50 protein-coding genes (1 of these 50 only partly in view) are annotated in these 45,097 nt (G+C 56.3%); 26 read left to right on the top strand and 24 right to left on the bottom strand.

Annotation, left to right across the window (positions count from 1 at the left end; all coding sequences use genetic code 11):
* From AC222A_RS03405 to rhlB, 3 genes are all read left to right on the top strand, one after another.
* On the top strand, nucleotides 1-549 hold a 549-nt coding region (locus AC222A_RS03405; protein ID WP_486774633.1), incomplete at its 5' end, for a ThiF family adenylyltransferase.
* A gap of 56 nt (nucleotides 550-605) precedes the next feature.
* Nucleotides 606-1,316 carry an HvfX family Cu-binding RiPP maturation protein gene (locus tag AC222A_RS03400; protein WP_372749076.1) on the top strand — a complete coding sequence of 237 codons (711 nt, stop codon included), beginning with the start codon at nucleotides 606-608 and terminating at the stop codon, nucleotides 1,314-1,316.
* A 62-nt stretch (nucleotides 1,317-1,378) separates the two neighbouring features.
* Nucleotides 1,379-2,728, top strand: a complete 1,350-nt coding sequence (gene rhlB / locus AC222A_RS03395) for an ATP-dependent RNA helicase RhlB (RefSeq protein ID WP_372758522.1) — start codon at nucleotides 1,379-1,381, stop codon at nucleotides 2,726-2,728.
* A 22-nt stretch (nucleotides 2,729-2,750) separates the two neighbouring features.
* Here the strand turns inward: rhlB and cysZ are convergent, their stop codons facing one another.
* Entirely contained in the window at nucleotides 2,751-3,488 is a 738-nt protein-coding gene (gene cysZ, locus AC222A_RS03390; RefSeq protein WP_372758523.1) for a sulfate transporter CysZ, read from the bottom strand.
* Between the two features lie 132 nt (nucleotides 3,489-3,620).
* A complete protein-coding gene (locus AC222A_RS03385) occupies nucleotides 3,621-3,830 on the bottom strand; it encodes a cysteine-rich CWC family protein (RefSeq protein ID WP_486774632.1) in 210 nt (69 codons plus the stop codon).
* Between the two features lie 104 nt (nucleotides 3,831-3,934).
* Between AC222A_RS03385 and smrA the strand changes: the two genes are divergently transcribed.
* On the top strand, nucleotides 3,935-4,516 hold the full coding sequence (gene smrA / locus AC222A_RS03380) for a DNA endonuclease SmrA (RefSeq protein WP_372758525.1): 582 nt from the start codon (nucleotides 3,935-3,937) through the stop codon (nucleotides 4,514-4,516).
* Nucleotides 4,517-4,539: 23 nt separating this feature from the next.
* Here smrA and AC222A_RS03375 read toward each other — a convergent pair whose 3' ends face one another.
* From AC222A_RS03375 to gatC, 4 genes are read right to left on the bottom strand one after another with little or no spacing between them, the layout of a single operon-like run.
* A complete protein-coding gene (locus AC222A_RS03375; RefSeq protein WP_372750496.1) occupies nucleotides 4,540-4,830 on the bottom strand; it encodes a PA4642 family protein in 291 nt (96 codons plus the stop codon).
* Nucleotides 4,831-4,852: 22 nt separating this feature from the next.
* Nucleotides 4,853-6,298: an Asp-tRNA(Asn)/Glu-tRNA(Gln) amidotransferase subunit GatB gene (gatB, locus tag AC222A_RS03370; RefSeq protein WP_372810662.1), complete on the bottom strand. Its 1,446-nt coding sequence runs from the start codon at nucleotides 6,296-6,298 to the stop codon at nucleotides 4,853-4,855.
* Nucleotides 6,299-6,322: 24 nt separating this feature from the next.
* Nucleotides 6,323-7,777, bottom strand: a complete 1,455-nt coding sequence (gene gatA, locus AC222A_RS03365; RefSeq protein WP_486774631.1) for an Asp-tRNA(Asn)/Glu-tRNA(Gln) amidotransferase subunit GatA — start codon at nucleotides 7,775-7,777, stop codon at nucleotides 6,323-6,325.
* A 57-nt stretch (nucleotides 7,778-7,834) separates the two neighbouring features.
* The gene (gene gatC, locus AC222A_RS03360; RefSeq protein ID WP_372750239.1) at nucleotides 7,835-8,122 is read right to left on the bottom strand and encodes an Asp-tRNA(Asn)/Glu-tRNA(Gln) amidotransferase subunit GatC; all 288 of its coding nucleotides are present in this window, start codon (nucleotides 8,120-8,122) and stop codon (nucleotides 7,835-7,837) included.
* Between the two features lie 295 nt (nucleotides 8,123-8,417).
* Between gatC and AC222A_RS03355 the strand changes: the two genes are divergently transcribed.
* From AC222A_RS03355 to AC222A_RS03325, 7 genes are read left to right on the top strand one after another with little or no spacing between them, the layout of a single operon-like run.
* Nucleotides 8,418-9,455 carry a rod shape-determining protein gene (locus tag AC222A_RS03355; protein ID WP_372750238.1) on the top strand — a complete coding sequence of 346 codons (1,038 nt, stop codon included), beginning with the start codon at nucleotides 8,418-8,420 and terminating at the stop codon, nucleotides 9,453-9,455.
* Nucleotides 9,456-9,494: 39 nt separating this feature from the next.
* Nucleotides 9,495-10,334 carry a rod shape-determining protein MreC gene (mreC, locus tag AC222A_RS03350; RefSeq protein ID WP_372765087.1) on the top strand — a complete coding sequence of 280 codons (840 nt, stop codon included), beginning with the start codon at nucleotides 9,495-9,497 and terminating at the stop codon, nucleotides 10,332-10,334.
* Nucleotides 10,327-10,812: a rod shape-determining protein MreD gene (gene mreD / locus AC222A_RS03345; protein ID WP_372750127.1), complete on the top strand. Its 486-nt coding sequence runs from the start codon at nucleotides 10,327-10,329 to the stop codon at nucleotides 10,810-10,812. The genes mreC and mreD overlap by 8 nt, the downstream gene beginning before the upstream one ends.
* The gene (locus tag AC222A_RS03340; protein WP_372750126.1) at nucleotides 10,809-11,390 is read left to right on the top strand and encodes a Maf family protein; all 582 of its coding nucleotides are present in this window, start codon (nucleotides 10,809-10,811) and stop codon (nucleotides 11,388-11,390) included. Before mreD ends, AC222A_RS03340 begins: the two co-directional genes overlap by 4 nt.
* Complete coding sequence (rng, locus tag AC222A_RS03335) at nucleotides 11,387-12,853, top strand: ribonuclease G (RefSeq protein ID WP_372750124.1); 1,467 nt, start codon at nucleotides 11,387-11,389, stop codon at nucleotides 12,851-12,853. The genes AC222A_RS03340 and rng overlap by 4 nt, the downstream gene beginning before the upstream one ends.
* Nucleotides 12,854-12,871: 18 nt before the next feature.
* Nucleotides 12,872-16,822: a YhdP family protein gene (locus AC222A_RS03330; protein ID WP_486774630.1), complete on the top strand. Its 3,951-nt coding sequence runs from the start codon at nucleotides 12,872-12,874 to the stop codon at nucleotides 16,820-16,822.
* The gene (locus AC222A_RS03325) at nucleotides 16,819-17,646 is read left to right on the top strand and encodes a carbon-nitrogen hydrolase family protein (protein WP_372797363.1); all 828 of its coding nucleotides are present in this window, start codon (nucleotides 16,819-16,821) and stop codon (nucleotides 17,644-17,646) included. Before AC222A_RS03330 ends, AC222A_RS03325 begins: the two co-directional genes overlap by 4 nt.
* A gap of 11 nt (nucleotides 17,647-17,657) precedes the next feature.
* Here AC222A_RS03325 and yjgA read toward each other — a convergent pair whose 3' ends face one another.
* The 12 genes from yjgA to AC222A_RS03265 all read right to left on the bottom strand — a co-directional run bounded on the left by yjgA (nucleotide 17,658) and on the right by AC222A_RS03265 (nucleotide 26,696).
* Entirely contained in the window at nucleotides 17,658-18,173 is a 516-nt protein-coding gene (yjgA, locus tag AC222A_RS03320; RefSeq protein WP_372748010.1) for a ribosome biogenesis factor YjgA, read from the bottom strand.
* Between the two features lie 9 nt (nucleotides 18,174-18,182).
* Complete coding sequence (mgtE, locus tag AC222A_RS03315; RefSeq protein WP_372748009.1) at nucleotides 18,183-19,541, bottom strand: magnesium transporter; 1,359 nt, start codon at nucleotides 19,539-19,541, stop codon at nucleotides 18,183-18,185.
* 110 nt (nucleotides 19,542-19,651) lie between these two features.
* A complete protein-coding gene (locus AC222A_RS03310; protein ID WP_372748008.1) occupies nucleotides 19,652-19,921 on the bottom strand; it encodes an HPr family phosphocarrier protein in 270 nt (89 codons plus the stop codon).
* A 29-nt stretch (nucleotides 19,922-19,950) separates the two neighbouring features.
* Nucleotides 19,951-20,820, bottom strand: a complete 870-nt coding sequence (gene rapZ / locus AC222A_RS03305; RefSeq protein ID WP_372748007.1) for an RNase adapter RapZ — start codon at nucleotides 20,818-20,820, stop codon at nucleotides 19,951-19,953.
* Entirely contained in the window at nucleotides 20,817-21,278 is a 462-nt protein-coding gene (gene ptsN / locus AC222A_RS03300) for a PTS IIA-like nitrogen regulatory protein PtsN (RefSeq protein WP_372748006.1), read from the bottom strand. Before ptsN ends, rapZ begins: the two co-directional genes overlap by 4 nt.
* 67 nt (nucleotides 21,279-21,345) lie before the next feature.
* Nucleotides 21,346-21,633, bottom strand: a complete 288-nt coding sequence (hpf, locus tag AC222A_RS03295) for a ribosome hibernation-promoting factor, HPF/YfiA family (protein ID WP_372748005.1) — start codon at nucleotides 21,631-21,633, stop codon at nucleotides 21,346-21,348.
* A gap of 81 nt (nucleotides 21,634-21,714) precedes the next feature.
* On the bottom strand, nucleotides 21,715-23,193 hold the full coding sequence (locus tag AC222A_RS03290; protein ID WP_372748004.1) for an RNA polymerase factor sigma-54: 1,479 nt from the start codon (nucleotides 23,191-23,193) through the stop codon (nucleotides 21,715-21,717).
* Between the two features lie 137 nt (nucleotides 23,194-23,330).
* Entirely contained in the window at nucleotides 23,331-24,056 is a 726-nt protein-coding gene (gene lptB, locus AC222A_RS03285) for an LPS export ABC transporter ATP-binding protein (RefSeq protein ID WP_372748003.1), read from the bottom strand.
* Between the two features lies 1 nt (nucleotide 24,057).
* Nucleotides 24,058-24,639: a lipopolysaccharide transport periplasmic protein LptA gene (gene lptA, locus AC222A_RS03280; RefSeq protein ID WP_372797385.1), complete on the bottom strand. Its 582-nt coding sequence runs from the start codon at nucleotides 24,637-24,639 to the stop codon at nucleotides 24,058-24,060.
* The gene (gene lptC / locus AC222A_RS03275; protein ID WP_372748001.1) at nucleotides 24,626-25,204 is read right to left on the bottom strand and encodes an LPS export ABC transporter periplasmic protein LptC; all 579 of its coding nucleotides are present in this window, start codon (nucleotides 25,202-25,204) and stop codon (nucleotides 24,626-24,628) included. The genes lptA and lptC overlap by 14 nt, the downstream gene beginning before the upstream one ends.
* Nucleotides 25,205-25,206: 2 nt before the next feature.
* Entirely contained in the window at nucleotides 25,207-25,716 is a 510-nt protein-coding gene (locus AC222A_RS03270) for a KdsC family phosphatase (protein WP_372809615.1), read from the bottom strand.
* Nucleotides 25,717-25,727: 11 nt separating this feature from the next.
* Nucleotides 25,728-26,696, bottom strand: a complete 969-nt coding sequence (locus AC222A_RS03265; protein ID WP_372747999.1) for a KpsF/GutQ family sugar-phosphate isomerase — start codon at nucleotides 26,694-26,696, stop codon at nucleotides 25,728-25,730.
* A 218-nt stretch (nucleotides 26,697-26,914) separates the two neighbouring features.
* Here AC222A_RS03265 and AC222A_RS03260 point away from each other — a divergent pair, with 218 nt between their 5' ends.
* The 6 genes from AC222A_RS03260 (at nucleotide 26,915) to hisC (ending at nucleotide 32,280) form a co-directional block, all read left to right on the top strand.
* On the top strand, nucleotides 26,915-27,619 hold the full coding sequence (locus AC222A_RS03260) for an MlaC/ttg2D family ABC transporter substrate-binding protein (protein WP_372747998.1): 705 nt from the start codon (nucleotides 26,915-26,917) through the stop codon (nucleotides 27,617-27,619).
* Nucleotides 27,620-27,707: 88 nt separating this feature from the next.
* A complete protein-coding gene (locus AC222A_RS03255) occupies nucleotides 27,708-27,941 on the top strand; it encodes a BolA family protein (protein WP_372747996.1) in 234 nt (77 codons plus the stop codon).
* Between the two features lie 16 nt (nucleotides 27,942-27,957).
* Entirely contained in the window at nucleotides 27,958-29,220 is a 1,263-nt protein-coding gene (gene murA / locus AC222A_RS03250; RefSeq protein ID WP_372747995.1) for a UDP-N-acetylglucosamine 1-carboxyvinyltransferase, read from the top strand.
* A 24-nt stretch (nucleotides 29,221-29,244) separates the two neighbouring features.
* Nucleotides 29,245-29,883, top strand: a complete 639-nt coding sequence (hisG, locus tag AC222A_RS03245) for an ATP phosphoribosyltransferase (protein WP_372758907.1) — start codon at nucleotides 29,245-29,247, stop codon at nucleotides 29,881-29,883.
* Nucleotides 29,883-31,190 carry a histidinol dehydrogenase gene (hisD, locus tag AC222A_RS03240; protein ID WP_372750232.1) on the top strand — a complete coding sequence of 436 codons (1,308 nt, stop codon included), beginning with the start codon at nucleotides 29,883-29,885 and terminating at the stop codon, nucleotides 31,188-31,190. Before hisG ends, hisD begins: the two co-directional genes overlap by 1 nt.
* Before the next feature lie 10 nt (nucleotides 31,191-31,200).
* Nucleotides 31,201-32,280: a histidinol-phosphate transaminase gene (gene hisC, locus AC222A_RS03235; RefSeq protein ID WP_372809613.1), complete on the top strand. Its 1,080-nt coding sequence runs from the start codon at nucleotides 31,201-31,203 to the stop codon at nucleotides 32,278-32,280.
* Between the two features lie 15 nt (nucleotides 32,281-32,295).
* Here hisC and AC222A_RS03230 read toward each other — a convergent pair whose 3' ends face one another.
* A complete protein-coding gene (locus AC222A_RS03230) occupies nucleotides 32,296-33,381 on the bottom strand; it encodes a trypsin-like peptidase domain-containing protein (RefSeq protein WP_372797391.1) in 1,086 nt (361 codons plus the stop codon).
* Nucleotides 33,382-33,499: 118 nt separating this feature from the next.
* On the opposite strand from AC222A_RS03230, the gene AC222A_RS03225 reads away from it, so the two are divergent.
* Nucleotides 33,500-34,261 (top strand): Nif3-like dinuclear metal center hexameric protein, encoded by a 762-nt coding sequence (locus AC222A_RS03225; protein WP_486774629.1) that lies wholly within the window; start codon nucleotides 33,500-33,502, stop codon nucleotides 34,259-34,261.
* 7 nt (nucleotides 34,262-34,268) lie between these two features.
* Here AC222A_RS03225 and AC222A_RS03220 read toward each other — a convergent pair whose 3' ends face one another.
* Nucleotides 34,269-34,739, bottom strand: a complete 471-nt coding sequence (locus tag AC222A_RS03220) for a Z-ring associated ZapG family protein (RefSeq protein WP_372809610.1) — start codon at nucleotides 34,737-34,739, stop codon at nucleotides 34,269-34,271.
* A 145-nt stretch (nucleotides 34,740-34,884) separates the two neighbouring features.
* Between AC222A_RS03220 and zapE the strand changes: the two genes are divergently transcribed.
* From zapE to AC222A_RS03185, 7 genes are all read left to right on the top strand, one after another.
* Nucleotides 34,885-35,991 carry a cell division protein ZapE gene (gene zapE / locus AC222A_RS03215; protein WP_372750259.1) on the top strand — a complete coding sequence of 369 codons (1,107 nt, stop codon included), beginning with the start codon at nucleotides 34,885-34,887 and terminating at the stop codon, nucleotides 35,989-35,991.
* A gap of 97 nt (nucleotides 35,992-36,088) precedes the next feature.
* Entirely contained in the window at nucleotides 36,089-36,517 is a 429-nt protein-coding gene (gene rplM, locus AC222A_RS03210) for a 50S ribosomal protein L13 (RefSeq protein WP_486774628.1), read from the top strand.
* Nucleotides 36,518-36,532: 15 nt separating this feature from the next.
* A complete protein-coding gene (rpsI, locus tag AC222A_RS03205; RefSeq protein WP_372750257.1) occupies nucleotides 36,533-36,925 on the top strand; it encodes a 30S ribosomal protein S9 in 393 nt (130 codons plus the stop codon).
* Nucleotides 36,926-37,165: 240 nt separating this feature from the next.
* The gene (gene petA, locus AC222A_RS03200; RefSeq protein ID WP_372759144.1) at nucleotides 37,166-37,765 is read left to right on the top strand and encodes a ubiquinol-cytochrome c reductase iron-sulfur subunit; all 600 of its coding nucleotides are present in this window, start codon (nucleotides 37,166-37,168) and stop codon (nucleotides 37,763-37,765) included.
* Nucleotides 37,766-39,826, top strand: coding sequence for a ubiquinol-cytochrome c reductase (locus AC222A_RS03195; protein WP_372763927.1), 2,061 nt, complete (start codon nucleotides 37,766-37,768; stop codon nucleotides 39,824-39,826).
* A 74-nt stretch (nucleotides 39,827-39,900) separates the two neighbouring features.
* Nucleotides 39,901-40,548 carry a stringent starvation protein SspA gene (gene sspA / locus AC222A_RS03190; RefSeq protein ID WP_372749259.1) on the top strand — a complete coding sequence of 216 codons (648 nt, stop codon included), beginning with the start codon at nucleotides 39,901-39,903 and terminating at the stop codon, nucleotides 40,546-40,548.
* 17 nt (nucleotides 40,549-40,565) lie between these two features.
* Nucleotides 40,566-40,964 (top strand): ClpXP protease specificity-enhancing factor, encoded by a 399-nt coding sequence (locus tag AC222A_RS03185; protein WP_372749258.1) that lies wholly within the window; start codon nucleotides 40,566-40,568, stop codon nucleotides 40,962-40,964.
* A gap of 81 nt (nucleotides 40,965-41,045) precedes the next feature.
* On the opposite strand, the gene AC222A_RS03180 is transcribed toward AC222A_RS03185, so the two are convergent.
* From AC222A_RS03180 to AC222A_RS03165, 4 genes are read right to left on the bottom strand one after another with little or no spacing between them, the layout of a single operon-like run.
* Nucleotides 41,046-41,618 carry a BON domain-containing protein gene (locus AC222A_RS03180; RefSeq protein WP_372749257.1) on the bottom strand — a complete coding sequence of 191 codons (573 nt, stop codon included), beginning with the start codon at nucleotides 41,616-41,618 and terminating at the stop codon, nucleotides 41,046-41,048.
* A 1-nt stretch (nucleotide 41,619) separates the two neighbouring features.
* Entirely contained in the window at nucleotides 41,620-42,210 is a 591-nt protein-coding gene (locus AC222A_RS03175; RefSeq protein ID WP_372749256.1) for an SIS domain-containing protein, read from the bottom strand.
* Complete coding sequence (locus AC222A_RS03170) at nucleotides 42,200-42,529, bottom strand: YraN family protein (protein ID WP_372749255.1); 330 nt, start codon at nucleotides 42,527-42,529, stop codon at nucleotides 42,200-42,202. Before AC222A_RS03170 ends, AC222A_RS03175 begins: the two co-directional genes overlap by 11 nt.
* The gene (locus AC222A_RS03165; RefSeq protein ID WP_486774627.1) at nucleotides 42,471-44,489 is read right to left on the bottom strand and encodes a penicillin-binding protein activator; all 2,019 of its coding nucleotides are present in this window, start codon (nucleotides 44,487-44,489) and stop codon (nucleotides 42,471-42,473) included. Before AC222A_RS03165 ends, AC222A_RS03170 begins: the two co-directional genes overlap by 59 nt.
* Before the next feature lie 63 nt (nucleotides 44,490-44,552).
* On the opposite strand from AC222A_RS03165, the gene rsmI reads away from it, so the two are divergent.
* Nucleotides 44,553-45,097, top strand: partial view of a 16S rRNA (cytidine(1402)-2'-O)-methyltransferase gene (gene rsmI / locus AC222A_RS03160; protein WP_372758470.1) — the 5' portion only. The gene runs 295 nt beyond the window's last position; 545 of the gene's 840 nt are visible here — the first part of the coding sequence; the start codon lies at nucleotides 44,553-44,555; its stop codon lies beyond the right edge, outside the window.

The following is a 45,097-nucleotide window of genomic DNA, read 5'->3' as shown; positions in this document are numbered from 1 at the left end:
CAGATTGCGCATGACACTGCGGCTATCGGCTTGTCCAAGGTAGCGTCGGCGCGGGCGCGCTGTCTTGCCCTCAATCCCGACATTTCGGTTGACTGCCTGAACAAGCGTTTGAGCGGCCAGGCATTGTTCGACGCCGTGTCTTCATCGGATCTGGTGCTTGATTGTAGCGACAATTTCGACACCCGTTTTGCGATAAATGAAGCCTGTGTTGCATTGCAAAAGCCTTTGGTCAGTGGGGCGGCCATACGCAGTGAAGGCCAGCTTTCAGTTTTTGATCCGCGCCGGGCCGACAGCCCCTGCTATCGTTGCTTGTACAGCCCCGATGTCGGCGACGAAGCGCTCAACTGTTCGGAAGCGGGGGTGTTGGGGCCGATCGTTGGTGTCATTGGCAGCCTGCAGGCCACCGAAGCGATCAAGCTCCTGTCGGGTTACGGTGAACCGTTGACGGGTCGCTTGTTGCTGCTGGACGGTGCTACCATGGAGTGTAGAAATCTGAAACTCGCCAAAGATCCCGCCTGTGCCGTCTGCGCGGGGCGTACTGGCAGTTAACAGAAAGAATTCAAAAATCGTAAAAATAAGAGAAGAGTTTCGGTGCGGAGACCGCAATGAGTTTTTTGTTCAAAGTGTACTACGCCATTCACGACAACCTGTTTGGTTTGTTAAAGCACCTCGACGGCCTTGCGTTGCTGGCACTTCGTCTGTTTCTGGCGCCGGTGATGATCGCCGCGGGTTTGAACAAGTGGCACAGTTTCGACAGTACGGTGGAATGGTTTGGGAACGCCACATGGGGGCTGGGCTTGCCATACCCTGAACTACTGGCGGCGTTGGCGACAGGAACCGAAGTGTTTGGTGGCTTTTTACTACTGTTCGGCCTGGCGGTGCGCTGGGCGGCTGTTCCGTTGATGGCTACCATGCTGGTCGCGGCCATCGAAGTGCATTGGGACAACGGCTGGTTCGCCATTGCGCCAAGTGATCCTTCGACCAGTACGGCGAAGCTGTTGGCAGATGTGGGCATCCCTGCCGCTGAAGACAGTCTGGAAAACAGCCGCGAGGTGAGCCTGCGCCTTGAGCGGGCCAAGGACATATTGCGCGAAAACGGCAACTACGAGTGGCTGACAGGCAAAGGTAACTTTGTGGTGCTCAATAATGGCATTGAATTTGCCGCCACATACTTTCTGATGTTGCTGGTGCTGTTTTTCTGGGGCGGCGGGCGCTACGTCAGCCTGGACTACTATTTTGACCGCGCAGCGCGGCAGGTTCTGCGTGATCAAGGGCCTCCACAGCGTGACCTCGATGACCTTAATGTGCCCGATTGAGTGCAATAGCAGCAACATTTGATAGAATGCCGGCCTTACTTAGATTTAATTGAGGCTAACCTTTGCTAAAAAAGCTGTTTTCACGAGACAAAACAGACCCCGTTGCCACACCGCCAAAAACCGAGGCGCCTGAGCAGCGCGCGGAAAATGAAGGCAAGGGCAAGTCATCGGAACGACGCAGCGGGAACAAAAAGCGCCGCGCCAAACCTGCTCCGTCAGCCTGGTCCCTGTCTGATTTTCCGGTGCCCGAAGCGCCGGGCAAGGTCCGCTTTCACGATCTGGGGCTGGACGATACCCTGATGCGCGCCATAGCGGATCTGGGGTTTCAGTATTGCTCCCCTATTCAGGCTGCGGTTTTACCCCACACCTTGCGGGGTCATGATGCGATCGGCAAGGCCCAGACGGGCACAGGCAAAACGGCTGCCTTTCTGATTTCTGTTATCAACGACCTGATCAATAACCCGATCGAAGACGAGCGTTACCTGGGCGAGCCCCGGGCGCTGGTGATTGCACCCACCCGTGAGTTGGTGCAACAGATCGCCGAGGATGCGAAAGGGCTGACCAAGTACACGAACCTTAATGTGGTTACCCTGATCGGTGGCATGGACTATCAGAAGCAGCAGAATCAGCTCAGCCGTGATCTTGTGGATATTGTTATTGCCACGCCAGGCCGCTTGCTGGACTTTACCGGCCGCGGCGACCTCTATCTGGACGGTGTTGAACAGTTGGTGATTGATGAGGCCGACCGGATGCTGGACATGGGCTTTATTCCCCAGGTCAAGCGCATTATCCGGCTCACACCGCGCAAGGAAAGCCGCCAGACCCTGCTTTTTAGTGCAACCTTTACCGAAGACATCATCCGCCTTACAGAGCAGTGGACCTATCAACCGGTCAATATTGAAATAGAGCCGGACAACGTGGCGACTGACAATGTGGATCAGCGAGTCTATCTGGTAGAAGAGCGGGAAAAGTTCCAGATCCTGCAGCGTATTATCCGTATGCCTGAGGCGGAGAGCGTCATTGTATTTGCCAACCGCCGCGACCAGACCCGTCGCCTGCACGAGCGCCTGCGCAAAAGTGGAATTCGCTGTGGCCTGTTGTCGGGTGAAATTGCCCAAAACAAGCGCACCCAGACGTTGCAGCAGTTCAAGGACGGTACGATTCAGGTGCTGGTGGCGACCGACGTTGCCGGGCGTGGTATTCACGTTGACGGGATCAGTCACGTAGTCAACTTTACCCTGCCCGAAGACCCGGAGGACTATGTGCACCGCATCGGTCGTACGGGACGAGCCGGGGCCAAGGGAACCTCAATCAGTTTTGCGTCAGAAGACGATGCCTTCCTGTTGCCGGAAATCGAAAAATTGCTGGGCAGCAAACTTGCCTGTGAGCAGCCGCCGGAGGCGTTGCGGTAGTCGTCGTATCTGCGGGCGGTCCTCAGACGTTTGTTGTCTGACCGCTCTGGAGCTTCTCAACCCACAAGATGGTGCCGCCGCAGACCGCCGCCGGCATGATCAGCAGATTCACAATGGGCACCATGGTGCCCGCCATAACCATTATCCCAAAGGGCAAGGTGCTGCCGCGAGCAGCTTTTATACGCCGCTTGCTCTCTTTAAAGCTCAGTCCACGGTTATCCATGGCGTAGTCGCAGTACTCCAGTGACAACATCCATGCGCCGAGCAGAAACCACAATACCCCTGAGAAGGGGGAGATAAATGGGATAAAGCTGAGCAACAGCACCAGCAGGGCGAAACTGAGGTAGTAGCCGAGCTTTTGCACTTCCCGCCAGATACTGCGGGGGAAGCTGGCCAGAGCGCTGGCAAACGATTCCCGGGCCTCCACTTCCTTGCCCGTCAGTTTTTCCTCAACCTTCTCAGCCAGCAGGCCATTAAATGGCGCAGCGATGATATTGGCCAATGTACTGAAGCTATACATGGCAATCGCCAGCACCAGCACCACCGCCAGGGGCCATAGAATCCAGCTCAGAAATGACAGCCACTCGGGCAGCCAGGCGAGAATGGCGGCAATGCCCCCGCCAATCAGTTCGAAGCCCAGCGTCATCAGGCCCCCGAAAATCAGCACGTTGACGAGCAATGGCAAAATGACAAAGGGTCGTATGCCGGGTTCGCGCAGCATTTTGAAGCCACGCACCAGATAATTGATATTACTGTCCATAAGACTGCCTGTTGGCTGCTGAAGTCGTCGATTGAAAGTTACGTGACATGTACAGGTCACCACTGGGGCACGTGGTTAGATAAGCCGCTTTCCGGCGGAATGCCAGGATGCGGTGGTTGCTGTCAGTCAGATTCATGACTTTTCCTCTTGTGTTGTTGCCGTGCCGCAGCGCTGACAAAGGCACTGCTCTTTCCCTTGAAAACGGGCGACAGTTTCCTTGTTGAAGGTGACAGAAAAGCACCAGCAGGAGGCCGGAGGGAGGTTTTGAGCAACGGCGCAACGATTGTCGCCGCCGCAGGCGGGGCAGGTCTGGGCCTTATAGTTGGAATCACGTGATGTCATGGCTGCCATTGTAGGGCGGTGGCACGGCCTGCGTCAGCCCGAAAATAGCGGGAATTTTCGAAACTGGTCGTTTGGGGCGGTATACTTGGCGTCGGAGGTAGGCAATGCAAGATGACGAGTGGTTTGCAAAAGAGTTGGGTGACGTTAGGCCGTTAAAGGCCGAAAAGCGCGTTGCCATCCGCCGGGAGGATATCTCCGAGCTTGCAGCTAAAGCGCGTCGTGAGGCTGCCCAGCGCGAGCAGACGGTTGATCGCAACCCGCTTTCGGATGCGGAGGTTCCTCTTCTAGATGCCTACTATGTGCTGGAATGGCAGGGGGCCGGTGTACAGCACGGCGTTTTTCGCAAGCTCAAGCAGGGCGTCTATGAGCCCGAGGCGCGCCTGGATCTTCATCGGATGACGGTGGAGCGCGCCCGGCAGGAAGTGTTTTCGTTTATTGAGGAGGCGTACTCCCTGAATCTGCGCAGCCTGTGCATTGTTCACGGCAAGGGGTTTGGGTCAAAAGCGGAAGGCGCCGTGTTGAAAAGTTACCTCAATGTATGGCTGCCCCAGCTGGCGCCAGTCATTGCCTACGCCAGCGCCCAGCCTCGTCATGGAGGGGTGGGCGCGGTCTATGTGTTGCTGAAAAAAAGCGAACACAAAAAGCAGGAGAACCGGATCAAATTTAATCGCGGTAGGGTGGAGTAGATGCTCTGCTAGTGGGCCAGGCTTTATTTGGCGCCATTTCTCTTTAGCACATCGGCAAACTCTGTTGAGTTGCGGTGCTCTAGAACATAGCTCAGCACGGTTCTGCCTGCGGCATTGGTGGCATTGATGTCGTGCCCGGCTTCGAGAAACATGCCAACAAAAATTTCAAAATCATCTGCGCGCATGCTCTGGTAAGCCTTTTCCAGTTTGTGAAAATCAGCGTTTATGCCTTTGGGCGGCTGCACATCCAGAAATTCCCGAACCCGATCTTCTGTCCAGACTTCGTCCAATACCTTTTCTTTGTCTTTACGCATTGTTTAATTCCTTGTGCCCGGCTCAGCCGAGTTTCTTGTTCAGTAACTGGTTAACCATGCCGGGGTTGGCCTGGCCCTTGGAGGCTTTCATTATCTGGCCGACAAAGAAGCCCAGCATTTTTTTGCGTTTGCCCTCGTCGGCTGCGCGGTACTGCTCAACCTGTTGGGGGTTGTCAGCCAGCACTTGATCCACCATTTTTTCCAGTTCGCCACTGTCGGACATCTGCTTGAGGCCCTTGCTCTCGATAATGGCATCGGCGCTGTCGCCCTCGCCATTCCAGAGTGCTTCAAAGACCTGTTTGGCAATCTTGCCGGAGATGGTGTTGTCGCGAATGCGCTGGATCAGCCCGCCGAGCTGCTCGGCGCTGACTGGTGAGGCAGCGAAACCCAGGCTTTCTTTGTTAAGACGGCCCATCAGTTCCACCATCACCCAGTTGGCCGCCAGTTTGGCGTCACCTGCTGTTTCGGCAACGGTTTCAAAGTAATCGGCAATGACGCGCTCACTTGTGAGTATGCTGGCGTCATAACTCGACAGGCCATAGCTACTCTGGAAGCGCTCGCGCTTGGCGTCAGGCAGCTCGGGCAGGGTGGCTTTAATTTCGTCGATCAAGCTCTGCTCAACGGCCACGGGCAGCAAGTCCGGGCAGGGGAAGTAGCGATAGTCATTGGCTTCTTCCTTGCTGCGCATAGGACGGCCTTCATTGCGCTCGCTGTCAAACAGGCGTGTTTCCTGAGTAATCGCGCCGCCGTCTTCGAGCACATCGATCTGGCGCTGGGCTTCTATCTGAATAGCTTTTTCGATAAAACGAAACGAGTTCAGATTCTTGGTTTCGGTTCGAGTACCCAATGTGTCGCTACCTTTCCGGCGTACCGACACATTGGCGTCGCAGCGCAGTGAGCCCTGCGACATGTCGCCATCAGAGATGCCCAGATAGGTCACGATGGAGTGTATTTTTCTCAGATAGGCCACAGCCTCTTCAGCGCTGCGCATATCTGGTTCAGAAACGATTTCGATCAGCGGCGTTCCAGCGCGATTCAGGTCGATGCCGGACATTCCGTGAAAGTCTTCGTGTAATGATTTGCCCGCATCTTCTTCCAGGTGGGCGTGATGAATGCGAATCCGCTTGGTTTCACCGCTTTCCAGTTGGATGTCGATCCAGCCGGGGCCAACGATGGGGGCATCCATCTGGCTGGTTTGGTAGCCTTTGGGCAAATCCGGATAGAAGTAGTTTTTGCGTTCAAACACCGATTCCGGCGTTATTTCTGCATTTACTGCCAAGCCAAATTTAATAGCGCTTTTTACCGCTTCCTCGTTCAATACCGGCAGTGTGCCTGGCAGGGCCAGATCTACGGCGCAGGCCTGGGTGTTAGGCGCCGCGCCAAAGGCGGTACTGGCGCCAGAGAAAATTTTGGATTTGGTCGAAAGCTGCACATGCACCTCAAGACCGATTACAGTTTCCCATTCCATGTCGGGTTCCCTTTGTCAGGCAGTTCAGGCAAACGCTGCCGGGGTTTGTTTGTGCCAGTCGGTAACCAACTGGAACTGGTGGGCGGCGTTGAGAATTTCCGCCTCGCAGAAGTCTTTGCCAATCAGCTGCAGGCCAACTGGTTTGCCGTCTACCAAGCCGGCGGGCAGCGACAGGGCGGGAATGCCGGCGAGGTTGACCGCAATGGTGTACATGTCTTCGAGGTACATGGTCAGTGGGTCGTTCACCTTTTCGCCCAAGCCAAAGGCCGGGTTGGGCGAGGTTGGTCCCGCAATGATGTCCACCTCTTTGAAGGCGTCGATAAAATCCTGCTTGATCAATCGGCGAATGCGCTGTGCTTTGCGGTAATAGGCGTCGTAAAAGCCGGCGGAGAGCGCGTAGGTGCCCACCAGTATCCGTCGTTTTACCTCGTCGCCAAAGCCTTCTTCACGAGTGCGTGTGTAAAGGTCAGCCAGATCTTTCGGGTCGTCACAGCGATGGCCGTAGCGAACGCCGTCATAGCGGGACAGATTAGTCGAGGCCTCCGCCGGGGCGATCACGTAGTAGCAGGGAATTGACAGGTGGCTGTGAGGCAGGCTGATTTCTTTCAGCGTAGCGCCCAGCTTTTCGTATTCCGCTAGGGCGTCGCGCACCTTTGTTGCGATCTCATCGGACAGGCCTTCGGCGAAAAACTCTTTTGGTATGCCGATCACCTTGCCTTTCAGAGAATCATTCAGGCTGGCGCTGTAGTCAGGAATGTCGCGTTTCAGGCTAGTGCTATCTTTATCATCAAAACCTGCCATGGCTTGCAGCATCAGCGCGGCGTCTTCGGCGGTGCGGGTCATCGGTCCGGCCTGATCGAGGCTGGAAGCAAAGGCGATCATGCCATAGCGCGAGACCAGGCCGTAGGTGGGCTTTAGACCGGTCAGGTTGCACAGGGCGGCTGGTTGGCGGATGGAGCCACCGGTATCGGTACCAGTTGAGGCTGGGGCGAGGCCTGCAGCAACGGCGGCGGCGGAGCCGCCTGACGAGCCGCCAGGGACGCAGTCGGTATTCCAGGGGTTGCGTACCGGGCCATACCAGGAGGTTTCGTTGGATGAGCCCATGGCGAACTCGTCCATGTTGGTTTTACCCAGAGTGATCATGCCCGCGCTGGCAATCTTTTCAACCACAGTTGCATTGTAGGGGGCGATAAAGTTGTCGAGCATTTTGGAAGCGCAGCTGGTGCGAACGCCCGCGGTGCAAAAAATGTCCTTATGCGCCAGGGGGATGCCGTCGAGGATGGACGCCCGACCGCTGCTGCGTCTGGCGTCGGAGGCTTTGGCCTGAGCCAGTGCTTCTTGCTCCAGTACGGTAATAAAAGCGTTGACCGTGGGGTTGTGCTCGGCGATACGCGTCAGAAAATGGCGAGTCAGTTCCTCACTGGAGAACTGACCACTGTCTAGTCCGTCCGCGAGTTCGCGTAGGGTTTTGGTATGCATGCTGGCTCTCGGTAGCTGGTCTGGGTCTATGTCGTTCGTTGATTCAGATCGACAGGCTTATTCGATAACGCGGGGCACCAGGAACAGGCCGTCTTCGGACTGTGGTGCCAGTGCCATAAAGGTGTCGCGCTGGTCTTCCTCAGTGACTGCGTCGGGGCGCAGACGTTGGGTGGCGTCGTGAGGGTTGGCCATGGGAGCAATATTGCTGGTATCTACGGCCTGCATCTGATCGACCATGCCGAGAATGTCGCTGAGACGGCTGGCGACCTCGCCAACCTGATCCGGCGCGATACGGATGCGCGCCAAATGCGCGATTTTTTCAATGTCTGATGGGCCAACAGCCATGGGTCACCTGTCTGTAATTACACTCTGTATTGCTCTGACTGAAACCGCCTGTCAGAAAACGGACGAACTCAAGAATCGGATACTGATTCGGGGAGGTGGCCGCAGCGACCGTGTAGCCCGTCAATCAGGGCGGGTAAACTTATCATATTTGCGCCTTGCCCTGAATCCCCGCCGTTGATAGAGTTGCAGGGATTTATGGCAGCTGCAGCGAAAATAATAGAAAATAGCGGCTTTCCGCTGCCAACCGGCAGTCGTAACAAGGGCCCGTTCAGGGCCGTACAGGTGAATTGCACAGATGTTCAAAAGAATTCGTGGTCTTTTCTCAAACGACCTTTCAATCGATTTGGGAACGGCCAACACGCTGATTTATGTCCGCGATCAGGGGGTGGTTCTGGATGAGCCCTCCGTAGTGGCCATTCGAGTCCATAATGGCCAGAAAACCGTCGAGGCGGTAGGCACTGAAGCAAAACGTATGCTGGGTCGTACCCCCGGCAATATCACGGCAATTCGTCCGCTGAAAGATGGTGTTATTGCTGATTTCCAGGTGACGGAGAAAATGCTTCAGCATTTTATCGCCAAGGTTCATCAAAACAGCATCATCCGCCCAAGCCCGCGCGTCTTGGTGTGTGTGCCCTGTAAGTCAACGCAGGTGGAGCGCCGCGCTATTCGTGAATCGGCGCTGAGCGCCGGTGCTCGAGAAGTGCGTCTGATTGAAGAACCGATGGCTGCAGCCATCGGCGCTGGCCTGAATGTAGAAGAAGCGGCTGGCTCCATGGTGGTGGATATTGGTGGAGGTACTACCGAGATTGCCATTATCTCGCTCAATGGGGTGGTTTACTCCGACTCCGTGCGTGTTGGCGGTGACCGCTTTGACGAAGCTATCGTCACGCATGTGCGCCGCACCTACGGTAGCCTGATTGGTGACGCTACGGCCGAACGCATCAAACAGGAGATCGGTTGCGCCTATCCGCTGGAAGAAGTGCGCGAGATTGATGTGCGTGGCCGCAACCTGGCCGAAGGTATTCCGCGTCGCTTTACGCTCAACAGCAACGAAATCCTGGAAGCATTACAGGAGCCGCTGTCTGTGATCGTGCAGGCGGTGAAACGGGCGCTGGAACAGTCACCGCCGGAATTGGCGGCTGATATCGCCGAAACTGGTATTGTACTGACGGGTGGCGGTGCACTGCTGCGCGGAATCGATCAGTTGATTGCCGATGAAAGTGCCTTGCCGGTGATTGTGGCGGAAGATCCACTTACCTGCGTTGCTCGCGGTGGTGGTCGTGCCATGGAAATCATGGAAAAACATCGTCTGGATATGCTGTCGACGGAATAACTCTGTTCCGGGGCAACCCGGGCATAAGGGAGCGACGCTATCAAACCGATCTTTTCGTCCGGTTCTTCGTCAGCAGGCATTCGCCTGCTGGTGCTTAGCCTGATCGCGTTGTTGTTGGTTCAGGCAGCGCGCAGCGGCTGGCTCGATAGGCCGCTGAGCTATCTGGCAAGCGTTTCGCTGCCGGTCTATAAACTTACCGAATTACCCTCGGAAATTGGTCGCAGCCTTGAAGGGTTGTTTACCGGCCGGGAGAGCCTGCGTGAAGAAAATGCGCGTCTGCGCGCCGAAGCGCTCGTGTTACACGCCAAAACCCAGAAACTTGCCTCGTTGCGTGCGGAAAACCTGCGTCTGCGTGAGTTGCTCAACTCCGCCAGTCACAAGGAAGAAAGTGTGGTGGTGGCGGAGGTGGTTGGGTTGGCTGCTGACCCGGCCCAGCACGTGTTTATCGTGGATAAGGGGTCAGCCGATGGTATAGAAGAGGGGCAGGCGGTCATTGATGCCGATGGTCTCGTCGGTCAGGTTATTAACGTGGCCTACAATCACAGTCGAGTGATGATGGTTACGGACGTGACCCACGCACTGTCGGTGCAGGTCAATCGCAACGGTGTGCGGGCCATCGTGGAAGGCAGTGGACTGATTGATCTGCTTGAGCTCAGTCACGTGGCCGCAACCACCGATATCAAAGTGGGCGATTTGCTGGTCAGCTCTGGATTGGGTGGCCGCTTTCCGGCCGGATACCCGGTCGCCCGGGTATCGGAAGTAACCATCGACCCAGGCGAGCCCTTCGCCACTGTTCGCGCGCGACCGCTGGCGCAGCTCGACAAAGCCCAGTTCGTGCTGTTGGTTTTCAGTCGCTCGGTGGCACGTGGTGATGGATGATCACGGCCACAGCTTCTGGGTGATCCTGCTTTCGCTGTTTGTGGCTTTGGCGCTGAGTGTTTACCCCCTCCCTCTCTCGGCACGATGGTTTCGGCCTGACTGGATGGTCATTGTCATCTGCTTCTGGGTGCTTTTCATGCCTCACCGTGTGGGTGTCGGCTGGGCCTGGATTTCGGGTTTGCTGATGGATATCCTGCACGGCGCCTACCTCGGACAGCATGCGTTTGCGCTGGCGGTCGTTGCCTACTTTGTACATGTATCGCACCAGCGTGTGCGCATGTACGGCTACCGCAAGCAGGCTGTTTTCATTTTCTCCATGGTGATCATTCATCTGTTGCTGGGGCAGTGGGTACAGAACCTGATGGGCGTTGCTGATACCAGCCTACTGGTACTGGCGCAGGCGCTGATGAGTGCGCTAATCTGGCCGCTGGCGCACGTCATACTCACTTACCTCTGTTATCGCTTTGTAGTTACCTGATGGAACTGATTCTGGCTTCGCAATCGCCCAGGCGGAGGCAACTGCTTTCCACCCTCGGCGTTGATTTCTCAGTCAAAGTGGCGGATATCGATGAAACCCCGGTGGCCGGAGAAACGCCGGAGGTATGTGTTGACCGGCTGGCTCGCGGCAAAGCTGATGCTGTTTGGCATACCCTGCAAGATCGACTTGATAAGGTTGTGCTGGCAGCCGATACGATCGTTGTCGTTGATCAGAAAATTCTGGGTAAACCCCGAACTCGCGAGCACGCGGTGCACATGCTTACGCAATTGAGCGGACGCAAGCATCGGGTGTTGACCGCTGTTGCGCTGCAAAACGAAACCAGCCAGCAGTGCACGATTCAGACGAGCGAAGTTAGCTTTGCTACACTGGCGGAAGATGAAATCCTGCGGTACGTTGCTACCGGGGAGCCCGACGATAAGGCTGGAGCCTACGCCATTCAAGGGCTTGCTGCCGCTTTCGTTGTTTCGCTGACAGGTAGCTACAGCGGAGTTGTCGGCCTGCCGCTTTACGAGACGCGCCAATTGTTGCGGCGCTTTGGAATCCATACAGCCATATGAGCGAAGAAATTCTTATCAATGTAACGCCGATGGAAACCCGAGTCGCGGTGGTGGAAAACGGGGTTCTTCAGGAAATTTACATTGAACGCGCGCGGGCCAAAGGTATTGTTGGCAACATCTATCAGGGCAAAGTGGTGCGGGTACTGCCGGGTATGCAGGCTGCGTTTGTGGATATTGGCCTGGAAAAAGCTGCGTTTATTCACGCTTCGGATATTGCTGCTCTAAAGCCGGCGACCAATGGCGAAGTGCCCGAGATTCGTACCGCAGTGAGAGAAGGGCAGGCACTGACGGTGCAGGTCATCAAAGATCCGATTGGCACCAAGGGCGCGCGTTTGACCACCCATCTGTCGGTGTCTTCGCGCTATCTGGTTTATATGCCGAAGACCGAGCATATTGGGGTTTCCCATCGAATCGACGATGAAGCTGAGCGCACGCGGCTCAAGGCGCTGGTTGAGGTCAGTGCCGCTGACGACGAGGAAACGAACGGTGGTGGCTATATAATCCGCACCGCCGCAGAAGGTTGTGGAGACGATGAGATCACGGCCGATACGCGCTTTTTAAAGCGCTTGTGGCAGGCGGTGGATCGCCGCCGCAAACGCGACCCGGCGCCGTCGATCATCTACGAGGATTTGCCACTGTTTATGCGCACCATGCGTGATCTGGTGCGGCCGGGGTTGGAAAAAATACGGATAGATTCGCGCGAAAGCTATCAGCGAGTCGTGGATTTTGCCAAAGACTACGTACCGGAAATTCTGCCAATTCTGGAATACTATCCCGGCGAGCGTCCGATTTTTGATCTTTATAGCGTTGAAGAGGAAATTCAGCGTGCGCTCGAAACCAAGGTAGAGCTCAAGAGCGGTGGTTATCTGATCATTGACCAGACCGAGGCGATGAGCACCGTTGATGTGAATACCGGCGCCTTTGTCGGTCATCGCAACCTCGAAGAAACCATTTTTAAAACCAACCTCGAAGCTGCTACGGCGTTGGCTCGACAACTGCGAGTACGTAACCTCGGTGGGATTATTATTATCGATTTTATCGATATGAAAGATCCAGAGCATCGTCGACAGGTGTTGCGGGCGCTGGAAAAGGCGATGGAGAAAGATTACGCCAAGACCAGTATTACCGGCGTGTCCGAACTGGGTCTGGTTGAAATGACGCGCAAGCGCACCCGTGAAAGTTTGGAGCATGTGTTGTGCGAAACCTGCAAGTACTGCTCTGGTCGCGGCACACTGAAGTCACCTGAAACGGTCTGCTATGAAATCTTCCGTGAGATTCTACGGGAGGCGCGAGCTTATGAAAGCGACCGATTGATGGTGTTGGCCTCACAGGAAGTGGTGGATCGGCTGCTGGATGAAGAGTCCGCAAATGTAGCTGATCTGGAAGAGTTTATCGGCAAGGCGATCCAGTTCCAAGTGGAAGCCATTTACACGCAGGAACAGTTTGATGTGGTGCTCCTGTAAGGGCAGTCGAGGCTAGTGGTGGCGAGGCGCTTTTTTACCCGGTTTTTTTATCGTTTGTACCGCACAGCATGGATCACTGCAGGTCTAGTGCTGGTGGTGTTGGCGCTCTATGCCAGTCTTGGGCGCTATTATATACAGTACCTGCCCGGTTATGCGCCCCAGCTGGTGCAGTGGGTGCACGATAACACTGGTGCAGAACTGAGCTATCACGGTCTGGGAGCGCACTGGAGCGGTTTGTCGCCAGTGGTGGAGTTGGCTAATCTAGAGCTGACGCACGACGGTGAACCGGCCGCCACTCTATCCGGTGGGCGTGGCAAGCTGGGAATTCTTTCCGGATTTATCCGGCGCGGGTTTGTCGACCTGCTTGAATTACATGCGCAGACCCTTGAACTTCATTTCTACGAAACCGAAACAGGTTGGCACTTTGCCGGCCGCCCACTGTTGGGCAATGCGCCCTCCGATGTTGATTTTGTTTCCACCTTGCTGGGAATTCGTGAAGCCGAGATCAGTGCTCTGACGGTGACGTTACATTACGCCAATGGTGAAAGTGCAAATCTCTGGGGGCAGCGCTTGCGACTTGCCGGCGAAGAGAATTTTCGTCGCCTGAAAGCCGGGCTTGGCATTGAGGGTTCGAAAACGACACGCCTGATCGCAGAACTGTCGGGCGATCCGCGCTCGGAAGATTTTACTCTGGCGGCGTATCTGCGACTTGAAAACAGTACCTTTTCCTCTATTGCGCCGTTGCTAGGCCGTTATAAACCACTGGGGGATATCGAAGGGCGGGGAGAGGTCTGGTTTAACCTGAATGGCCGTAATCGCGCGACCTGGCAGGGCCGTGTGCAGGTGCCAGAACTTCACTTGGGCAAACTGTGGGCAAAAGATCAGATACTGAGCAGTGCCAATCTGGTCTTTGGTGGTGAGATGCGTCAGGGCATAGCGCGCACCTGGTTCTCCGAGCTGGATTTTTACTGGGAAAACCAATATGTCGACTGGTCCGGTACTCAACTTCGCTTTGTGACCGCCAACGAGGGCGTCCTGCAGCTGGGTATGCCATCGCTTGATATTGGGCTGTCGCAGAAACGCTTAACCGACTCGGGGGCATTGCCTGCGGCGATAAGCGAGCTATTGCGTGAGTTGGGACCTCAGGGGCGGGTGAAAAACCTCGTGGCTGATATACCGTTGGCGGCACCTGACGCAGTGCGTATTCGGGGTGAGCTGGCGGCAGTGGCGCTGGAATCCTGGCGCGGTGTACCGTCGGCTCGCGGTCTTGATGGCTATATCGAGACTGGAATTCGTGGCGGTGAGTTGACCATTAATGCCGAAAACTTCTCCTTGGGGTTGGCGCCAGTGTACGCAAACCCCTTGCAGTTACAGCACCTGAAAACCCGGTTGCGTTGGTCGCTGGACAATGACCAGCTTAGTATTCGCAGCGGCAGGATTTCAGCGCGCGATGGTGCGGCACGAGTTGGCGGACGTATCGCGCTAGATATACCGGTGGTTAAAGACGCAGATAATGATCCGCGCATGGGGCTTATTGTCGGTCTCAAGGGTGGTCATGTCGGTTTACGGGAGCAATATATACCGGCTGTGCTGAGTGCTGGCCTGAAGGAGTGGCTTGACCAGAGTATTCTCAGCGGGCAAATTCCGGCGGCGGCTTTTCTCTATCACGGCTCGCTGAAAAACGACGGCGACAAGTCCATCCAGCTGGTTGTTCAGGGGCGCGAGGTGGCGCTGGACTACCATCCCGACTGGCCAGCGCTGAGTGGCGCTGATGTTGATTTGTGGCTGGACGGTCGGACGGTGTCGGTGCGTACAGAAAATGCGCGTATCTATAACGATGTCGCTCTGTCTGACGTGGATGTCGATATTCGGCAGCGCGGAGATGCGTTAATGCTCGGGGTCTCCGCCGAAGCGGTGAGTCCATTAAACTCGGCGCTGAAAGTCGTGCGAGAGTCCGCGCTGCGTGAACAGGTTGGCGCTACCTTCGATGACTGGCAGGGCCGCGGTCGCGTGACAGCCCGGCTTAATCTGGACCTTCCTCTGTCGGCGGGTGCCGATCCCTCGGTCCGGGTTGATACCTGGATGACGGCAGAGCATTTGACTATGAAGAGCTTGAACCTGACCTTGTCCAAGGTGCGGGGGCCGCTGGTATTTGATAGCGACAAGGGGCTGCAGTCTGAGCGTATCGATGCAGAGCTATTTGGCAGAGCGTTGACGGTCGCAATTGATCAGCGTCCGGGCAAACCTGTGCTGGTAAACGCCAAGGGTGATGTTGATGTGGCCGACATTCGCGACTGGTTGCAGCAACCGATGATTGGCTTTGCGCGCGGAGTCGCACCCTTCAATGTTGATATTTCAGCAGGTGCCGATCGCACTTTCCTGAAAGCGTCGTCGGATTTATTCGGCATCGCGATTGATCTGCCGGGTAGTCTGGGTAAGCCTGCCGACGAAAGTCGGCTGCTGGAACTGGACATACCACTGAGTGCTAAGCCGCTCACCCTGGATTTGAATATCGACGAACTGGGGCGTCTCATGCTCGCCTTTGATGACGCCGGGGCGCTGAGCGGTGGTAGTTTTTCAGTCGGGGGGCAGTCGATTCCGCCGCCACCGCGCAACCAGTTTATGGTTGTGGGTGAACTCGGTTATGCAGAGCTTGAACAGTGGCAAAAAGTGCTTGAGCGCTATCAGGAGATGAGTGCGTCGCTGGCCCGAAAGCCTTCGTCTTCGACCGCCAAAACTGATGCGCGCACAGCGTCTCAATCAGATCAGGCACTGCCAATTGTGGTGGAAGACCTGTCCATTTCGCGATTGGACGCTATTGGCCGAACCTGGCAAGACGTAATACTTGATGCGAACAACGGCGAGGATGGCAGTGGGTCATGGCAGCTGTCTATGCAGTCTCGACGCTTGCTTGGGACGATGGAAATTCCGCAGCAGGGTCCGCTCGTCGTTACCCTTCAGCATTTCAACCTGCCGGCGCTGAACGCGCTTGAGGCTGCGTCGGATACGAGCGAGGATGCCAGTCTGAAGGCTTCGCCTTTTTCCCGGATTGAGCTGGACAAGGTGCCGGAGGTGGATTTTTCGATTCAGTCTCTTGCATTGGATAACCAGGCCTTGGGAAGTCTGTCATTCTTTTTGCGCAAGGAAGATGGCGGTGCAACGCTGCACAATATTCGCGGCAATCTGAGAGGATTGCTGCTCGGCAGTGATGAGCGGCCTCTGTCACTGCGCTGGCAACGCAATGCCAATGGTCACTTCACGATGCTTACCGGCCGCATCAGTGTGGCCAATGTCGGTGACGTGCTGAACAACTGGCAGTTTGAGCGGGTCATGGAGAGTCGCAGAGGCCAGGCCGATCTCAATCTGTCCTGGCCGGCTCCGCCTGATATGGTGGCGGCTTCTTTGCTGTCGGGATCGATAGCGATGGAATTCGGTAACGGACGCTTCCTGCGTGGCTCAGATGCAGCGTCCGGCACGCTGCGTATGGTTGGCTTGCTGAATTTTGCGAATGTCATTCGGCGGCTGCAGTTTAATTTCAAGGACGTATTTGAAAAAGGTATTCACTACGATCGCATTAGCGGAACCATGCAATTTCGCAATGGCGTGATGGTCATGCCCAAGGCCATCGAAATTGATGGCCCCTCGTCAACCTTTCGTATCAGTGGCTCACTGGATTTTCATACGGACCTGACCGATATGGAATTGCTGGCCACCCTGCCGTTGGGCAGCAACCTGCCCTGGGTAGCTGCATTTATCAGTGGCTTGCCGGTAGCGGCCGGCGTATATATTGCCAGCAAACTGTTTGAGGAACAGGTGGATAAAGCCTCGACGCTGGTATATTCGGTGAACGGTCCATGGCAGCAGCCGGAGCTGGAATTCAAGCGCTTGTTCGGTGAGACCCTGTCAATTGAAGTGCCAAAAGAGACTGAGAAGCCCAAAGCAATGCGGCGCGGTGGTCGCCGCAAATGAAGCTGGCGGCGATCCAGATGGTATCTGGTGCGAACATCGACAATAACCTGGCGGTAGCTGAGCGCTTGATAGCGCAGGCACGTGCGGACGATGCCCGTCTGGTTGTACTTCCCGAGAGTTTTGCGCTGTTTGGCGATTCCACGCAGCTCAAACCATTGGCGGCACGGGAACGCAGTCAGGGGTACCTGCAGAGCTGGCTGGCAGCACAGGCGCGAAGCCAACAGGTGATTCTGGTTGGGGGCACAGTGCCGGTAGCTAGTGACGATGGCCGCGCTTGGGCCACTTGTTTTGTACACGGTGAAGACGGTGCGCTGCTGGGGCGTTACCAGAAAATGCATCTGTTTGATGCTGCGGTAGGTGATGCGCAGGGTCGCTACTGTGAATCTCGGGACTATCGGCCGGGGCTGGCACCCTGTGTGGTCGACACGTCTTTGGGCCGCCTGGGTGTCGCGGTGTGCTACGACCTGCGTTTTGCGGCCCAATTTCAATGGATGCAGGAGCAGGGCGCGGAGCTGCTGGCGGTTCCGTCGGCATTTACGCGCAAAACCGGGCTGGCGCATTGGTCATTGCTTCTGCGCGCGCGGGCTGTTGAAACCCAATGTGTGGCTGTTGGCGCCAATCAGGGTGGGCTTCATTCAAGGCAGCGTATGACGTCGGGCTGTTCGGCAGTGGTGGATGGCTGGGGTGAGGTGTTGGCGGAGGCGGGCTATGGTGAAGCGGTGGTTATGGCCGATTGGAATGTGACTCATCAACGTGAATGGCGGCGCTCGATGCCAGTGGCAGACCATGCCCGTTTTACAGTGGCGCCCCCCACCGACCAGTAATCCGTCCGGTTTTACCAGCTGCTGCGCAGATCCTCTTCTTTCAATTCTCTGAGATAGCGAAACAGGGCGCGGGCACTGGTGGGCGGCTGGCCGCGCTGATTTTCCTGCTGGGCCCGAGTAGTGAGCTGCCGTAACTTCTGTCGATCCGCGGCGGGTAGCTCGGCTTTCAGCGCGTCGATGGCAGGCATGCCTTCAGCGATGAGGCGGTCCCGCCAAGCCTCCAGCTCATGAAAGCTGCGGTCGAGTTGTCGGTTTTCCTCGCGCCGGGTTGCCATGGCCTCTTCGAGTTCGCTGGTGTCCAGCTTGCGCATTAGCTTGCCGATATACTGGTACTGACGACGCAGCGCCTCGCGACTTCTGATACGCCGGGCTGTGGCGATGGCTTCCTGCAGTTCATCAGGTACGGGCATCTGCGACAGTTCGCCTTTGGGCAGGCTGGCTACTTCCTGACCTAGTGCCTGTAAGGCGTGCATCTGCCGTTTGCGTTCGGATTTACTGGGGCGTTCGTCAAACGAGTCGTCGGTCATGGGGGCTCTTCAGGCGTAAAAATAGGTGGCCAGACCGAGGAATGACATAAAGCCAATAACATCGGTTACCGTGGTCAATGCGACGCCGCCCGCCAATGCAGGATCGATCTTCAGGGTTTGCATGATCATGGGCAGCAGCGCGCCGGCAAGTGCTGCGGTGATCAGGTTGATGACCATGGCAGCGGCAATGATGATACCGATCTGGGGGTCGTCAAACCAGAGGGTGGCGGCTACCGCCACCACAATAGCCCAGATTACACCGTTAATGGCGCCAACGGTGAGTTCCCGGGTGACCAGCCAGCGGCTGTTGTTTTTGCTGATCTGGCCAAGTGCCATGCCGCGAATAACCACGGTAAGTGTCTGGGTGCCCGCGACACCGCCCATGCTGGCGACGATGGGCATCAATACCGCCAGTGCCACCACCTTGTCGATGGTGCCTTCAAATACGTTGATCACGGCAGAGGCGATAAAGGCGGTAATCAGGTTGATGCCGAGCCACATCGCCCGGCGGGGAGCAGCTTTGCTGACCGGGGCGAAGGTGTCTTCGTCCTCGTCCAGGCCGGCCATGCTGAGCAGGGAATGATCTGCGCTTTCGCGAATAACATCGACGACGTCATCGATGGTGATTCGGCCCACCAGGCGTCCGGCCTCGTCCACAACCGGTGCAGAGACCCAGTCATGTCGTTCAAACAGTTTGGCCACTTCCGTATCTGCCAGTGTTGCCGGAATGGCTTCAAAGTCAGTGGTCATGACTTCGCGCACGGTAACGCTGGGATCGGAGACCAGAATCCGGCGCAGGGGCAGCACGCCAATGTATTCATCTGAGCGGCTCACCACAATCAGGTGGTCAGTCATCTCTGGCAGATTTTCGTGGCGGCGCAAATAGCGTAGCGCCACGTCAAGGGTGATATTGGGGCGCACCGTAATGGTGTCGGTGTTCATCAGGCCGCCGGCGGTGTCCTCGGCATAGGCGAGGATGTGCTCAACGCGCTGTCGATCCTGGTGATCCATGGACGACAGCACTTCCTGGATGACTCGATCCGGCAGCTGCTGAAGAATGTCGACCAGGTCGTCGGCTTCCAAGCGTTCGGTAATGGCCGCGACTTCTTCCGCGTCCATGTCTTTCAAAAACTGCGCCTGAACCTCGTCGCTGAGGTAGGGGATTATGTCGCCTTCGTTGTCCAGGTCCACCAACTGCCATAGCACTGCGCGGATTTTGGGTGGCGTGGATTCGATCAGGTGGGCGGCGTCGGCGGACGGCAGGCTGTTCAGCATCCGCCGGATAGGCAGGAACTCACCGCTGCTTAGCGCGGCATTGAGCTCTTCCAGATGGCTCTGGGGAAGCGTTTTCTCGCTACTTTGCGCCATAGCAACACCTTGCCCGGGGAAATTTCGGTCAGGAATTGATTATCCTTGAAAGTTTATCTTTCAACAACTTGCGTCAGCGAGTTGAAAGGTTTTTGGAGGTTTTTGTGGGGTTATTCCGCTTCGTCGAAGCGACGATTGATCAGATCTGTTATGGCTTGCAGCGCTTCCTGCTCGTCATCGCCCACGCATTCCAACTCAATATCCGTGCCTTGGCTGGCTGCCAGCATCATCACTGACATGATGCTTTTGCCGTCTACGGTCTGGCCATTGGCGCTGACCGAAATTTTGCTGCCAAAGGCGGTGGCGGTGGAAACAAACTTGGCGGCGGCCCGGGCGTGCAGGCCGAGTTTGTTGATGATGGTTAGCTGGGACTTTGCCATGGATACGATTGATCCTGCTGGGTTGCGCGTCAGGCGTTCTTCTTATCCTGTAGCTCGCGGTGGCGAACTTGCAGATTGAAAGGCTGGCCGGTGAGTACCTGGGCCAATCGTTCGGCCATGTATACTGAGCGATGTTGTCCGCCTGTGCAACCGAGAGCAACGGTCACGTAGCTGCGGTTGCCTTTAGCCAGTTCCGGCAACCAGGCAAAGAGAAACTCACTGATCATGATGTGCATGCGCTCAACCTCCGGCTTGCTGTTAAGGAAGGTTTGCACGCCCTCGTCGAGCCCGGTTTGAGGTCTGAGCGATTCATCCCAGTGTGGGTTGGGTAGCATGCGTAGATCAAACACAAAGTCGGCATCGACAGGCAGTCCGCGTTTAAAACCAAAAGACATTAACTGTACCGTCATGCCAATGGCTTCACCGCCGATGACGCGCTCCTTGATCACCGTGCGCAATTGATGGATGGTCAGGCCGCTGGTGTCGATGGTGAGGTCTGCCGTCGAAACTATCGGTTCGAGACGGGCGCGTTCGTCGCGCAGTGCCTCGGCCAGTGCCACTTCCTTGTTGCTGAGGGGGTGGCGGCGCCGGGTTTCACTGAAGCGTTTGACCAGTGTCTGGTCATCGGCGTCCAGTACCACAATCTGCAGGTCCACCAGTGGCCGGATTTCGTTAACGATGGCATCAAAGTTGGCCAGCTCAGCCACGGTGTTGCGGGCGTCGATGCACACGGCTGTATTGTGGTATTCACTCTGTTGGCTGCGCGAGAGTTCTCGCACCAGATCAGCTAACAGCGTCAGCGGCAGATTGTCTATGCAATAGTAGCCTTCGTCTTCCAGCTGATTGAGCGCGCCACTTTTGCCGGAACCGGAGCGGCCGCTGATGATGACCAGTTTCATGTTGGCAGAGAATATCCGGTTGCGGCTTTAAACAGTTCGTCGGCATCGTTTGCCGCGCGGAGACTGTCGCGAAAACTGGAATCATTCAGGCGGGCGGCAATAGTCGCCAGCGCGTTGAGGTGCTCATCGTGCCCCTCTTCTGGTGCTACCAAGGCAAATAGGATATCTACCGGTTTGTCGTCGACGGCATCGAAATCCACTGGGGATTTGAGTGTGATCAGTGCGCCGACAATACTGGAGCAGTTCGATACACGGCAGTGGGGAATGGCGACTCCTTCGCCAATGCCGGTGCTGCCCAATCGTTCCCGATTGAGCAGCTGGGAATAAATTTCCTGGGCGTTCAGAGCGGGCACGTCACCGCTGATGAACTCAGCGACATCTTCAAGCAGGCGCTTTTTGCTGGTGCTGGCGGCGCCGCAGTATGTGCGTTCCCGAGTAAGAAAGTGATCTAACTGCATGAGTAGTGAATTTCCCTAATGGGCAAAACGGCAGCGGAGCCAGTGGCTCCGCTCCTTGCGGGGTTAGTTAGTGCCCGCGGTTTTTTTCTTTGTGTTTGATCAGCTGGCGGTCGAGTTTATCAGCGAGAAGATCAATGGCGGCGTACATATCCTCTGATTCTGAGGCAGCAAATAAATCTGCGCCAGCGACATGGACGGTACCTTCGGCCTTTTGAACCAGCTTTTCAACAGTCAGGGTAATATCTGTGTTGGTGATATTGTCGAAATGGCGCTGGAGTTTAGTCAGTTTGGTGTTTACGTAATCGCGCAAGGCAGGAGTAACGTCGACATGATGACCGCTTACAGTGATTTGCATAAATCGCTCCTTTTCGTATCAATGCCAACCGGAGTGGCGGCCAGCCGCCCATTCCGGGGTTTGCCAGCCAGAGCTGGCGTATCAGACCAGCCGTTTCCGCTCGTTCGAGGGCGGAATCACCATTGCCTCACGGTACTTGGCGATGGTGCGCCTGGCGACCTGAATTCCCTGTTCGGCCAGTAGTGCAGTGATCTTACTGTCGCTGAGGGGTTTTCTTGGGTTTTCTGCAGCAATCAGTTTTTTGATCAGGGCGCGAATGGCCGTGGATGAACATTCTCCGCCAGCATCGGTTGATACATGGCTGGAGAAAAAATATTTCAGCTCATAAATACCGCGCGGGGTATGCATGTACTTTTGGGTGGTAACGCGCGAGATCGTAGATTCATGCATTTCAACCGCTTCGGCGATATCGTGCAGAATCAGGGGCTTCATGGCCTCGTCCCCATATTCTAGAAAGCCACGCTGATATTCAACAATTTTACTGGCCACTTTCATCAAGGTCTCGTTGCGACTCTGCAGGCTCTTCAGAAACCAGCGCGCTTCCTGTAGGTTGTCGCGGATATAGCTGCTGTCGGCACCGCTGCATTGCTTGCCGAGAGAGGCGTAGTGGTCGTTGATGCGCAGTTTTGGGGCGATATCAGGGTTCAATTCCACCACCCAGGCGCCTTCGCGTTTGCTGACGAATACATCGGGCACCACGTACTCGGTTTCCGACGGAGAAATCATGACTCCGGGTGAAGGGTTGAGCGTCTGTATCAGTTTCAGGATTTCCTTCAACTGGTCTTCGCTCACCCGGGCGCGCCGCATCAATTGGTTGTAATCGCGCGAACCAAGCAAATCCAGGAAGTTCGCAACGATATCGGTGGTCGGTTTCAGCCATTGTGTGTCGGGCGGCAGTTGACGCAGCTGAATCAGCAGGCATTCACGCAGATCCCGTGCTGCTACCCCTGGCGGATCAAATTGCTGTACCCGGTGCAACACCGCGACCACTTCATCTTCTTCGATCGGCTCGCTGCTGCCGCTGGTGTCTACCAGGCTGGCCAAGATATCGTCGACAGTGCAGGTCAGGCGACCATCGGGCTCTATTGAGTCAATGATAGCCATGGCGATCAAGCGGTCGGTGTCTGACATGCGGGAGAGGTTCAACTGCCAGCGCAAATGATCCTGCAGGGACTCGTTACTGCTGCTGCGCGCTACGAAATCCTGATCACCGCTGTCGCCGCTGGGCTGTTTTACCGAAGAGGTGGGCTGGTATATGTCGTCCCAGCGGCTGTCGACAGGCAGATCTTCAGGAATACCATCGTTCCATGTTTCGTCAACGCTGACGGTTTCCTGTTCACTGGCGCTGGCTGTGGGTTCGGTGTCGTTGCCCGCGTCACCATTGTCGCGGTCGGGCGTATTGTCGTCTTCGTTAACTTCCAGCAGGGGGTTGGAGTCAATGGCGGCCTGAATTTCCTGCTGCAGGTCTAAAGTGGAGAGTTGGAGTAATCTAATCGCTTGCTGCAGCTGGGGGGTCATGGTCAGCTGCTGGCTGACTTTGAGCTGTAGCGATTGTTTCATAGGCGCTTCATTACCGATACCACTTGGACAGGTGAGAGGGTTGCACTCTCTTGCCTGAAGTGTAGTCCGGCCTTTGCGCCCCTGCAATACCCGTGCCTAAAAGGGTTAAAAAATAACCGCTTAAGGTTGACATGTGGCTAGAGAGTGAATTGGTGGCCGAGGTAGATGTCTTTGACCACAGGGTCATTCAGCACCTTCTCGGCATTGCCTTCGGCAACAATCTTCCCTTCGCCGACGATGTAGGCTTTTTCACAGATATCCAGCGTTTCGCGCACATTGTGGTCGGTGATCAGTACACCTATCTCGCGGCGCTGGAGGTGGCGAATGATATCTTTGATGTCGTTGACCGAGATGGGGTCGACACCGGCGAAGGGTTCGTCCAGCAGGATGAATTTCGGCTCAGTAGCCAGCGCCCGGGCAATCTCTACGCGTCGGCGTTCGCCGCCCGATAGGGCCATGCCGGCGGAGTCGCGGATGTGAGTAATGTGGAATTCCTGGAGTAATTCTTCCAGCATAGCCTTGCGCTGTTTGCGGCTGAGTTCCTTGCGGGTTTCCAGGATGGCCATGATGTTGTCTGCGACCGACAACTTGCGAAAAATGGAGGCTTCCTGTGGCAGGTAACCGAGCCCGTGACGCGCGCGACCGTGTATGCTCTGGGCGGTTATGTCGAGGTCGTCAATGGTAATCTGGCCGTTGTCGGCGTTGACGATGCCGACAATCATGTAAAAGCAGGTGGTCTTGCCGGCGCCGTTCGGGCCGAGCAGGCCGACAATTTCACCACTGCGTATCTCCAGCGATACATCCTTGATGATTTGGCGGCCTTTGTAGGCTTTGGCGAGATTTTCGGCTTTCAGCAGGGCCATATCAATAATCGCTTTCCGGTTGCGGGGGTTGCGAGGGCTGCGGGGCCGGAGAAGGATTCTGCGGCTCGTCAGTGCGGGGCGTGTCTTTGGCACGCGGTTGCAGCGTCATGTTGACTCGCTCCTGTTCCGCGCCTTTTTCACCTTCGGCTTCGACGGTCTGCTTTTGGCTGTCGTAGACAATGCGATTGCCGCGAATTTCAGAACCCTGTTGTTGGATGACGGCCTTGTCGGTGAGTATCACTTTGCCGGTCGCCACAAAATACTCGATACTGCGTGCCTCGGCATGCACCGAGCCATTGGCCTGGTTGAGTGCGGCCGGCGCGCCGACCGCCAGAATGCGGTCTACCTGCCGATTCTGCTCGTCTATGACCAGTCGCGTGGCATTGATTGCCAGGTTTCCCTGGCGCAGCTCAACCCGTCCCTCATAAATACCGCGACCGTTTTCATAGGTGGCGCGATCGGCGCTCACATTGATCGGGGCGCGGTTGTTTTCTACCAGTGCCGGTGTCTCTGCATTGGCTGCCAGAGCGAGCGCGAAGGAGAGCGTCGCCGTCAGTCGAATCAATAGCTCAGGGCTTCTCATATACGCCTCGTACGTCGCTCATAAAATCGAGACGTTCCGCATCCATTGCTGCCCGCATGCCGGTGGCCGTGGTAATGGCATTGGGGCTTGTGAAGCGAACCGGTGCATCTGTTTCAATCAAGTTGTCTGCCATATTGAGTTTTAATCGGGGTGAACGGATCACCGCATCGTGAATAAAGTCTTTGACCAACACATCCTGTTCCAGTGCCAGTTCCTGCCCGTCTGCGGATAGATTGCCCTTGCGCGCTGTGGCGGTCCAATTCTGATCTCCCTCTTTCAGCCCTTTGTAAATGGGTTCGTAGAGGAGCACCTCGCCGTTGCGCATGCGATTAGCGCGGGTTGCTTGCCAGTGGTAGGCAACTTCGCCATTCAGTCGATAGGTGGTGCCTCGGGGTTCGAGCAGGTAGGAGTCAAATTGACGCAGGGTGTCAATCTCTTCGCTTGCGTTGACGCCAATGCTGCCGCTATCGCCATAGTCCATCACAGTCAGCAATAGCAGGGTGAGGCCACCCAGCCCGGCAAGCAGCGACAGGCTGCGATAAACACGTCTTGAGGATTGAGCCATGGCTAGAGATATTGCTCCCAGGCATCCAGCAGGGTGTCCTGCGCTTTCATAATAAGTTCACAGACCTCGCGAATTGCGCCTGCGCCGCCACGCGCACTGGTTTGCCAGTCGGCGTGTTCAGCGACAAAAGCGTGGGCGTTGGCCACGGCCACACCGAGCCCGGCAGCGCGGATGGCGGCAAGGTCCGGTAAGTCGTCACCGACATAGGCGATCTGTGATAATGGAATGCCGCAGTCGCCAGAAAGTTCCCGCAACGCGGTGATTTTATCCTCGCGGCCCTGGTAGATGGTTGAAATTTTCAGCTCGCCGGCGCGGCGCGCAACCAGATCCGAAACCCGTCCGGTAATGATGGCAGTGTCGATGCCGGTGTCGCGAAGCAGCTTTATGCCGAGGCCGTCGAGGATGCTGAAGGCTTTGATTTCCTCGCCGCTGTTGCCGAAATACAGGCTGCCATCGGTCAGCACGCCGTCCACATCCGTGACCAGTAGGCGAATATTCTTTGCTTTTTGCATGATCTCCAGCATCAGGCGACACCTGCCCGGAGAATGTCGTGCAGGTGAACAACTCCGACCGGGTGAGAGTGTTCGTCGATCACGATCAGTGCGGTAATTTTCTTTTCTTCCATGATGTAGAGCGCCTCCGCGGCCAGCATTCCAGGTTGGACGCTGCGTGGGTTGCGGGTCATAACATCGTCGATTCGGGCGCGCTGTATGTCCACGCCGTGATCGATTGCGCGCCGCAGGTCACCGTCCGTAAACAGGCCGAGAAGCGTGCCGTCACTATTCTGGATGGTCGTCATGCCCAATGCTTTGCTGCTCATCTCCAGCAAAGCATTGGTAAGCGGTGTACCACTGGCAACGGTGGGGATTTCGGCGCCAGTGTGCATGATGTCTTCAATTTTCAGCAACAATTTGCGCCCCAGCGCCCCTCCGGGGTGGGAAAACGCAAAATCATTGGCGGTAAAGCCACGCGCCTCTAGCAGGGCGATGGCAAGGGCGTCCCCCAGGACCAGTGCTACTGTGGTGCTGGATGTTGGCGCCAGGCCCAGCGGACAGGCTTCTTCGGCAACGCCTGCGTCAAGGTGGGCGTTTGCGGCTTTGGCCAGTTCCGACGCGGGGTTGCCGGTCATGGATATCAGGGGGGTGCCGAGCCGTTTCAGCAGGGGCAACATGGTGATAACTTCAGCGGTCGAGCCCGAGTTCGATAGTGCGAGAACAACATCCTGGGCGGTGATCATGCCCATGTCCCCGTGCGAGGCTTCGCCCGGGTGAACATACATGGCGGGTGTGCCTGTGCTGGCCAGAGTAGCGGCGATCTTGCGGCCGATGTGCCCTGATTTCCCCATGCCAGTGACGACAACGCGGCCCTGGCAGGCGAGCATGAGTTCGCAGGCCCGGGTAAAGTCGTCGTCAATTTTATCGCTGAGCGCGGTAACGGCGGCACCTTCCATGGCGATGGTGCGGCGGGCCGAGCTGCGGTAGTCTATGGGCATATTTTCGCTTTACTCACAACAATTTAACGGGAATTTGCTACCATCGGACAGTTATAGCTGGCTATGATAAGAGGGCGGCGCGCAAATTCCTAGTTAGAAATCGGGAGCGTTTCGCTCTCTGAGAGGTCAAACTTCAGCAACAGTTGCCTGATTCGGTCGATTGTGTGGGATTTTGCTTTCCGGCTAGAGCGCAATTGCGCTGACAACCGGTGGAACGTATGGAGTTAATGAAAACAATGGTGCAACGAATGATGTCGGTCGCGTTCGCGGCTGTGATGAGCTTGGTAGTAGCTTCTGCGGCATGGGCAGCGTCACCCCCGGGCCCCTATGAGGTGGTCTCTGATACCACCAAGCGCGTGACCAAGGTCATTGAGGAGGCGCGCAGCTATGTTGATGAAGATCCCGAGCGCTTTTACGGCGAGGTGGAAAAAATCCTGGCTGATGTGGTGGATTTCCCCAGTTTTGCCCGCGGCGTGATGGGTAAATACGGCAGTAAACGCTATTACGACACCCTGTCGCCTGAAGAGAAAGCAAAGTTTCGCGGACGGGTAGAACGCTTTACCAAAACCTTTCAGGATCGCTTGATCCGCACTTACGCCAAGGGCCTGCTTGCCTTTGACGGCAACCGGATTGAAGTGTTGCCCATTGCAAAGGATGCGGCGGACGAGCGAAGTGTTAACGTCGAGCAGCATATTTTCGGGAATGCCCCACAACCTTATGTTGTGTACTACAAACTCACCCAGAATCGGGAAGGTGAGTGGAAACTGCGCAACGTGAGTATTGAAGGTGTCAACCTAGGTCGCACTTATCAAAGCCAGTTTGCCTCGTCGGCACGTCGTTTTAACGGTGATATCGACAAAGTGATTGAAAACTGGGAAGTGACGCCGGAAGGTGGTCTGGCCGAAGTCGCCGAAGAGTCTTGAGCGCCAGTGACCTGGCGCAACCCTGATAATAGCCATTGCGCGGCCAATTGCGTACAATTCGCGTCCTGATTTTTACGAGTACCGCTGCATGTTGATCGACGCAATTAAATCGCGACTGGCCGACGAATTTCCCGATTGTCAGATAGAAGCCGAGGCCGACGGCAACCACTGTCACGTGCAGATCGTGGGCGATGTTTTCAACGGGCTGCGCCCGGTAAAGCGCCAGCAAATGGTCTACGCTGCCCTCAACGAGTGGATCGCCGACGGTAGCGTTCACGCGGTTCACATGCGCTTGCAGACTCCGACTGAAGCGCAGTCCTGACCTCTGGGGGGAATCCATGGATCGATTGTTGATTCGCGGCGGTAAACGCCTCGATGGCGAAATACGTATATCCGGCGCGAAGAACTCGGCACTGCCAATTCTGGCCGCCACGTTGCTTTGCGACGAACCGATAACCATCCGCAACCTGCCTCATCTGCATGACATTACCACCATGATCGCGCTGCTGCGTTGCATGGGTGTGGAGCTGATTATTGATGAGAAGCTCAGCATAGAGGTGCATGCCGAAACGATCACGGACCTGACGGCGCCCTACGAACTGGTCAAGACCATGCGCGCCTCAATACTGGTGCTTGGGCCATTGCTGGCACATTTTGGTGAGGCACACGTTTCCTTTCCGGGTGGCTGTGCTATCGGCAGTCGGCCAGTAGATCTGCACTTGCGCGGGCTGGAGGCGATGGGCGCCCGAATAGAGATCGATAGCGGTTACATCCATGCATACCGGGATGGCCGTCTCAAGGGCGCACATATCTTTATGGATACGGTGACGGTGGGCGGCACAGAGAACGTGATGATGGCCGCTACCCTGGCAGATGGCCGCACCGTCATCGAGAACGCGGCTCGTGAACCGGAAGTGGTCGATCTTGCCAATTGCCTCAATGCCATGGGTGCCAAAATTACCGGTCACGGCACTGATACCATTACTATTGACGGGGTAGAGGGGCTGCACGGCTGTGACTATGCTGTGATGCCCGACCGGATCGAAACCGGAACCTACTTGGTGGCAGCGGCGGTGACCGGTGGCCGAGTTAAGGTAAAAGACACCAAGGCTGAGCACCTGGAAGCTGTTTTGTCCAAGCTGGAAGAGGCCGGTGCCGAAGTCACGACCGGTGAAGATTGGATCGAACTCAATATGCATGGCCAGCGGCCCAAATCGGTCAATATCAAGACGGCACCCTATCCGGGCTTCCCGACCGACATGCAAGCCCAGTTCACGGCGATGAATGCTATTGCCAATGGCAGTGCGCGCGTGACTGAGACGGTATTTGAAAACCGTCTTATCCAGACCCACGAGATGAATCGAATGGGTGCCAAGATCAATATTGAAGGCAACACTGCGATTATTGAGGGCGTCGACAAATTGCGTGGCGCCCCGGTGATGGCAAGCGATCTACGCGCTTCAGCGAGCCTGGTGATAGCCGGTCTGGTGGCCGAAGGGGAAACCTGCGTCGATCGCATTTATCACATCGATCGCGGGTATGAATGTATTGAGGAAAAACTGCAATTGCTGGGCGCCAATATCCAGCGGTTGGCGGAATAAACGGGCGGATTAAATAGGCACGTTGTGGAAAAGCTGACCATTGCCCTGACCAAGGGCCGCATTCTCAAGGATACCCTGCCGCTGTTTGCAGAAGCGGGTATCGAGCCGGTGGAAAATATTGCGGAAAGTCGCAAGCTGATTTTTGACACCACGCTACCCCATGTGCGCTTCGTGGTAATTCGCGGCACCGATGTACCTACCTATGTGCAACTTGGCGCGGCGGATTTGGGTGTCGCGGGCAAGGATATGCTGCTCGAGCACGGCGCGGCGGGGATGTACGAGCCCCTGGACCTGGGGATTGCTCGCTGCAAGCTGATGACGGCGGTGATGCGCGATAAACCGCTGCCCGCCGGAAGGATCAAGGTGGCCACTAAGTTTGTAAATGTGGCGCGCCAGTATTTTGCGGCTCAGGGCACGCAAGTTGAGTTGATCAAACTCTACGGCGCAATGGAGCTCGCGCCGATGATGAATCTCGCTGACGTTATTGTAGATATAGTCGATACCGGCAATACCTTACGTGCTAACGGCATGGAGCCGGCAGAAACCATCGCCGATGTAAGCTCTCGCCTGGTGGTCAACACCAGTGCGCTGAAGCGCAAGCATCAGGCTGTGACCGATGTGATTGAACGTTTGCGTCGGGCTGTCGCCAAGAGGGGCGGCTAATGGCCGAGCTTCAGATTCGCCGCCTTGATAGCGGCGCGCCAGATTTCAGTGAGGCGCTCGATGCCTTGCTGGCTTGGGATTCGGTTTCCGATGCCGGGGTGCAGGCCGCGGTAGACGACATTGTGGAGGCGGTTCGCTGCCGTGGCGACGCCGCACTGTTGGAATATACTCGGCGCTTTGATCGCGTTAGCGCCGACACCGTGCCGGCGTTAGAGTTCTCTCAGGATCAGCTTCAGGCGGCGCTGGCAGCGATTGATCCAGAGCTGCGTGCGGCGCTGGAGCATGCGGCCGCGCGGGTGCGTGCATATCACGAGCATCAGAAGCAGGATTCCTGGACCTATACCGAGGCTGATGGCACGGTGCTGGGCCAGCAGATTCGGCCGCTGGATCGGGCCGGGCTCTACGTTCCCGGAGGAAAGGCGGCCTACCCATCGTCGGTGCTGATGAATGCGATTCCGGCCAAAGTGGCGGGTGTTGCAGAGCTGATCATGGTATCGCCAACCCCGGATGGGGTGGCCAATGATATTGTGCTGGCGGCAGCGGCCATTGCGGGCGTTGATCGGCTGTTCGCTATTGGCGGAGCGCAGGCCGTGGCTGCACTGGCCTACGGAACCGAAACGATCCCCCGCGTTGACAAGATTGTGGGGCCGGGCAATATCTATGTGGCAACGGCAAAGCGCAAGGTATTTGGCCAAGTGGGCCTGGACATGATTGCGGGGCCATCGGAAATACTCGTGGTCTGCGACGGAAAAACCGATCCGGACTGGATTGCCATGGACCTGTTTTCCCAGGCCGAGCACGATGAGGATGCCCAGTCGATTTTGATCTCGCCGGACGTCGACTTCCTGGCTGCGGTTGAAAACAGTATCCGCCGATTGCTGCCCGACATGGAGCGTGAAGCGATTATCCGCGCCTCGTTGGAAGGGCGGGCGGCGCTGATTGCTGTGCCGGACCTGGCGACTGCGATTGATCTGGTTAATCGTATTGCGCCGGAGCATCTGGAGCTGTCGGTAGATGCCCCGGAAACATTGTTGCCCGAGATACGCCATGCGGGGGCTATCTTTATGGGGCGCCACACGCCGGAAGCGTTGGGTGATTACTGTGCAGGACCAAACCACGTATTGCCTACGTCCGGAACGGCGCGTTTCTCGTCGCCGCTGGGTGTTTATGATTTCCAGAAGCGCAGTTCGCTGATTCAGTGTTCGGAATCTGCCGCGCCACTGGGCAAAACAGCGTCAGTATTGGCGCGCGGTGAGGCGCTGACCGCTCACGCGCGTTCCGCAGAAATGCGCTGGCCTACGAAGTGATTCCATACCTATGAAAGACAGACAATCCCTGGTGAAGCAGTGGGTGCGGCCGGAAATTCAGGCGCTGCAGGCCTATCATGTGCCGGCAGCTGACGGACTGGTCAAGCTCGACGCTATGGAAAACCCCTATAGCTGGCCAGAGGCGATGGTGGCTGACTGGCAGCAGCGGCTGCAGGGGGCCGCGCTAAATCGTTACCCAGATGCGGCCGCGGTATCGCTCAAGGCAAGGTTGCGCGAAGTGATGGGTGTGGCGGACGAGCAGGATATTTTGCTGGGTAACGGTTCCGACGAAATCATCCAGTTGCTGGCGATGGCTGTGGCTGAGCAGGGACGCAGTGTGTTGGCGCCGGAGCCCGGATTTGTCATGTACCGGATGATTGCGACGTTTACGGGGATGCAGTACTGCGGGGTGCCACTGGACGAGGATTTCGATCTCGATCTGCCAGCCATGCTCGCGGCAATTGAACGTGAGCAGCCGGCTCTGGTGTTTCTCGCGCTGCCGAATAATCCGACGGGGAACCTGTTCAGTGCCGACAAGGTTAAGGCCGTTATTGAAGCCAGTCCTGGGCTGGTGGTACTGGACGAAGCCTATACGGCGTTTACCGATAGGGACCATCTGAGTTATCTGCACTATCCCAATGTGCTGGTGATGCGCACATTATCCAAAGTTGGCTTGGCGGGGTTGCGTCTGGGCATTCTGATTGGTGGTCGTGAGTGGCTTACTGAGCTGGACAAGCTGCGGCTGCCCTACAATATCAATGTGCTGACTCAGCTGAGTGCCGAGTTTGCGCTGGATCACTTTTCCGTGCTGACCGATCAAACCCAAACTATTCGCCGCGAGCGTGCCGTGCTGTTTGAGGCATTGGCGGCGATGCCGGGGGTGGAAGTGTGGCCCAGTGAAGCCAACTTTATTTTGCTGCGCTGCGATGAAGCGCGCGCGATTCACGCCCGCATGAAAGCCGCAGGCGTGTTGGTGAAATGCCTCGATGGGGCTCATCCCATGCTGGAAAACTGTTTGCGCTTTACCGTGGGAACCCCTGAGGAAAATCAGCGTATGCTGGGGGCCTTCACCGAAGCGCTCGCCCCTTAGGGCGACCCGAAGGCTTCAGCCCGCGCTGGTCGGCATGGGGCGGATGCTCACTTCAATGTCGAGCGATCGGCGCTGACCGTTGCGGCCCATTTCCACGGAAACGATATCTCCCGGTCGTGTGGTCGCGATCTCATTCATCCCTGCATGACCGTCACCCACGGACTTACCGTTGATTGCGTAGATAATATCCCCCACTTGCAAGCCAGCTTTAGCCGCCGGGCCGCCGGGCATCAGTGCGCTGATGACCACGCCTTCGGTCTGCGGAGCGACCGATTTCACTTCCAGTCCAAGCCAGCCGCGTACCGGACGACCGTATTCAATAATGTCGCTCATGGTGCGCAGAGCGAGATCGACCGGTATTGCCAGGCCAATGCCGGTTGAGCCGCCGCTCTGGGTGTAAATGGCCGTATTGATGCCGATGAGCTGACCGCGGTGGTCCACTAGCGCGCCGCCGGAATTGCCGGGATTGATAGCCGCATCGGTCTGGATGAAGTTCTCGTAGCTGCTCAGCCCCAGGCCGTAGCGACCCTTGGCGCTGACAATGCCCTGTGACATGGATTGCCCAAAACCGTAGGGATTGCCGATGGCAAGTACGATATCGCCCACTCTTGTGGTGCGGTTGTCGCCCAGCGGGATAGGCTGGAGCTGGTCGAGTTCAATTTTCAACACCGCCAGATCGGTTTCCGGGTCGCCGCCAATCAGGCGGGCAATGGCTTGTCGGCCGTCTTGTAGTAACACCAGAATTTCGTCGGCGCCTTGTATCACGTGCAGATTGGTCAGCAGGTAGCCACGCTCAGATACAATCACACCCGAGCCGAGGCTGCGCTCAACCTTTTCGCGTTCAGCCGGATTTCCCCGGCGGAAAAAGTGCCGCAAGATTGGGTCGTCGAAAACCGTTGGGCGCTGCTCACGCACCAATTTACTGGTGTAAATGTTGACGACGGCGGGGGCCGCGCGGGTAAATGCCTCTGCGTAACCCGGTGCAGTGCTGGTGGTGGCTTGCGGTGCGGCAGGCGCCGATTTCTGTGCGACCAGAATTACCAGGCCGGTTATCAGCCCGGCAATCACCGGCCATAACAGCCAGCGTAACGATTGAGACATCCCTTTATCCTTGGCAGAGTTGGCCCCTCGGGCGGAGCATCGCGGTAGAATGCGATCAGCGCCGCCGTTTATAAAGCGGGAGGCCTCTATTGTGTCACAGTTGTCAGGGAAACGAAGTATGGGTGTTGCGCTCTCGGAGCTGGTTGCGGCTGCCAATGCATTGCTTGAGCCGGAAAACTTTCAGGATTATTGTCCTAACGGATTGCAGGTCGAGGGCAAACCTCAGGTCAAGCGCCTGGTCAGCGGCGTGACGGCGTCCCAGCGTCTGCTGGACGCGGCCGTGGCCCGGGAAGCCGATGCCATTTTTGTCCATCACGGCTATTTCTGGCGCGGTGAGGAGCCGGTGTTAACGGGTATGAAAGGTCGCCGAATACGTACGCTCATCCAGAACGACATCAGCCTTCTTGCCTACCATTTGCCGTTGGATGCGCACCCGACGCTGGGCAACAATGCCCAGCTTGCAGCGAAGTTGGGCTTGCAGGTGCGCGGTGGATTGCAGCCGGGCAGTGCTCACCCGGTGGGTAACCATGGTGAATTGCCGGGTCAGCAAAGTGCGCAGGCGTTTGCAGCGCATGTTGCCGCTGTGCTGGGTCGCGACGTGTTGTTGGAGGCTGTGGGGGGGCGTCCTGTGAGGCGGGTTGCCTGGTGTACTGGCGGAGCGCAGGGCTATCTGGCGCAGGCAGCGGCCTTGGGTGTGGACTGCTACCTGACCGGTGAGGTGTCAGAGCAGACCATTCATGAGGCACGGGAGCTGGGCATTCATTTTATTGCCGCAGGGCACCATGCGACTGAGCGCTACGGCGCCGGCGCGGTGGCCGGTCACCTTGCCGAGCGCTTTGGTATTGAGCACGAGTTTATCGATATTGATAACCCGGCCTGAAGGCCGCTTACAGGCCGCTGGGAGCGGTTACCGTTTCTTCTGATTTTTTGTTGGATTTGTCCAATCCATAAGATTCGTCCAGCGCACCTTTGTAGCCGGGTGAGCGCGGCGCGTAGTCCAGTGGCTGTTCGGCTGGGCGCGCCAGTGGTTCGCCCTGGATGACCGGGCGGTCCTCGGGTAGCGACTGCAGCGGGCTGATGCCGTGGCTGGTGAGTTCGCCGGCACTTTTGGCGAGATGGTTGTGTACGTCGCGATAGCTTTCGGTCATCTGGTTCAGCAGTTCAGCAGTTTGATTGAAATGCTGGTTTACCTGCTCCTGATAATCCTGTTGTTGGCGTTGCAGCTTCTGAATATGAGATTCCAGTGCCTTGCGGCTCTGGTGGGAGGGTGACAGCTTGTTCACCAGCCAGGCGCCAGCGGCGAGGCCTGCAATCAGGGCCAGAAAAGCGATCAGGGCTACAGTCTGGGTTTCGTACACAGCTTACTCCACTTGCGGATATCTATGGTCGCAGTATAACGGCTGGCGAAGATGGCGGCAGTAGTCAGGCGACAAAAATTGCGAAATGGGCCGGCTATCGTTAAAGTTGCGCCCTCTTTGGCGATCGCATGTGTGAGAATCTGACATGCCTACACCCCTGGAGCGTTATCAAGCCGATCTTCAGCGGCCGGATTTTACGCCCGATACAGCACAGCAGCAGGCTGTAGAAAGCCTGCAGCGCCTCTATGATGAGTTAGTGGAGCTGGAGCAGACTCAGCGCGCTGCCAGTCTGGTGCAGCGCCTGCTCGGCCGGTTTATCGGTGAGGAGCGCGAGCCCGTAAAGGGGCTTTATTTCTGGGGTGGCGTTGGTCGCGGCAAAACGTATCTGATGGACACCTTTTATGAGTGCCTGCCGTTTGAGCGCAAAATGCGGGCGCACTTCCATCGCTTCATGCGGCGTATCCACGGTGACCTCAAGGAGCTCGCCGGGGAGAAAAACCCGCTGGTAGTGATTGCGGAGCGCATTTCGCGTGAAGCGCGGGTGATTTGTTTTGACGAATTTTTTGTCTCTGATATCACCGATGCCATGATTCTGGCGGGCTTGTTTGAAGAGCTCTTTGCGCGCGGTGTCGTGCTGGTAGCGACGTCAAATATCGTCCCCGAAGAGCTTTACAAGGATGGTCTGCAGCGGGCGCGTTTTCTGCCGGCAATCGACCTGATCAAGGCGAATACGAAGGTGATCAATGTGGATGGTGGTGTAGACTACCGTTTGCGAACGCTGGAGCAGGCGGAGCTTTATCATTCGCCTCTGGATGCGCAGGCCGATATCGGCTTGGAGGATTCCTTCCGCAAGTTGTCGCCTGAGCCGGGGCTGGCCAATGTGGCGCTTGATGTCGAAGGGCGGCCTATCACTGCCCGTTACGTGGCGGACGATGTTGTCTGGTTTGACTTTAAGGCGTTGTGTGACGGCCCGCGGAGTCAAAACGACTATATTGAGCTGGCGCGGATATACCACGCGGTGTTGGTCAGTGATATTCCGCAGATGAGCAGCAAGAATGACGACCAGGCCCGGCGCTTTATAAATATGGTCGATGAGTTTTACGACCGGCACGTCAAGCTGGTATTGTCGGCGGCTGTGCCGTTGGAACAGTTATATGCTGGCGGACGCTTGGATTTTGAGTTTCAGCGCACGGTCAGTCGGCTGTTGGAAATGCAGTCTCACGACTATTTGGCGCGCGAGCACAGGCCGTGAAAATCGTTTGAACTAGGCGATTAAATGCTTGAAATGGCAGGGGCGGTTCTGTAGTATTCGCGCTCTTTCTTACGTACGAGCCTTTGGGGCAGGATTGATGAAAACCTATAGTGCAAACCCTGACGCTGTGAAGCGTGACTGGTATGTGGTTGATGCCGAAGGAAAAACTTTGGGGCGTCTGGCCAGCGAAATCGCACATCGCCTGCGTGGCAAACACAAGCCAGAATACACACCGCACGTTGACACCGGTGATTACATCGTTGTGGTCAATTGTGAAAAGGTGGCGGTTACCGGTAATAAATCTACCGACAAGATGTATCATCACCACAGCGGTTACCCGGGTGGCTTGAAGTCTTTCAGCTTTGAGAAGCTGATCGAGCGTGCCCCTGAGCGTGTTCTGCAGCGCGCCGTTAAAGGCATGCTGCCGCGTAACCCGCTGGGTCGTGCCAGGTTCAAGAAACTGAAAGTGTACGCTGGTGATGCACATCCTCACGCAGCGCAACAGCCGCAAGAACTCAAGATCTAATCGGACACTAAGCCTATGTCAGCTACGCAATACTACGGAACCGGTCGTCGCAAAACTTCCACGGCTCGCGTTTTCCTGTCTCAGGGAACCGGCGCGATCACAGTAAACAAGCGCCCTCTGGATCAATACTTTGGTCGTGAAGTTGCGCGCATGATTGTGCGTCAGCCGCTTGAGCTGGTTGAAATGACTGAGAAGTTTGATATCAACGTCACTGTTGCCGGTGGCGGCAGTTTCGGTCAGGCCGGTGCAATCCGTCACGGTATTACCCGTGCGCTGATGGACTACGATGAGAATCTTCGCAGCCCGCTGCGCAAAGCTGGCTATGTAACTCGCGATGCGCGTGAAGTGGAGCGGAAAAAGGTTGGTCTGCGCAAGGCGCGCAAGAAGCCTCAGTTCTCCAAGCGTTAATCGCACGGCAGATTTATCGGGAGAGGCCTTCTCTCCGGTGTCTTTCAAGCGCCCTGTGGAGCTATTTCGCAGGGCGTTTTTTTTGCGCCTTGCCGCGCTGCAGACGCCGGGTGGAGGGAGATTCGCCTTGTCACTCGGGGGCAATTTCTTTACTATTTGCCCCCATTTGAATTCTGACTCAGGTTTGCCTTTCCCATCCCTGAATCATCCTGGACTTTTCTGAGTAATGGGGGAAACGTCATGAGTAATGACGGAGTAAATACGGGGCGCCGACGCTTCCTGACCGCCGCTACATCGGTAGTGGGCGCGGCAGGCGTTGTTGGCGTTGCAGTTCCGTTTGTGGGTTCCTGGAATCCCAGCGCCAAGGCCGAGGCGGCCGGTGCGCCCGTTAAGGTTGATATCAGTAAGCTTGAACCTGGGCAGATGGTCGTCAAGGAATGGCGTGGTAAACCTGTCTATGTGATGCGCCGTACTGATGAGCAGGTGGCAGGTCTCGACAAGGTTGATGATTTGCTCAAAGATCCGCAATCGGCGAATCCCGCTCAGCAACCTGCTTATGTTGACCCGCAGGCGCGTTCAATCAAGCCAGAGATTCTGGTGCTGGTCGGTCTTTGTACCCACCTGGGCTGTGCGCCCAAAAAACGTTTTGAAGTTGGCGCTGCCGACCTTGGTGGCGATGCTTGGCAGGGCGGCTTTTTCTGCCCCTGTCACGGTTCCAAGTTTGACCTCGCTGGTCGCGTCTATAAGGGTGTTCCCGCCTCTGACAACCTGGTGGTGCCGCCCTACAGCTATGAAAGCGACAACGTATTGGTTATCGGCGTAGATCAGGAGGCGGCGTAAATGATTAACATGCTTATTGGTCTGCGTGACTGGGTTGACGATCGCCTGCCGATCATGCGTGCCTGGAACACCCATATGGGTCAGTACTACGCACCAAAAAACTTCAACTTCTGGTATTTCTTTGGTGTGTTGTCGCTGTTGGTGCTCGTTAACCAGCTGCTGACTGGCATCTGGCTCACCATGAGCTATACCCCCTCATCAGAAGAAGCCTTCCGCTCGGTCGAATACATCATGCGTGATGTCGACTTCGGCTGGATCATTCGTTACATGCACTCGACAGGCGCATCTGCGTTCTTCGTGGTGGTGTATCTGCACATGTTCCGCGGTCTGCTCTACGGCTCTTACAAGAAGCCGCGCGAGTTGGTGTGGGTGTTCGGTATGCTCATCTTCGTGGTACTGATGGCAGAAGCCTTCGTGGGGTATGTATTGCCCTGGGGGCAGATGTCTTACTGGGGTGCCCAGGTCATTATCTCGCTGTTTGGTGCAATTCCAGTGGTGGGTGAAGATATCGTACAGTGGGTGCGCGGTGACTACCTGATCTCTGGTATCACGCTGAATCGCTTCTTCGCTCTGCATGTGGTGGCCCTGCCGATCGTACTGCTGGCGCTGGTGGTATTGCACTTGCTGGCTCTGCACGAAGTGGGTTCCAACAACCCGGACGGCGTTGAGATCAAGAAGAACAAGGATTCCAATGGCAAGCCATTAGACGGTGTTGCTTTCCACCCGTACTACACGGTCCATGACCTGCAGGCGGTTGCGGTCTTCCTGTTCATCTTCTGCTCGATCATTTTCTTTATGCCGGAAATGGGTGGATTCTTTATTGAGTACGCCAACTTCGAGATTGCCAACAGCTTGAAGACCCCTGAGCACATTGCGCCAGTTTGGTACTTCACGCCGTTCTACTCCGTACTGCGCGCCGTTCCAGACAAGTTGCTGGGCTTTATCGCCTTTGCGGCGTCGGTGGCCATTCTGTTTGTGCTGCCCTGGCTCGATCGCAGCCCGGTGAAATCGATTCGCTACAAGGGTATGTTCAGTAAAGTGGCGCTGGTGTTGTTTGCGTCTTCTTTCATCATCCTGGGTTACCTGGGTGTGAAGGCGCCGACTGAAGGGCGCACACTGCTGGCGCAAATCTGTTCGGTGATCTACTTCCTGTTTTTCCTGGGTATGCCGATCTGGACGAGCATTGAAAAGACCAAGCCTGTGCCAGAGCGCGTTACCATGAATGGCGGTATGGGTTTCTGGCGATCTGTTGGTGCCTTTATCCTGATCATGGGGCTGGCGATCATCCCGATCAAAGCTGTAGGCGCCGAAAGCGCTTACGATTGTGGAACCATCCCCTGTGATCAGGTTGAGTTTGATGTAACCGATAAAGCGTCACTGCAAAGTGGCGCGCAGGTATACATGAACTACTGCATGGGGTGTCACGGTCTGCAGTATGCCCGTTACAAGCGCACCGCTGACGATCTGGGTATCCCGGTTGAAATGTTTGAAAACAACCTGAAGTTCAGTTCAGGTCACCTGATTGGTGATTTGATGGCAACGGCAATGTCGGAGGCTGACGGCAAGCAGTTTTTTGGCGCAGCGCCGCCCGATCTGACGCTGGTGGCGCGCTCGCGTAACCCGCAGTGGTTGTACACTTACCTGCGTAATTTCTATGAAGATGACAGCCGCCCCTATGGTGTGAACAACCGCGTATTCCCGGACGTGGGTATGCCGCATGTGCTGGAAAGCCTGCAAGGTTTGCAAACCTGTGCGCCTGGGCCAGTTAAAGACGACAATGGCGGTATTCTGCGCGACAAGCTCACCGGTGAGGATGTGCTGTTTGATGCCCAAGGCAATGCACTGAATCCCTGTGGCAGTTATACGCTGGTGCAGGAGGGGCAATTGACCCCGGCTGAGTTTGATAAAGCGGTATATGACCTGGTGAATTTCCTGGAGTATATCGGTGAGCCCATGCAAGCAGAGCGCAAGCATCTGGGTGTATATGTGTTACTCTTTATCGCACTGTTTTTTGTGTTCGCCTTCCTGCTGAACCGCGAATACTGGAAAGACGTGCACTGATTGCACGACGAATGTTGGCGACCGCTTAAGCGGTCGTCGCTGATGCTTTAATTTTTGTAATTGAGGAACGATAAATGGGGATTGTCGCCAAGCGATCAACCATGACTTTTTTTTCTGACCCGAGCAGCCACTACAGCCATCGGGTGCGCATCGTTCTGTGTGAAAAAGGGGTGACCGTCGACGTCGTTCAGGTCGACCCAGGCAATCTCCCCCAGGAAATTGCCGACATCAACCCCTACAACAGCCTGCCGACATTGGTAGACCGTGACCTGGCGCTCTATGAGTCCAAGGTTATGATGGAGTACCTGGATGAGCGCTTTCCTCATCCGCCCTTGCTGCCGGTTTATCCCGTGGCGCGCGGAGAGAGCCGTCAGTACATCTACCGCATTGAACGTGACTGGTGCTCACTGGCAGATCAGATTCTTGCCGGTGGTCAGCAAAAGTCGCTGGATAAAGCACGCAAGGAACTCAAGGACAACCTGCTGGCCATATCGCCACTGTTTGCCGAGAAGCCCTTTTTCATGAGTGACGAGTTTACCTTGGTAGACTGCTGCCTGGCCTCGATTCTGTGGCGTTTGCCGCTGATGGGCATTGAGATCCCTAACACCAAGCAGACCAAACCGTTGCTGGCCTATATGGAGCGCTTGTTCGAGCGTCCGTCGTTCAAGGAAAGCCTGTCAGAGCAAGAGCGGGAAATGGCTGGCGCCAGCGCAGTTCAATAAGCTTGTCTGATATGTCTATGTCCTCCAGCCGCCCGTATATGATACGGGCGATCTATGAATGGATTCTGGATAATTCTTGTACGCCTTATCTGCTGGTTAATGCTCGCAGTGAAGGGGTGGTTGTGCCTCAGGCCTATGTCCAGGACGGACAGATCGTTCTGAATGTGTCTGAAACCGCCGTTGTCGATCTGCAGATCGACAGCGACTTCGTCAGCTTTGGCGGTCGTTTTGGCGGCGTTGCCCAGGACGTCTGGGTGCCGATAGATGCGGTATTAGCGATATACGCCCGTGAAAACGGTCAAGGTATGATGTTTGAAGCCGAGGATTCTCCTCCGCCCGGTGGCGATGATGGCGGCTCGACGGAATCCAATGATGCATCAGAGCCCAAGCGGCCCAGCCTGAAAGTCGTCAAGTAGTATAAGGTCGCCAAGTCGCGTGATGATCACCTGGCGCGCCTAGCCCTTGGTCATTATTGGCGGCGCGCAGGTGCCACTGATTCACAGATACTCAAATACCCTTACTACCCGTTGTACCCCGTTGGTCTGTCGAACCAGTTCGGTGGCGATTTCTGCTTCGCTTGCACTAACAATTCCTAGTAGGTAGACCACGCCGTTCTCGGTTACCACCTGAATCCGGCCGGAATCGATTTTGTCGCTCAGGGCGAGTTTGCTTTTGACCTTGGTGCTTAGCCAGGAATCGTTGCTGCGTGCTAGAAAGGATATCTTGCCCGTTACGACCAGCTCATTGTGAACTCGACGCACGCGTTTGATGTGGGCGGCGGTTTCGGCGGCCAGCTTGCGTGAAGCTTCGGTGGGTACCTGGCCAACAAGTAGCAAAATCCCGTTATAACTCACCGCGTCAACCCGGGCATTTTCCAGGTCCGGGTGGGCGGCGCGAATATTGACCAGGGCTTTGGTTTCTATGATCTGGTCGTCAATCGCGGCGCCTAACGTCCGCTCACCGGGCTTTTCCTTAATCGGTCCATCGCTTGTAGCACTGATAATCGAGCTGCAGCCGCTGCCCAGCGTGAGGGTAGATATTAGTAATATTTGCAGGGTTTTGTTGCGCACGTTATGCCTCAGCTCCAAAAAGTTGCAGGTCTATAAGCTCGCACAGACAGTTTATGGCGAGAATATGTAACTCTGTTATGCGTGCCCGGTTATCGTGGGGTATGCAGATTTCGATGTCGTGGGTTGTCAGCAGGGCGTTCGCCTCATTGCCCTCGCTGTTGCACAGGGCAATCACCGTCATCTCCCGTTCGTGGGCTGCCTGCACGGCTTTCACTACGGCGGCTGAGCCGTTGCCCTGATAGCACACGAACGCGATGTCGCCGGGTTGCCCCAGTGCGAGAATCTGGCGGGAGTAGGTTTCCCCGTAAGCGGCGTCGCCGGTGATACCACCGATGGTGATTGCGTCGCTGGCGAGATTGATCGCCGGTAGGGCAGGGCGTTCGTACTGGAAGCGATTCAGTAGATTGCTGGCGAGGTAGTGAGCCTGCAGGGCGTTACTGGCGTCGCCACAGCAGAAGACTTTACCTTCTTGAAGCATACAGCCGACCATTGTTTCGGCGGCTTCTGTAATGCTGTCTGTAGTCGCTTCGATACAGCGCATGGAGGCGTCAATATGACGGTGAAAAATGTCGGCTACGTGTTCAGAAAGCATCGGGGTAAATATCCGTCGCGGTGAAAGCGGCTTTATACCAAGTATATTCCAGCTGGCTATTGTCGAGTGTTATAGCCAGCACGTCAAAGCGGCAGGGTTTTGTTTGTGCATCCGGGTTGGCGGTGAGGTAAAACTGCGCCGTTTTAAGCAGACGCTGTTGCTTGCGGCGGTCTACCGACATCGCAGCACCACCGTAGTGTTGATGCCTGCGGAAACGGACTTCGAAAAAGACAAGCTCCTGCCGATGATAGCCAATAAGGTCAATTTCGCCGAAGCGGCTGCGAAAATTGCGGCTGATAATCCGGACTTTCCGGGCCATCAGCCATTGTGCGGCCTGCTGTTCCAGGTGTTTGCCGGTCTGCGTAGGGCTGCTTGCCTTGAAGAGGCTTGGGCGTTTGATCATGGATATCCTTATCCAGTGTGCTGTCCGTTAGCGGTATGTTCTTGGCCAGGCCGTCTTCAAAAACGGCTAAGAGGAGCTGGCGTTCCACCTGTCCGGCATTGTTGAGCTGCAGGCTGCCTGTTGCCCCGTAGACTTTGCTGCTGTCGAGCTGCGCCATTTGCTGCAAGCGGGGATAGAGTCGGTAGGCGTCGACACCCAGCGCATACATGCGCTGGTAGTGTCGGCTGTGAGGCAGCTCTTTAAGAATCGCTTTCTTTTCGGCTGTTTCGTTGTTCAGCGACCAGGGCGAATCGACGAACTTTACGCCGTCGATATCACGGTCTCTGGACGGTGAAGGGATGCCGTTGTAAATATGGGAGGTCGCGTAGACCGGAATGTCCCCCGCATAGTGGAAGGCGAGCAGAGGTTTGATGGCGTAGGCTTCCTGTGGCCGCGCCACGAGGAAGATGAAGTCAAGATCACTGCGGCGGCGCGGTTGAAATTCGATGTTATTGCCGATTAACCAGGTCAGCTTTTGGGCGCGCTTTTCGCTGCGATCCAGCTGCATGGCGTCCTTGATAATCTGGGAGTAGTTGTTGGCTTTGGCGTTGAAGGCTGCCTGAGCAATAACCCGTCCGCCCTGCGCTTGCCATTCGGCACTGAAGGCCTGAGCGACGTTAAGCCCCCACTCGCTGTCGGGGGTGAGAATCATCGCGCGCTGAAAACCTTCACTGGTGGCGATTCGGGCAACCTGAATGGCTTCGTCCTCGGGAGCGAGGGCAAATTGATAAAAGTTGTTGGCTCCCTGATCGTCGGCCACCCGGTTGAGTGCTAAAACGGGAACCTCGAAGTGCTGCACCTGAGTGCGCAGGGCATCGACAACCTCTTTGCGCAGCGGGCCGATGACCAGCTGGGCACCATCCTGTACAGCCTGCTGATACAAAAGGTGTATCTGGTCGCCGTCGGCACAATCGTAGGCTTTGATATTGGGTGTCGGGTTGCCGCGCGAACGGGTTTGATAGTAGGTGGCCATGAAACCGTCGCGAATGGCTTTCCCTAGCGGCGCCAGTTGCCCGGAAAAGGGTAGGATCAGGGCTATCTGCTGGGGTTTTTCTGCGGCCATATCGCTGAGGTTGGCGAGCCCGCCAGGCAGCGCACCGGCGGCTGGGTGATTTGGCCAGCGTCGCAACCACGCGTTGAGTTGTCGTACCTGGGTGTCGATGTCGCCCTGATTGTCCTTGGCGATGGAGGCGAGTTCCACCCAGCCGAGGAAATCCCTGTTGCTGGCGTTCTGGTGGCTTTCGAGGAGCTCGCGGGTTGGCACGTAACTCAGTGAATGCCAGATGCCCTCGCGGTTGACTGCCTGCTGCTCTTCCGTCAACAGTGCATCAATGTATATGCGCTCCTGTGCCGCCGCCAGGTGCATGCCTTCCATCGCATAGAGCGACGCACGCAGCTGGCTTACCTGAAGCTGGCGGGGCAGATCTGACAGCAATACCATATCCTGCAGTTTTGGTTCGTTTAGGATTGACAGGGCTTCCTGGAATTTTCCCTGGTTGCGCAGGATGCGGGCGTAAAGGGACGCGTACTGAACCCGCAATTCTGCTGGCAGTACAGAGGCATCGATCGTCGCCAGGAGTTCTTCTGCTAGCGGTAATTGCAGCTCTCTTAGCAGCAGTTCCGCAGCTTTGAGCTGGTAATCCTGTTTCTGCGGTATCTCGTCGGTCGCTGCGGCACGCTCCAGCCACAGATTTACCTGTTCCCGTGGGCTGAGGTCTGCGGGGATGCTGGCGTCGACCTGGCGTTTGGGTTTGGCGGTGTCGGTCGTTGGTGCGCCGCTACAGGCTGCGAGCAGTAGCACCAGAACAAGGGCTGTGAGTCGATTAATGCTTGTCATGTCTTTTATGTCGCTGTTAGTCTGCCTGCGCAAATTTTTTCCCGCGCAAGTCTGGAGAGCAGGATGGCGGCGCCCGTGCTTTATATTGTGCCAACGCCCATTGGCAATCGACTGGATATGGTACCGCGAGCGGTGGACGTCCTACAATCGGTAGCCTTGATTGCGGCCGAAGATATGCGTCACAGCAAGCCCCTGCTCACACATTTCGATATTGATGTACCGATGCTTCCCTACCACGACCATAGCGACGAGCGGGTTGTGAGCCGGATTCTCTCTGTGCTTGGAGGTGGCGAAAGCGTGGCGTTGATCTCGGACGCCGGTACTCCCCTAATTTCTGATCCGGGTTACCGTATTGTTGATGCAGCGCACCGGGAAGGCTATTCGGTTGTGCCGGTGCCTGGCGCCTGTGCGGCTATCGCTGCGCTGAGTGCAGGGGGGTTGCCTTCAGATCGCTTCTGCTTTGAGGGGTTTCTTTCCTCAAAAGCTCAGGCGCGGCTGCAGCAGCTCCAGAGCTTGCAAGATGAGACCCGCACATTGATCTTTTATGAGGCTCCTCATCGCGTGCTGGACTCTGTCCGCGCCATGGCTGAGGTGTTTGGTGCTGAGCG

The organism is Litorivivens sp., from assembly GCF_057445395.1.
This window is presented reverse-complemented; position numbering and strand designations above follow the sequence as displayed.

Bases quoted from the DNA above. Each gene is read 5' to 3' on its own strand.
- rplM (WP_486774628.1), top strand. From the start codon at position 36,089: ATGAAAACCTATAGTGCAAACCCTGACGCTGTGAAGCGTGACTGGTAT.
- mgtE (WP_372748009.1), bottom strand. From the start codon at position 19,541: ATGGCGCAAAGTAGCGAGAAAACGCTTCCCCAGAGCCATCTGGAAGAG.
- ptsN (WP_372748006.1), bottom strand. From the start codon at position 21,278: ATGCAGTTAGATCACTTTCTTACTCGGGAACGCACATACTGCGGCGCC.
- hpf (WP_372748005.1), bottom strand. From the start codon at position 21,633: ATGCAAATCACTGTAAGCGGTCATCATGTCGACGTTACTCCTGCCTTG.
- gatC (WP_372750239.1), bottom strand. From the start codon at position 8,122: ATGGCTGTTGGCCCATCAGACATTGAAAAAATCGCGCATTTGGCGCGC.
- yjgA (WP_372748010.1), bottom strand. From the start codon at position 18,173: ATGACCGACGACTCGTTTGACGAACGCCCCAGTAAATCCGAACGCAAA.
- lptA (WP_372797385.1), bottom strand. From the start codon at position 24,639: ATGAGAAGCCCTGAGCTATTGATTCGACTGACGGCGACGCTCTCCTTC.
- AC222A_RS03255 (WP_372747996.1), top strand. From the start codon at position 27,708: ATGTTGATCGACGCAATTAAATCGCGACTGGCCGACGAATTTCCCGAT.
- murA (WP_372747995.1), top strand. From the start codon at position 27,958: ATGGATCGATTGTTGATTCGCGGCGGTAAACGCCTCGATGGCGAAATA.
- smrA (WP_372758525.1), top strand. From the start codon at position 3,935: ATGCAAGATGACGAGTGGTTTGCAAAAGAGTTGGGTGACGTTAGGCCG.
- AC222A_RS03375 (WP_372750496.1), bottom strand. From the start codon at position 4,830: ATGCGTAAAGACAAAGAAAAGGTATTGGACGAAGTCTGGACAGAAGAT.
- AC222A_RS03170 (WP_372749255.1), bottom strand. From the start codon at position 42,529: ATGGCCCGGAAAGTCCGGATTATCAGCCGCAATTTTCGCAGCCGCTTC.
- AC222A_RS03195 (WP_372763927.1), top strand. From the start codon at position 37,766: ATGATTAACATGCTTATTGGTCTGCGTGACTGGGTTGACGATCGCCTG.
- AC222A_RS03400 (WP_372749076.1), top strand. From the start codon at position 606: ATGAGTTTTTTGTTCAAAGTGTACTACGCCATTCACGACAACCTGTTT.
- rpsI (WP_372750257.1), top strand. From the start codon at position 36,533: ATGTCAGCTACGCAATACTACGGAACCGGTCGTCGCAAAACTTCCACG.
- AC222A_RS03260 (WP_372747998.1), top strand. From the start codon at position 26,915: ATGGAGTTAATGAAAACAATGGTGCAACGAATGATGTCGGTCGCGTTC.
- AC222A_RS03355 (WP_372750238.1), top strand. From the start codon at position 8,418: ATGTTCAAAAGAATTCGTGGTCTTTTCTCAAACGACCTTTCAATCGAT.
- zapE (WP_372750259.1), top strand. From the start codon at position 34,885: ATGCCTACACCCCTGGAGCGTTATCAAGCCGATCTTCAGCGGCCGGAT.
- AC222A_RS03325 (WP_372797363.1), top strand. From the start codon at position 16,819: ATGAAGCTGGCGGCGATCCAGATGGTATCTGGTGCGAACATCGACAAT.
- AC222A_RS03165 (WP_486774627.1), bottom strand. From the start codon at position 44,489: ATGACAAGCATTAATCGACTCACAGCCCTTGTTCTGGTGCTACTGCTC.
- lptB (WP_372748003.1), bottom strand. From the start codon at position 24,056: ATGGCCCTGCTGAAAGCCGAAAATCTCGCCAAAGCCTACAAAGGCCGC.
- AC222A_RS03230 (WP_372797391.1), bottom strand. From the start codon at position 33,381: ATGTCTCAATCGTTACGCTGGCTGTTATGGCCGGTGATTGCCGGGCTG.
- hisD (WP_372750232.1), top strand. From the start codon at position 29,883: ATGGCCGAGCTTCAGATTCGCCGCCTTGATAGCGGCGCGCCAGATTTC.
- AC222A_RS03175 (WP_372749256.1), bottom strand. From the start codon at position 42,210: ATGCTTTCTGAACACGTAGCCGACATTTTTCACCGTCATATTGACGCC.
- AC222A_RS03290 (WP_372748004.1), bottom strand. From the start codon at position 23,193: ATGAAACAATCGCTACAGCTCAAAGTCAGCCAGCAGCTGACCATGACC.
- AC222A_RS03185 (WP_372749258.1), top strand. From the start codon at position 40,566: ATGTCCTCCAGCCGCCCGTATATGATACGGGCGATCTATGAATGGATT.
- AC222A_RS03310 (WP_372748008.1), bottom strand. From the start codon at position 19,921: ATGGCAAAGTCCCAGCTAACCATCATCAACAAACTCGGCCTGCACGCC.
- rng (WP_372750124.1), top strand. From the start codon at position 11,387: ATGAGCGAAGAAATTCTTATCAATGTAACGCCGATGGAAACCCGAGTC.
- AC222A_RS03270 (WP_372809615.1), bottom strand. From the start codon at position 25,716: ATGCAAAAAGCAAAGAATATTCGCCTACTGGTCACGGATGTGGACGGC.
- hisC (WP_372809613.1), top strand. From the start codon at position 31,201: ATGAAAGACAGACAATCCCTGGTGAAGCAGTGGGTGCGGCCGGAAATT.
- rapZ (WP_372748007.1), bottom strand. From the start codon at position 20,820: ATGAAACTGGTCATCATCAGCGGCCGCTCCGGTTCCGGCAAAAGTGGC.
- lptC (WP_372748001.1), bottom strand. From the start codon at position 25,204: ATGGCTCAATCCTCAAGACGTGTTTATCGCAGCCTGTCGCTGCTTGCC.
- AC222A_RS03265 (WP_372747999.1), bottom strand. From the start codon at position 26,696: ATGCCCATAGACTACCGCAGCTCGGCCCGCCGCACCATCGCCATGGAA.
- gatA (WP_486774631.1), bottom strand. From the start codon at position 7,777: ATGCATACCAAAACCCTACGCGAACTCGCGGACGGACTAGACAGTGGT.
- AC222A_RS03225 (WP_486774629.1), top strand. From the start codon at position 33,500: ATGGGTGTTGCGCTCTCGGAGCTGGTTGCGGCTGCCAATGCATTGCTT.
- gatB (WP_372810662.1), bottom strand. From the start codon at position 6,298: ATGGAATGGGAAACTGTAATCGGTCTTGAGGTGCATGTGCAGCTTTCG.
- cysZ (WP_372758523.1), bottom strand. From the start codon at position 3,488: ATGGACAGTAATATCAATTATCTGGTGCGTGGCTTCAAAATGCTGCGC.
- sspA (WP_372749259.1), top strand. From the start codon at position 39,901: ATGGGGATTGTCGCCAAGCGATCAACCATGACTTTTTTTTCTGACCCG.
- AC222A_RS03385 (WP_486774632.1), bottom strand. From the start codon at position 3,830: ATGACATCACGTGATTCCAACTATAAGGCCCAGACCTGCCCCGCCTGC.
- petA (WP_372759144.1), top strand. From the start codon at position 37,166: ATGAGTAATGACGGAGTAAATACGGGGCGCCGACGCTTCCTGACCGCC.
- mreD (WP_372750127.1), top strand. From the start codon at position 10,327: ATGGATGATCACGGCCACAGCTTCTGGGTGATCCTGCTTTCGCTGTTT.